Source organism: Flavobacterium sp. HNIBRBA15423 (genome assembly GCF_052655965.1).
Genome location: NZ_CP199751.1, coordinates 980,416 through 1,038,086, shown reverse-complemented (window position 1 = coordinate 1,038,086; position 57,671 = coordinate 980,416). Strand labels below are relative to the sequence as shown.

The following is a 57,671-nucleotide window of genomic DNA, read 5'->3' as shown; positions in this document are numbered from 1 at the left end:
AGGAAAAGGTCTATTCACAGCTATTACCATTTATGAAGAGGAAATTATATCCTATTTTGAAGGAGAAATACTCTCACCCTCAGAAGTTGAAAAACGAAAAGCCGCTAATCAAGATCAATATTTCATAAACCGAATTGAAGGAGGCATTCTAGATAGTATGCATACCGAATGCTTTGCTAAATATGCTAATGATGCAAAAGGAATTACTTCTTCCAACTTTAAGAACAATGCCATTATTTCTTTAGACGAAAATAAAAAAATTTGCATCATAGCAACTAAAAAAATAAAACAAGGTGAAGAAATTTTTTGCAGTTACGGAACTCCATATTGGTCTAAATATCAAAAATAAAAGTAACAAATTTGATTTTTTCTTCTAATTCATCTAAAAATTTTAAAAAAAATAGCTGTAAAAAATAAAAAAACTAATAAAAAATATTTTTTCTATTATCATGCAAAAGCCCCAGTTACGTGATATAATAACACTTCAAAAATATTATTTTAACATAAAATTAAAAAATATTAAAAAAACATTTTACATTATAACGGATTTATATTGCTTTTATCGATTTTTTTAGTACATTAGCAAAACAAACTAAAATGCTGATTATGAATATACTACTAAAAAGCAATTTCTTCACTAAAAAATTAATATGTAGAATGTTTGGTCATAAGTTAGTGACAACTAAGAACATAACAGAACATATTAGAGAATATCAATGCAAATGCTGCGGTTTAGAATTAACCAACAACTACAAAGGCATAAAAAGTATTCTAACTCCTGAGCTAAAAGATGTAAATATCACAGTAATGGATTTTTATCACAGAAGACATCATCGTCAAACCGCATAAAACACTTTATAATACAAAAAACAAATTGGGTTTTATTAATATTAACCCAACCAACCCTCGCGATCCAAACTTCTATACTGAATCGCTTCTGCAATATGATGGGATTGAATATCATGAGCTGCTTCTAAATCGGCTATTGTTCTAGATACTTTTAAAATTCTATCATACGCTCTAGCGGACAAATTTAAACGCTCCATAGCTGTTTTCAATAATTGCAACGAATTATCATCAAGTACGCAATACTCTCTAATTAGTTTACTACTTAATTGTGCGTTATAATGTATATTTTTAAAATTTTCAAAACGATTTGATTGAATTTGCCTTGCTTGGTTAACTCTTTTTCTTATTTCAGCACTACTCTCCGCTTTTCGTGTATCCGATAATTTTTCAAACGGAACTGGTGTTACTTCAATGTGAATATCAATTCGATCCAATAATGGTCCAGAAATTTTACTTAAATAACGTTGCATTTCCATAGGCGAACTTGAAACAGGTGCATTTGGATCGTTAAAATAACCGCCTGGACTAGGATTCATACTTGCTACAAGCATAAAAGAAGAAGGATAAGTAATTGTAAATTTAGCTCGTGAAATCGTTACTTCTCTATCTTCTAAAGGCTGACGCATTACTTCTAAAACTTCACGTTTAAATTCAGGTAATTCATCTAAAAACAAAACACCATTATGGGCTAATGAAATTTCACCAGGTTGTGGATAACTTCCTCCTCCAACTAGTGAAACCGAACTAGCAGAGTGATGGGGAGAACGAAATGGCCTTTGTGTTAATAATCCCGTTTCTTTTACTTTCCCAGCTACTGAATGTATTTTTGTCGTTTCCAAAGCTTCTTGCATCGTCATAGGTGGCAAAATACTAGGTAATCGTTTTGCCAACATCGTTTTTCCTGAACCTGGTGGACCAATTAAAATTATATTATGACCACCAGCTGCTGCAATTTCCATACAACGTTTAATACTCTCCTGCCCTTTTACATCGGAAAAATCAAATTCTGGGAACTCTAAGTTTTTATTAAATTCTTCCTGACAATCAATTATAGTTGGCTCTAAACCTTCTTTCCCATCAAAAAAATCAATGACTTGCAATACGTTTTCAACGCCATAAACATCTAGTCCATCAACAACAGCAGCTTCTTTTACATTTTGAATGGGTAAAATAACCCCTTTAAAACCTTCTTCTTTTGCTTTTATGGCAATTGACAAAGCTCCTTTTATAGGTTGCAAACCACCATCAAGTGATAGTTCACCCATAATAATATAATCGGTTATCTTGTCGGTTTTAATTTGAGCAGAGGCAGCAAGAATACCTACAGCCAGCGTTAAATCATAGGCAGAACCTTCCTTACGCAAATCGGCTGGAGCCATATTTATCGTAATTTTCTTTCCCGGTAACGAATAATTGTTGTTTTTGAGTGCTGCAGCAATACGATAACTGCTTTCTTTAATCGCGGAATCAGGTAATCCTACCAAGTGGTAGCCTATTCCTTTATCAATATTTACCTCAACGGTAATGGTCGTCGCTTCCACACCGAAAACGGCACTTCCGAATACTTTTACTAACATGGCTTGTACTTTTAAAAATTGGCTTATATAAGTACAAATATATTAAAAAAAGAATTCTATTATAAAAAAACATTGTAACTCTTACATTTTCAAAATATCTTTGAGAATAATCCATAAAAAAATCTTTGAAACATGAAATTCTATTACATAATCCTACTTTTTGTTTCTATATCTAGTTATTCTCAATCTTGTGAAGAATTGAAAAAAATTAACGAGCAACTAAAAAGAGAAAATAAACAATTAAATGAAGATATTCAGGAAAGAATAAAAGAATTGGATGCGTTTAGTAAAGAAAATGAACTTATAAGAGTTGACATTAATAATATGCATTCTGAAATGGAATCTTTACTCATCGATTTAGAAAATACAATTAAAACAGCAGCTACAGAAAAAAAGATCCATAATTTATCTGATTTATGCAAAAATTACTTTTTAAATCTAAACATAAGTGATGAAAATTTTGAAATTATAGATGCTAAACTTGCTTTAGATATAATAAACACAATCCCAACTACTGGAGAATTAAAAAACATAGAAGATTTTGAAAACAAGAATAAAGTTTTTTTAGTCTCAGACCATTTAATAAATAACGTTAATGGTAAATTATTTTTAGAGAATAATAAAAATAAAAACATAATTTTAAATTATAAATTTCTTTTACTTATAGAAGAAAGTGACACCTTAAAAAATAAAGTAAGAAAAGTAACTTGGGGCTCAGGAATCAATTTACAAATAGAATTATCTTCAAAAGAAAAAAGTATTTCCATTTCTTCCCTATTAGAATTGACTAAAAACGATAAAGTAGACAAACGTTACACTATTAGCCAAATAGGACTAGGAAGTGAATTTTATAAAAAAAAATATAGCTCTGGTGAATTTACAATTATGACATATTCTGAAATACTTAAAGAGATAGATACAATCATTCGAAATTTATCAGAGACTACTAAATTAGTTCCTGAACTTATTGCAATAAAATACTAACTAAAATAACAACCCTAACTATAATCCAGACTATAAACAAAAGGGTAATATAGAAATATTAATAATTTAAAAATCAATATTGCCTAAATGCACTACGGGTAATTATTTATAAACCGACAGTAACAACTTAGGAACAAACTTAATCAAAATCTTACATGGCTTATACTTTTAAAAATTAGCCTATATAAGTACAAATATAGAAAAGTTTTTGATATCTAATTATTTATTAATGTTCAATTAAGTATTAATTACATGAATCATTATAGTTAGAATATTTGGCAGTATCTTTCATCTTTAAAAGGAGAATAAAAACTAAGATAATAATTGGTGCTGAAAGAAGGATTTCAATAGTTGTCATTTTCAAAATAAAATTTTATAATTCCTAACCGAAAAAAAAATAATTTAAATTAAATACAAAATTATTTTTAAAAATAATTTTTATAGTATCAAAATACAACATATATTTGTGACAGAAATAATAATTAAATAACAAAAATATATAAAAAAAACACCCGTAGTCGGATGGGTGTTAAGGTTCTTAAATCAACAGATTAAAAATTAATCTAAGACAAACTGAAAATTAGGTATCTGAAATAACTCTGTTATTTCTTTTTTATTGGTATTTTAAAGCAACCACCGTTTGCTCTATAATACCTTTTACCTTTAATAGTAATATATCTTCTGAAGATATACTCTATTGTATCATCGTTATTACTCTGAGAATGTATCATTGTATTAATTCAGTTACGGTTTTAAGTAATTATTAGTTAAGTTGTATAGAAAGGTACCAGCTATCTATAACAACACAATAAAATTAAGAACATCATTTATTTTATCCGACTTGCTAAAAATAAATGTTACCATCAAAAAAACAAGGCTATTTTGCTAAATGCATTTTAGCCTTTTTTATATAATACAAAGTTTGGGATTTAATTTGGTTAATGAAAGTCAAACTTATTCACAATTACAGCAAGTTTTTAACAACAACTACAAATCTATTTATTCGAATTGTTCTTGTTTTATCACTTGTTCGCAATGTTTTAACAAAAAATTATAACCCTTTTCTACTCGATTTATTACAACAAATTTAATAAGATTTTTATATGATATTTAATTTGAAATTATTTAATCGTTCAATGGTTAAAATAATCTTTGAAATCACAATATTATTTTTTATTTTACCTTAATTAAATAATAAGACAAAAGCACATCATTAATAAAGGAATTTCCAAGCACTAAGAAGGAGGATTTGCAATAAACCAATCAACAAACCACCACATCCACAAGAAGGGTCTAACATTACAAAGATAATGTGAATTTCAATACACTAAATTTGTTTCAATCCCCCATTAAATCACTTGTTCACAACTTATAATACAAATATAAAGATATAGTTTAACATCCGCAACTTTGTTACACTGGTTGTTAATCTTGATTATAAAAAATATAAAGTTTGCTCAAAAATAGATTATAGTCTATCATTGCTCATTAATTAACTACACTCCATTTATAAGAATAATTTTGGCAAATCCCAAAAACCTAAAAACAGAGATAACCACACAACTTATAACTCAAAACCTACAACTCACAACACACAACCGAAAACCCCAAATTAGGCATTTTAAATCCTTTTTCTTATCTTTGCATTTCGTGATTTTGTTTATTAGCATAATAAACATCTATTAAGATTCTTAATAAGTAATCTTTCATTTTAATCATTCGATTTGTAGTTCGCTACATCAAGCCTTTGGAAAAATTCCATTACAGGTAGTACATAATTTGAAAAAAGAATATAATGCACACGATAGATTATTTAATCTTTGTGGTTTACATGCTAGCCATGCTAGGTGTAGGCTATTATTTTTACAAAAAAAACACCTCTTCAGAAGATTTTTACGTTAGCGGACGAAATATGAGTAGTTGGCACATTGGTTTATCAGTTGTTGCGACTGATGTAGGTGGTGGTTTTTCCATTGGTTTAGGTGGATTGGGCTTCACCATGGGACTTTCTGGTTCTTGGATGCTTTTTACTGGTTTAATTGGTGCTTGGTTAAGTGCTGTTTTTCTAATACCTAAAGTAAGTAAATTAGGACACCAACATAAATTCTTCACTTTCCCGCAAATTTTCAATCATTTTTATAGTGCACGAGTAGCCTTACTTGCTGGAATAATATCTGCCATTGGATATATAGGTTTTACGAGTTCACAAGTTTTGGCTGGAGCCAAATTAGCCTCGGCAACCATTGAAGGTTTAGATTTGCAATGGGCGTTAATTATTATGGGTGTTATAGCTGTAGTTTACACAGCAATAGGTGGTTTAAAAGCAGTAATTTATACAGATACTATACAATGGATTATTTTAATTGCTGGATTAGTTCTTATAGGAATTCCTATTGCTTACAATGCGGTTGGTGGTTATGAGGTTATTAAAGCTACTTTAGCTCCAGAATATTTATCGTTAACGAATGTTTCTTGGCATCAACTTCTAAATTGGTCAGTAACCATTATTCCTATTTGGTTTATTGGAATGACTTTGTACCAACGTATATATGCTTGTAAAGATGAAAAAGAAGCTAAAAAAGCTTGGTTTATTGCAGGTTTATTCGAATGGCCAATAATGGCTTTTATGGGCGTAATCTTAGGAATGTTAGCCAAAGTAGCTGCTACACAAGGCATGTTTGATGGCATTACTGATGCAGCTTCAATGGACAGCGAAATGGGATTACCTATTTTATTAAGTACTATTCTACCCATTGGTTTAATGGGATTAATGTTGTCTTCCTATTTTTCTGCAATCCTTTCCACAGCTGATAGTTGTTTGATGGCTGCTTCAGGAAATATTGTAACCGATATTATTTCGAAGTTCTCAAAAAAAGAATTTTCCGAAAAGAAAATGTTACAGATTTCTCAAATCGTTACTCTTTCAGTTGGAGTTTTTGCTATTCTTTTGGCTTCCCAAATGCAAAATGTATTGGAACTAATGCTCTACTCCTACGCTTTTATGGTTTCAGGACTATTTGTGCCTGTTTTAGGAGCTTTATTTTGGAAAAAAAGCAATCCTATTGCCGCTTTTTGGAGTATGCTCTTAGGAGGTTCAACAACTATAGGATTAATATTATCAAATAATAAATTACCGTTAAATTATTCATTACCAGAACATTTAGACGCTAATATTTTTGGAATTAGTGTATCTTTAATAACATTCATTATATTATCCAATTATCACTATAAAAAAAGAAACAATGGAATTTAAAATCATAACTCCACAAACTGGAGAAGACAAAACATATTCTCACCAAATAATTGCTAACTTCTTATTTACTCACTTAGAACAATATGGTGACAAAACAGAAGACATCCTAAAATGTATTGATTATGCGATGAATCCTAATAAAGGAGGAACTATAATTGTAGGCTTAGACAATGAAAAAATTGTAGGTGTGGTGATATTAAACAATACAGGAATGGGAGGTTTTATTCCTGAAAATATTTTAGTTTACATTGCTGTTGACAATAGTCAAAGAGGAAAAGGATTTGGTAAAAAACTCATGCTAAAAGCAATTGAAACAGTAAAAGGCGACATTGCTTTACATGTTGAGCCTGATAATCCAGCAAAAATACTATATGAAAAATTAGGCTTTACCAACAAATATTTGGAAATGCGTTTAACGAAATAATACGTTTTGGAAGAACTAATTCAGTTACGAAAATTTTTACATCAGAATCCTGAAGTTTCTGGTAACGAATCTAAGACAGCTCAACGTATTTTAGATTTTCTTTCCAAATATAAACCTAATCAAGTGATTAAAAATATTGGTGGTCAAGGTGTTTTAGCCATTTATAAAGGAAAAGAAACTGGAAAGTCAATTTTATTTAGATGTGAATTAGATGCATTAGCCATTCAAGAAACTAATTCATTTGATTATAAATCAAAATTTGATGGTGTTTCTCATAAATGCGGACACGACGGTCACATGGCAATACTTTGTGGTTTAGCCAAAAAAATAGATCAAAATCCTTTAGAAAAAGGAACTGTCTTTCTTTTGTTTCAACCTTCAGAAGAAGACGGAAATGGAGCCAAAAGAGTTTTAAATGATTTTAAATTTAAAGAAATTAATCCAGATTTTGCTTTTGCATTACATAATCTTCCTAGTTATCCAAAACATCAAATCATCGTTAAAGAAAATACCTTTACCTGTGCAGTTAATAGTATGATTATTCAATTAGAAGGAAAAACTTCTCATGCAGGCGAACCTGAAAACGGTATAAATCCAGCTTTGGCTATAGCCGAAATTATTACATTATTCAACTCCAAAATAAATAATGATATAACTTCAGAAACCTATTGTCTTATTACTCCTATACATATTAATATGGGTGAAAAAGCCTATGGAGTTTCTGCAGGTTATGGAGAAGCACATTTTACCATAAGAAGCAATAGTAATGTACAAATGAGAATCATTGAGTCAAATTTGGAAGAAAATGGAAAAGAAATTGCTTCTAAATTCAATTTGAAAATCAAAATGGGTTGGACCCAAAGTTTTCAAGCAAATGAAAATAATATTGAAGCAGTCAATTACATTAGAAAAGCAGCTACTTCTAACAATTTAAATATTCTAGAAAAAGAGCTTCCTTTTACTTTTGGAGAAGATTTTGGTTTGTTTACCCAAAAATATAAAGGTGCTATGTTAGGCTTAGGTTCTGGAGAGAAAACTTCTGCTTTGCATAATCCTGATTATGATTTTCCTGATGAGATTATAGATACAGGAATCACTTTATTTTACCAAATTGCTAAAGAAATTTTAAATGCATAAAAACTCAGTTATTGAAATTAATCAAAGTGCTCATAAAAAGAATATTGAATTTTTAAAGAAAACCTATGGAAAAAAAGTAATACTTTCTTCTGTTGTAAAAGGAAACGCTTACGGTCATGGTTTAGTCGAATTTGTTAAAATGGCTTACCATAATGGAATAACTCACTTTTCTGTTTTTGATGTGGAAGAAGCGAAAATTGTCTACGACACTTTAAAAAACAGTGTAACCATTATGATTATGGGATTTGTAGCAGATGATGATATCCAATGGGTAATTAAAAACAATATCGAATTTTTTGTTTTTGAACGTTATCGATTAGCAAAAGCGACAAAAATGGCTAAAAAATTACAACAAAAAGCAATTATTCATCTTGAGATAGAAACAGGCATGAATAGAACTGGTTTTGAAATAAAAACCATCTCTAAAGTAGCTCAATACCTCATCAAAGAAAAAGAAAACATTCATTTTAAAGGACTTTGCACTCATTATGCAGGTGCTGAAAGCATTTCAAATTATTATAGAGTATCTAAACAAATTGAACTCTTTAATAAGGCAGAAACTATCATGAAATCTCATGGAATTCAACCCGAATTAAAACATTCGGCATGTTCTGCAGCTTCAATGATGTATCCAGAAACTCGAATGGATTTAGTTCGTATAGGAATTTTGCAATATGGATTATGGCCTAGTCCAGAAGTTTTTGTAACTTACCTAAATGCAAAAAAAACAAAAAATGACCCTTTACAACGTGTAATCTCTTGGAAAAGCGAAGTCATGAGTGTAAAACGTGTGAAATCGGGAGAATTTATTGGTTATGGAACTAGCTTCATGGCAAAAGATCACATGAAAATTGCAACAGTTCCATTAGGGTATTCTCATGGTTATAGCCGTTCTTTAAGCAATCAGGGTCGTGTTTTAGTAAATGGACAACGCTGTATAGTCATTGGAACCGTAAATATGAATATGTTAACTATTGATGTTTCTGATATTGAACATGTAAAAAAAGGTGATGTAGTAACACTCATTGGAACACAAAAAAATTTATCAATTTCTGTAGCTTCTTTTAGTGATTATAGTAACCAATTAAACTATGAATTATTAACACGTATATCTAAGACAATTCCTAGAAAAATAACAGAATAATGGCATTTATAAAATTATACCGTCAAAAATTACAAGAGAACTATAAGTTCTTAAATACTTTGTTTAAAGAACGAAATATAGAATGGGGTGTTGTTACCAAATTGCTTTGTGGAAATACTATTTATTTAAAAGAAATTATTGCACTTGGTGTTACCGAAATGCATGATTCTAGAATTAGTAATCTAAAAAAAATTAAAAAACTAAATCCAACTATTCAAACCGTTTATATTAAACCACCTTCTAAACGAAATATTGAAGAAATAGTTAAATATGCTGATGTAAGTTTTAATACTGAAATTTACACCATTCAAATGCTTTCTGAAGAAGCCAAACGACAAAATAAAGTACATGGAATTATCATTATGATAGAAATGGGCGATTTGCGTGAAGGTGTTTTAGGAGAAGAATTGTTAAGCTTTTACGAGCAAGTCTTTAGTTTGCCTCATATTGAAATTACTGGCATTGGAACTAATTTAAATTGTTTGAGTGGTGTAATGCCTACACAAGATAAATTAATCCAATTAAGTTTATACAAACAACTTATTGAAGCTAAATTTAATGTAAAAATACCTTGGGTTTCAGGAGGAACTTCTGTAGCTGTTCCTTTAATGCTTAAAAATGCACGTCCTATGGCTGTGAATCATTTTAGAATAGGAGAAGCTTTATTTTTTGGGAAAGATTTATTTACCAATGATACTATTGTAGGTTTACATAATGATGTTTTTAAATTGTATGCAGAAATTATAGAAATTACTGAGAAATTTAGTAATCCTATTGGTGAATTGGGCGAAAATGTGGCAGGAAATATTTATGAAATAAATGAAGATGTAGATTTAAGTGATACTTCATTACGAGCTATTTTAGATTTTGGCTTATTGGATATGCAACCCCAATACTTAAATCCGGATGATGAAAGTATTCTCATAATCGATTCTAGCTCAGACATGACAGTTATTGATATTAGCAATTCCAAAAAGAAATACAAAGTAGGCGATGTAGTTACTTTTAAACTGCAATATATGGGTGCTTTATATCTTTTAAATTCTGATTATATTGAGAAAATAGTGGAATGAAAGTAAAACAAATTAATCTTTTTGTTAATTTTATTTGTCATAATGTAAAATAAACTTTACATTTGAAAATAATTTTAATGGATGCATTATGAAAACACCTTTTTTATTTCCAAACCAATTAAAAAAAATAGGTTGGATTTTATTTGTTCCAAGTTTTATGTTTACAATTTTAATAACTATAAACGATTGGAATATTGATGAGTATTTTAAAACAAAAGTATTTGCCATCTATACTGATGAACTATTTCAAGAAAGCAATAATCGCTTTTTTCAAATAATAGAAAATAGTATTGTTGACGAAATTTTAAGCTATACTTTAATAATTGGTGGATTATTAATTTGTTTTTCAAAACTAAAAAACGAAGATGAATATATTTCAAAAATCCGTTATGAAAGTTTGGTTTGGTCTACTTATGTTAATTATGGATTAATTCTATTTTTCACCACTTTTATATATGGAATTACATTTTTAAATGTTCTTTTTTACAATACATTTACTTTACTATTATTCTTTAGTATTCGTTTTCACTATATGATTTATAAACTTAATAAGGCCAGTAAAGATGACGAATAATTTAAGAGTTTTACGAGCTATCAAGAATATTTCTCAAGAAGAACTATCCAAAAAAATTGAAGTAAGCCGACAAACCATTAATGCTATGGAAAAAGGAAAATATGTTCCTTCAACCGTTCTTGCATTAAAACTGTCACGCTATTTTGAAAAACCCGTAGAAGAGATTTTCACTTTAGAAGATACTGATTAAAAAGAAATCCCAATCTTTTGATTGGGATTTTAAAATTTATCTTTTGAATTTTCAATATTTGGTATGTATCCAACTAGTTGTATTCAGATTTTCTTCGTCATGTCTCATTAAAATATAATAAGGTGGAGAATTAATATTTTAACGTTCAATTTGAATTTCTCTTTAATGTTTAATGAGTTTTTTGATACTTATACTATTATTAATATCGATAAGTTGTATCAAATAAACACCGCTACTAAAAGAACTACTCTCAATATTTATTTGATTTGTATTATCTAATTCTTTTTCAAATTTTATGTTTCCTAACACATCCATAACTTTAACTTTCTTATATGTATTAGAATCATATGAAATAGAAAAATAATCTTTAGCAGGGTTAGGAAAAATTTCAAAAGAAGCAACTTCATTCTCCTTATTACTATTTGAATTACGCATTATTTCTATTGAGATTGGATCAATTGGAATTGGATCAATGGGTAAGTCTATTGGACCATCATTAGAGATTGTTGTATTTATTGGAACTACTACAATATTGTTGTTTTCATTTGATTCAAGAATCTCATTAAAAGGATCTGCTTTAATTATAATATAGGGTTTATTTACTTGTGAAATGTTATGGAAAAATGTACTTGTTGAAGCATCTTTACATAAACTATAAAATATATTATCGTTCTCAACAAACTCATCTGAAGAATCTAACACATTATCATCAGATTTATATATTCCAGATATCCTTGTAGAAAAAGGAAGACTAGGAGAAGTGACTCTAGAATTACCAATATTTTTAATCGCATAACTTATAGTTTTCACTCCATTTGTGTTATTTACTACTAGGTTATTTACTTCTAAATCAGGCAGATAGCTACTTACTGCACTAAAAGTATTATTTAATAAGCTATATTCGTTAATTTTAATTGTATTATTTAATTTAACTTTTATGGAATCAATTAAATTATAAGAACAATTTGCATTAGTATTTTGAATTGATGGTAATGTAATTTTAAAAGACCTTTGCTCATTAATGTCTAAACTACCTACTTGTATTGAATTACTAGAATTTATACTATTATCAATTCTTTTAATTTCATAGGTTAAGTTTGTTGCAGGTAATACTGTAGTTCCATTATTTTTCACTACAATATTTATCTCTGGAGGCAAATTACTCATCACAAATTGAGGTGCTTCAATCCATACTGCCCAATCTACAATAGCTAGATTAGAAATATAATTTTGAGCTTCTTTTACTGCTTCATAAGCATTTATCAATTTATAGCCATCCTTAGTATCTGTTGCTGATTGTTTTAATATATAATCTACATCATAAGGTTTCAAGTTAGGATTTACTGCAAGCATTAATGATGCTACTCCTGTAGCAAATGGTGAAGCAAAAGATGTTCCTAAGATATCTTTTACGTAATTACCATTATCCACTGAATTATATAATGGGATTTGTTCTACATTATTTGATAGTAGTCCTATAAATCTTGACAATCCTTTATCTTGACCTGTAACATCGGTAGTTGGGATTAAACATCCAGGAGCCAAAATATCTAAATTTCCTCCCGAATTACTTCCCCATCCATATTTATCAAAATCCAAAGATATACCAACTACTGTTCTATAGTCTTTATCATGATTTCCTGGTTGATTTCTAGAAACTTTAACTTTTCTTAGACCGCTAGGGTTAGCAGAGCCTACAGATATTACTTCTTTATATCTTGACGGATAATCTACCACAGTAGTATCTTTATTTCCAGATGCAGCAATAATTATAACATTATTATTTATTGCATTAGCTATTGCATTTTGAACTTCAGGACTACTTGGCAATTCACTACCTAAACTTAAATTAATAATTCTAGCCCCTTTTTCAACAGCTTTGTTAATTCCTTTAGCTAAATTCACTTGTAAAATTGAATCATCAGAAATTTTAATTGGCATAATCCTACAATTTTGATCTATTCCAGCTATACCTATACCATTATTTGATTTAGCACCAATTATTCCAGTAACAGCTGTACCATGACCATAAATATCTGCAATATCATTACTGTCATTTATTACATTGTAAGGTTCATAAATTCTATTAATATCAATATCAGGATGCAAGAGATCCAAACCAGAATCAACCACAGCAACAATAATGTTATTACTACCTTGGGTTATTGTCCAAGCTTCTAAAACCTTAGAGTCCATTCCTACAATACCTGTTACTCCTTGGTTATTATATGCTGGTACGTTCCCTAGATTTCTATGCCCCCATTGCAAACCAAATAATGGATCATTTGGAATTAAAGGATTCACAATAGAACAAATTTCTAATGAAGTATTTAATTCGCTTCCTTGGAAAGCATCAAAACCATCATAAAAAGTAATTTCTGTACCTGCTTTAAAAGTGGCTTTTCCACCATTTAAAATAGTAAAAGTATTAGTGCCTTGAGCAACATTTACTGTTTGTGAAGCTTGATATGTTAAATTTTCACCTGAAGAAACAATTTTAGTTGCTACTACACTTTGTGGAGGACAATTCTGTGCTGTATTATTCGAAAAGATAATCAAAAATAGGCACAACGATAAATATTTAAACTTCATATTGAGGTTTAAATGTAAATTAAAAAAATTACTCATTGTATCACTTTTTATATTATTGATTGTACTTTTCCTTTAAAGCATCTAATTCTTTTCTCAATACTATGTTTTCCTTATTAATAGCAATCATATATAATGTTAACTCTTCAATTTTTTCTAACAACCTTGAGCTCATATCTCCAACTTCTATTCCATCTTCTTCAATCTCTTTTGCAGAAGGAATATTAGGTAAATGATTATTTTCTTTAACAAAAATTTCTAACTCATTAATAGAACGTAAAGCGTAAGTATCTTCAAAAACATAATCTGGCCAAGCATTTGAAGCTTTTACTTTTAATTCTGTACAGATAGCTTTACCATCAACAGATAACAAATAACCAACAGGAATAGCTTTATTCCCAATTTTTAATCCATTAGATATATTTAAATTAGTACTATTAATAGTTGGGCTTGTTATAGAAGAAGTATTAACAATAGAGGCACTATTAATTAATGGAGTTGTTAATTTTATTGAGGCATTTACAGTAGGACTTGAAATAGAATTACCAACACTTAAAGAATTATTAATATTAATATTACCGTCTTGTTTAATTCTCATTCTTTCTATAGAATTATTACTATTTCCTAATGTTCCAAATAAAACATCTCCACCTATACCTCCTCTAATGTTAAAATCTCCAGGTATTGCACTAGGAAAGTAGTTTGAATTTTGTGTTGCCAATCCTATTGCAGCACTATACATTAATGTGAAAAGATCTGTTGTTGAACTATTATTAAAGATAATACCTGGAGCATTTCCTGTAATTGGAATTACTGCAGCTGTATTGGAATGCACTCTTAATGGCCATTGATTATCCATTGTTCCCACACCTACAGCTGAATAGGTATATATACTTCCATTTGAACCATTATGCCATTGTTGAGCTACTGAAGAATAAACAATAAAGAAGAATACTCCTAATGTAAAAAGATTTTTTTTCATGATTTTGTTTTTTAAATGTTTGTTAATTAGTTTTCAACAAAATTATTATTGATTATCATGAAAAATACTTTTTTAATGTCTATAAACTATCTACAATTTAAAAAAATAACGTCTACAAATAGTCTACAAAAAATAATTGATATTAAAATTATTACATTTTATATAGGTTATCAATAAATAAATCTAAATCATCATTTTTAGAAAGTTTTATTTTTTGTTTTAATCTATATTTTGACATTCTTATGCTTTTTGTATCTACATTCATTTGTTTAGCTATATCTTTATTTGATATTTTCATTAAAAAAAAAGCTAAATATCTTAAATCTAATTGGGTTAGTTTACCATCAGCTCTTAATTGTAATTTTCTAAAGTACTCAGGATAAATGGATTCAAAATTTGCTCTGAATTTTTCAAAATCTTCATCAATTATAAATCCTTTTTCAATTATTTTATAAATATTTTTATCTGTAATTTCAATTTTATTTTTTAATTCTTGTTTAAGTTCACTTAAAACTTGATTTTTCCTTTCTATTTGTAAAATAGTTGACATTAAATCTTTTCTTATTTTTTCTTTTTCTTTTAAATTATTAATCTCTCTTTCATGAACTATTTTCTCTTTAATTATTGTTGCCTTTTTTTGTAGTAAGATGATATAACAAAGAAGTAAAACAAGAATAATAGAAATAGAAATTATTATTAATTTAAAATTATTAGTTTTATTTAATAATGCTATTTCTTCTTTTTTATTTTTAATTTCTTCTATTGCTAAAATATTTTGTGTGTTATTTACGATTTTCTCGTCAAATACAATTTTAGATAACTTTTTATATTCATTATCATATTCATAATACGATTTCCAATCTTTTTCAATTTCTGAAATATTTTTCAAACTATTATAAAATTCTAGTTGCAATTCTTTTGCTCCAAAATCCATAGATTTGGCGTATGACAAACCATCGCTATAAAGTTTTTTTGCCTCTTTTATTTTTCCTTCATTCAAAAGAATATCGGATTTAATTCCATAATAATTTGTAAACATTGAAGGCAAATTATATTTTTTTGCAACTTCATACCCTTTGTCTAAGTAATAATGTATTTTTTCATTCCTTGGTGAAAATTTAAATAATGCAAATCCATAGTTGATGTAAGCACTAGCCAAATTAAACTTATTATCTATTCTAGTATCATCTTTAATATATGTCATGAGATTATCATAGTTACTAAGAACCTGAATTAGAGTGTATTTTTCTTTATTCCGCTGATATTCTTCATTAATATGCGTTGCATAAGCATTTTGCGCATACATAATATAACTTGTATCTTTAGACTTTTTTGATATATCTAAAGCTTCTAAATAATATTTTTCTTCCTGAATGGGCTTACTAAAAGCTATATTAACAGCTACTTCTGAAGCAAAATCCCATCTTTTATTTTTTTTAAAAATTGGTAATGCTTTAACAAAATATTGTATTGATAAATCAGGTTTTTCTATAATCGAACAATATCTCGCTAGAGCATATAGATAAACTGCATATTCAATATTATCCTTATCATCAGATAAATATTGTTCTCCTAATATTAAGTTTTTTTTTACTTCTTCATACTTTTTTGCAAATATACTAGTAACCGATATTAGACTATGGATTAATAATCTTTCCTCATTAGTTTTAGCAGAATTAAGCCTAATATTTAATTCCTTTAAAGTATTGTCTCCTCCTTTTGCAGTTCTCTTCTTAAAAACGTCTATAGTTTCGTTATAATTTTGAGAAAATGATTGTAAACAAGTAAAAATAATAAGTACAATAAGTGTATTTTTAATAGCCATAAAAAAATAGATTTATGACAAATATAAAGAACTTAAAATAGCAAAGTTATTTCAAGTTCTTTATATTTTCAAGAGCTATTATTATAAAAACATAAGGGACAAAGTCCTAAATCCACTCGAATTTATTTAATAAGGAGCCTTAAGTATTCATTCAAGTGTTAGTATATACTATGTATATCTTTAATATAAGTGTTGTTCAAAATATTCTTCTCTATCAGAATCTCCAATTACATTTAATAATTTTGGAAATAATTAGTATAAATTACTTCCTAAATTTAGCTATCCCTTCTTTCAACCAAGTTTTATATTCTTCAATATCTGGTGTGTATCCAACTGGTTTATTTAAATCATTCCCTTCTTTATCTAAAATTACATAATAAGGTTGCGAATTAATATTATAACGTTCAATTTGAAATTCTCTCCATTTTTTTCCAATAGTAGTTACTTCATTGCCCGATATTTTTGAAATATATACTTCTTCTTTTGGTAACTCTCTCTGATCATCACCATATAAAGAAATCAAGATAATTTCATTCTTAAGTATTTTTAAAATCTCAGGATCAGACCAAACATTCTCTTCCATTTTCCTACAATTAGCACAAGCATGTCCAGTAAAATCTAATAGAATAGGTTTATTTACTTTTTTAGCATAAGCAATTCCTTCATCATAATCATGAAATGCCATTAACCCAAGTGGTCCTTTATGAACATTTTCATGCTCTTTTTCTTTTGAAAAATCAGCAATAATGACTTCATTTTTAAATCCAACTCCATCTGGGCTTTCACTATAAATCATAGGTGGTGTATAACCACTAAGAATTTTTAAAGGTGCTCCCCATAATCCAGGAATTAAATAAATGGTAAATGTTGTAACAAATAAACCAATGAACAATCTACCAACAGAAATATGCGTTGAAGGACTATCATGTGGTAATGATAATTTACCTAATAAATATAATGCCCATGCTCCAAAAACAGCTATCCAAATTGCAAGAAAAACTTCTCTTTCTAACAAATGCATTTGTAACACTAAATCAGCATTTGATAAAAACTTAAAAGCAAATGCTAATTCTAAAAATCCTAAAGACACTTTTACTGTATTTAACCATCCTCCAGATTTTGGCAAGGAATTCATCCAACCAGGAAATAAAGCAAACAACATGAAAGGCAAAGCTATAGCTGAAGAAAAACCAAACATTCCTACAATAGGACCTATTCCACCTTGTCTAGCAGATTCACCTAATAAAGAACCTACAATAGGACCTGTACATGAAAAAGAAACAACAGCTAAGGCTAATGCCATAAAAAAGATACCAACTATTCCTCCTCTATCTGCTTGTCTGTCTATTTTATTCAATAATGAATTTGGTAAAACAATTTCAAAAGCACCTAAAAATGAAGCAGCAAAAACGATTAGAATAACAAAAAATATTAAGTTAAACCAAACATTTGTTGATAAAGCATTTAAAGAATCTATACCAAAAATGGCTGTTATAATTAAACCTAATCCTACATAAATAATGATGATTGATATTCCATAAACAATAGCATTTTTTATTCCTTGTGCTCTATTCTTACTTTGTTTTGTAAAAAAACTAACAGTCATAGGAATCATTGGAAACACACAAGGTGTCAATAATGCTGCTAAACCTCCTAAGAAAGATAAGATAAAAATAGTCCATAAATCTTTTTTCTTTTCATCCTTACCTGATTTATTTGTTTGAACTACATTAGTTTTTTCTTGCTTATTTAAGCTATCTATTTTTTCTTCTGTAAGAACAGTTTCAACTATTTTTTCTAAAGAATCAATTTCAACAGCATTTGCAATCTTAGCGTTCTCTTTTATAACAACAGTCTCTGGAGTACTTTTTTCATCTACTTTTTGCATTGTTTTCTCCTCAACTTGAATCTCAGGAAGTTTAAAAGTCAAATTATCATCTTCTTGCACACATCTTCCATCTATACAAGTTTGTCCTTCTAAGCTTACTTTAATTTCTTTAAGATTTGGATTGGTAACTTTTATCAATTGCTTGAATTGAGCTGTATTAGTGAAAAAATATTCATCTACTTCAAAAACATCGCTATATTCTTTTTGATATTTCCCTTGCTTAGTATCACCCATTAATTTATAGTCTTTCCCAGCATTCTTAAAAGTAAAAACTAAAGGTTGCGAACCACCATCGGGTGTGTTTAATGCATATAAATGCCAACCAAATTCAATTTGGGCATCCATAATCAATTCAAATTCGGTATTGGATTTTTGAACTAGTTTGGTTTTCCATTTTACTACATCAATAATTTGAGATTGTGCAAAAAATGAAAATAGAAATACGATAGCAACAAGTAATTTCTTCATTATTTTAATTCTATTTTTAATATATTCTTAGTTTTTATGTTTGCCAAAAATCGTTTGTCTGCTCTTTTTCCAACAACCCAAATGATGTCGTCATTAGATATTAGTAACCATTGTTTTTCTTTATCTAGAAGCGAATACTTTTCGTCTTTAAAATACTTACTCAACTTCTTTTTTCCTTCCATTCCAGAAGGATAAAAGTAATCACCCTCTTTTTTCTTCCTTATTTGCAATGGAAAGACTAACTTTTCTTGGTCCACAAAGATAACATTCTTGGTTGGTTCTAAAATGTCATCTATCTGACAAAGGGTAATATTTAAGGGAAATTTAAGACTTTTAGTATTTTCATCAATAAAAAATGTGTTTTCTTCTACTGAAATAGTTTTCTGAGACAAAATCAAGTAATCTCTGTCTTTTAAAAGCAAATGTGTACTTGAAAAAACTTGTTTTCCAGATTGTGCATGAACCAATTCATAAATATCATTCCAAGCAGTAAATTCATATTGTTTCAGCCATTGGTACAAATAACTTTTATAATTTTTGTAAGCCAATAATGTATTGCAATTAATTTGTATTGTGTCATCTTTTATTTCAACAGCTTTTTCATAAACCAACTCTGAAGCATCTTCTACCAAAGCATTTGCTGCATTCAGATATCCTAGTGTATCTTGAAAACTAGTTAAAAAACTAGCATTCAATTCTTTTAAAACAGGAACAACATGATGTCTAATTTTATTTCGGAGATATTTATCAGAAGCATTACTCGCATCTTCTCTCCATTTAATTTGGTTTAGCTCCGCATAATTTTCAATTTCTGCACGAGAAACTTCCAGCAATGGTCTTATGATAGTTTCATTTTGAGCTGGAATTCCTGTTAACCCCTCTAAACCAGTTCCTCTTGTTAAATTAATAAGAAATGTTTCTACTTGATCGTCTAGATGATGTGCCGTCAAAAGAAAATCATAATTTTCTATCTCTAATAATTTATTAAACCAATCATACCGCAATTTTCGAGCTGCTAATTGTATGGAAAGTTTAGTATCATTAGCAAATTTTTTGGTGTCAAATTTTTGAATAAAGAGAGGAATCTGCAATTGGTTGGCTTTTTCTTTAATAAAAAGTTCATCACCATCACTTTCATTTCCTCTTAACTGAAAATTACAATGAGCAATTCCTATTTCAAGATGTAAGTTTTTACAAATATCTAACAAAACCATACTATCTATTCCTCCACTAACAGCTAGAAGCAAGCGTTTGCCTTGTAAATAAGGAAAGTTTTTTTCTAAATGGTGTTGGACTTTTTTTAGCATAGCCAAAAATAAGAAATTAATTGCTTTGCAAAACCTCAAACATGGCTTTGGCTTTTAACAAGCATTCTTCATATTCATTTTCTGGAACAGATTGAGAGGTTATAGCACTACCAACAGAAAACGATAAATATTGATTTTTAGCATTATACAAGATACTTCTTATAACCACATTAAAATCAAAATCACCTGCGGGAGTAAAATAACCTACTGCTCCACTATATAAACCTCTCTTAGTTTCTTCTAACTCTTCTATAATTTTCATAGCCGAAATCTTTGGAGCACCAGTCATACTTCCCATAGGAAAAGTTGTTTTTAAAATTTCAATAGGAGAAACTGTGTTTTCTACTTTAGAAACTATAGTAGAAATCATTTGATGAACTTGCTTAAAAGTATATACTTCACACAATTCTTCAACTACAACAGACCCTTTTTTTGCAGTGTGAGACAAATCATTTCGAACTAAATCAACTATCATAATATTTTCAGAGCGTTCTTTTTCGCTTTTAGCTAATTCGCTTTTCAAAAAAGCATCTTGCTCAATATCAAAACTTCTTCTTGCTGTTCCTTTTATAGGTTGGGAAATTACTTTTTCATTTTCTTTCTTCAAATAACGCTCAGGAGAAGCGGAAAGTAAATACTGATTATTATTCTTAAAAAAAGTAGCAAAAGGTGCTTTGGAAATAGTGTCTAACTTCTCATAAATTTCAACAGGATTAATACTTGCTTCTTTTGCAAAAAACTCCATACAAAAGTTAGCTTCATAAATAGAACCAAAATGAATATATTCCAACATTTTAGTTACTTTTTGAAGATATATTTCCTTAGAAATTCGTTGCTCTATTTTCGGAATTTGAAAATCAACTTTTGAAATTTTAAAATCTGAGATTTCAATAAAATCATCTTCTACTTCATCATCACACATATTCAAATAGCAAACTTCTAGGGTGTTTCCTTTCAAAAAAAATATTTTTTTGGGTTGAAAAAAATACAAATCAGGAAAATCTAAACCATCATAATTTTTGGATTGTAATGCTTCTGTATCATTCTTTAAATCATAGGACAAATAGCCAAATAACCAATCTTTGCTATGTGATTGATATTGATGCAAATCCTCAAATGCATTATGATAGTCAGTCACCACCGAAGTAAATGCCTCAACAGCTACTATGCAATCAAAAGAGCTATACTTTTGTTGGTATTCATTAGAATCTAAAAAAGCAACCTCTCTAAATTGGTTAGACCAATGTAAAAGACGTTGCTTAAAATCTTTAGGGTTTGAAATATGTTTTGTAATAGCTGTTCTCAAATTTTAGAATTATAATTTTAAAAGCCCAAAATTACAATTTTAAAAAACAATCTACTTAATTAACTCTACAATTAAATTACACCCGTTTGCTAATAAATTTGTGTTAGAATCTCCTAATGAGGAATAAATAGCAACTGCTTGATAAGCTGTTAAATTAACAAGTTTTACCAAAGATATAGTTCTAGTTTCTCCATTTGATAGTGATGTGTAAGTCCTTGTACCTGGAATTTCAGCTCCATATATTCCTAAATAAAATTCTGGATTTATAACGCCTCCTGAATTTTTTCGCAAAGAGATTGAATAAGATATTCTATACAAACCAGTCTTTTGAACTTGAATATTATCTCCGTTAAGAGATACTCCATTATTAACACCATTAGTTCCTAAAGCAATGATTCCAGAATTTAAAACTGTATTTGAATTTTTATAAATTTCACCATACAATTTCAAATTATTTATATCTGACCAACTTGCTTTTCCATGATTATCTGAAACTAATACTTTTCCTTCACCTTGATTACCATCCACTATTTTCATAGAACCTACAACATGTAATCTTTCGTCAGGAGTATTCGTTCCAATTCCTACTCTATTATTTCCATTAACAGAACTACCTAAAATAATTGAATTAGCTTGTGTAGCTGTAGCCTGATAGCCAATAGCAGTAGCATTTTGACCACTTGCAGCTGATTCAGTTCCTAAAGCAGTTGATTGTTGTCCTGAAGCTACGGATGAATTTCCTAATGCAAGTGAATTATTATTTGATGAGGAAGCACTTAAGCCTAACGCTATAGATCTAAAACCAGTAACTAATGTAGACTTCCCAATAGCAATCGTTTCATTATTTGTTGCTGAAGAATTAATCCCTAAAGCTAAAGATTGGAAACCACTTCCTGTTGATGAATTACCTATAGCAATAGCTTCATTAGAGGCTGAAGAATTTGCAGAAGTTCCAATAGCAATTGAATTATTATCGTTTGAAGTAGAACCAAATCCAATCGAAATTCCTCCATTAGGATGAAATCTTCCAAAATTTGAACCATTTACTTTAAAAGCTAAAGCATAATAATTATTCGTTCCCAAATATTCACTTCCAGTTGATAATGTATTTCCTGTTAAATTCCAGTCAGTATTAGTGGCAATTGTTGCTACAGAACTAGAATTATCTAATCTCTTCCATGTTGTATCCCAATAATAAAATCCAGGTGTTACATCTGAAACTGTAGTAGTGTTATAAATTAATAAACTCGTTGCTGGACTAGCTATAGTTGTATTATCTGTAGTAGATAATAAACTTATTCTTGGAATTAATAATCCAGAATTTGTACTTTTAATTTCCAAAGCACATGAAGCATCAGGTGATGTTGTACCAATACCTACTTGAGAAAATAAAAAACTAGTGAAACAACATGCAATGGTTAATAGCAATGTTCTTTTCATATCAATAAAATGGTTAATAAAAATATCGCCAAATGTACAAAATGTCCATTAACCAAGCCCTATTAATCAATCACTTAAGCCAATACAATTTTATCAATTTCAAATATTATTTTTACATACAACCTATAATGCTAGTCATTAAAGATTGTAAGTTAGGTAATTCTCTATAAATATTTTTCTTTATTTTTACTGCTACATAATTTCTGATTACTCACACAAAGGTATTCCAATGAACGATAATTTATTTTTTAACGTGCTTTTACCAAGTTACTCAAAAAGTAATTGCAGTCCTGTATTTGCTAACGATTATAATGGTTTGCTCATTGCTATGCCAACAAAAATTGATCTTTCTGAACATGTAGAAATACCTATTTGTGGCTCTTTCCGTGTATTATCAAACCTTATTTTACAGACGCAAGGTAAATTAATCGAGCATGTTATGATTACTTTTATAGATTGTGAAACCCAACAGTCTTTAAGTTTTGACCTTATGCCTGACAAAGAACCTATAAGAAATAAAGAAGAAACTTTAGATATTACAAGTAAAACACTGGAAGACAACTACATATTTGACATGTATTTTAATATTGATGTTTTCAATTTCTTCTCTAATTTCCCACAACATAAGGCAAACTATTCTGTGTTTGCTACAGTTTTAAATATACAATCAAATACTTTAAAGACATCCATTTTAACTAATGAGTTTAATGGCTAAGAATTGGTGTAAGATAGAAGAATAAGACACCAACAAAGTATAGGCTTCTTACCAGTCATATTTACTATATAGCTTCCTTAAAAACAAGATTTTAGTATAAAATATATGAAAAGGATTAACAGATTGTATTGTTAATAACCTTATTTTAAATTCTTCTAATGAATTAAAGACTTATACTTATAATATTGAAATACTACCTCAATAAAAAATCACAAGAATTACTTAGTTTCTCCTTGAAAATAATGAATCTATAAAAATAAACCTGATTAATTATCAAATCTTTAAATCAAACGATTTCGCTTTAAAACAATAAAAAACACCTCTTAATTTATTATATTTGCGAGTCTTAAAATTAATTAAAATACATATTTCATGTCAAACCAACCCAAAATTATTTATACAATTACAGATGAAGCACCTATGCTGGCAACACATTCCTTTTTGCCTATAGTAAAAGCTTTCTCAAAACCAGCAAATATTACATTAGAAACAAGAAATATTTCTTTAGCTGGAAGAATATTAGCCAATTTCCCTGAATTTTTAAAGGAAGATCAAAAAGTTGCTGACGCTTTAACGGAGTTAGGTCAATTAGCAACTACACCAGAAGCAAACATTATTAAGTTACCTAATATATCTGCTTCGGTTCCTCAATTAAAGGAAGCTATTGCAGAATTACAATCACAAGGTTATGCTATTCCTAATTTTCCAGAAGAACCTCAAAATGAAGAAGAAAAAACTATTAAAGCAAAATATGCGAAAGTATTAGGATCTGCTGTAAATCCAGTACTTCGTGAAGGAAATTCAGACAGAAGAGCACCTAAAGCTGTTAAAAACTATGCAAAAGCACATCCCCATTCAATGGGAGCATGGTCATCAGACTCAAAATCCCACGTTTCACATATGAATAATGGTGATTTTTACGGAACCGAACAATCAGTAACTGTAAAAGAAGCTGGAAGTTTTACTATCGAGTTTACAGATGCAAATGGAACAACTAAAATTTTAAAAACAAGTTCTCCATTATTAGCTGGTGAAATTATTGATACCTCAGTAATGAGTATGAATAAACTTAAATCGTTTATTGCTGAGCAAATTGTTGATGCAAAAGCGAAAGGAGTTTTGTTTTCTGTACATTTGAAAGCAACAATGATGAAGGTTTCTGATCCATTATTATTTGGTGCTTTTGTAGAAGTATATTTTGCAACTGTTTTCCAAAAATATGCAGCGCTTTTTGAAGAATTAGGAGTAGATACTCGTAATGGATTAGGTGATGTATATGCTAAAATACAAGGTAATGCAAAACAAGCTGAAGTTGAAGCTGCATTAAATGAAGCTATGGAAAATGGTCCTGCACTAGCAATGGTTAATTCAGATAAAGGAATTACAAACTTACATGTACCTTCTGATGTTATTATTGATGCATCTATGCCTGCAATGATTCGTAATTCGGGGCAAATGTGGAATGCAGCTGGAAAATCGCAAGATACTAAAGCAATCGTACCAGATAGATGTTATGCTGGAATTTACCAAGCAACCATCGATTTTTGTAGAGAAAATGGTGCTTTAGATCCAAAAACAATGGGAAGTGTACCTAACGTAGGATTAATGGCTCAAAAAGCGGAAGAATATGGTTCACATGACAAAACTTTCCAACTAACTTCAAACGGAACTGTTGCTGTAAAAGATGCAAATGGAAATATAATAATGGAACAAGCTGTTGAAGCGGGTGATATTTTTAGAATGTGTCAAGTGAAAGATGCACCCATTCAAGATTGGGTTAAATTAGCGGTAAACAGAGCAAAAGCTACTGGTGTCCCTACTGTCTTCTGGTTAGATGAAAATAGAGCTCATGACAGACAAATTATTGAAAAAGTTACTGCTTATTTAAAAGATTACGATACAACTGGATTAGATATTCGTATTATGAATCCTGTAGATGCCACAAAATTCACTTTAGAAAGAATCGTAAAAGGGTTAGATACAATTTCAGTAACTGGAAATGTATTACGTGATTACTTAACTGATTTATTTCCTATTTTAGAAGTAGGAACATCTGCAAAAATGTTATCTATTGTTCCATTAATGAATGGTGGTGGATTATTTGAAACAGGTGCAGGTGGTTCAGCTCCAAAACATATTGAACAATTCATTGAAGAAGGTTATTTACGTTGGGATTCATTAGGTGAATTTTTAGCGCTAGGCGTTTCTTATGAGCACTTAGGAAATGTATTTAACAATCCAAAAGCTTTAGTTTTATCGGAAACATTAGATGAAGCTACTGAATTGTTTTTGCAAAACGATAAATCTCCTGCTAGAAAAATTGGAAGTATCGATAATAGAGGTTCGCATTTCTATTTGGCTTTATATTGGGCAAATGCATTGGCTAACCAAAATAAAGATGCAGAATTAAAAGCAACCTTCACTCCTATTGCTGCTGATTTGAATGCTAATGAAGTTAAAATTAATGAAGAATTAATTGCTGCGCAAGGAAAACCACAAGCCATTGGAGGTTATTATCATCCAAATTTTGAAGCTACAGACAAAGCAATGCGTCCAAGTATAACATTAAATACTATTTTAAATAAATTGAACTAAGATTCAAACTATTTAAAATCTAAAAAGCGACCAACTGGTCGCTTTCGTTTTATATAAGAATAATAACTCCACCAATTATTTATACATTGTTAATACTCGTCAAACATAAAAAATATCAAATCCTATATTCTAAAGTCATAATTATCGTAGGTCAGATAATATTAAGAGATTTACTGTATTAAATAAATTAGTTTGTTTTTGTACTTTTTTCAATATGTCAATCGAATTCCTTTCTGAAATAAAAGTATGTACATATGGAACTGTTGTCATAATTAACACATCCACTATATCATTTACAGATACCTTTCGATTCTGGTCTGAAAAGAACTTATAATAGATGGAATAAGCTAGCACTTCAAGTGATTTTATTTTTTTAAGTTTTGTAGAATCAAGTTCTCTATTATCAGGAAATAAAAACCTCACTCTCATTTCATAACGAATAAATTTTTTAACAAAAACATCTTTTTTGTTTTTTATAGTATTTTTAATACCTATAAAATCTACATGATTAAGTAATTGTGAAATTTCCTCAAAATAAGCAGACGTGTAAGATTCAACATTTAAAAGAGCTTCTTTAACAACACTTTTATTCAAAAAAATATCTAATGAATCAGGATTCATGTTTTTTCCTTCTATCTTAATACCAATTGGTGCTAACATAATTGGATTTACAACTTCATTTTTCCCTTCAATTAATTCTATTTCCTTTAATGCAAGTGGAAAATATGACATTACAATAACACAAGGGAATAATGAATATAACTTCTTAAATAGGCTAAAAAATTTGTCGCTTTTGCTTATTTCATATAAAGTATATGTACTAAAGGAAAGTAAATAATCTTCATCTGGAGGATATCTAGTAATAAATTTATTAATCAAATCCCCCGTTTTGCATATATCACTTACAATGTTGGTATCTAAATAAATAAGCTTGTAAGGTAAAAGGTTGTCCATTCTATAATAATTATTTTTATGAACATAAATTTGGTCTATTGACAATTCAAAATATTAATATGTCAGAAGATTAAATAATATTACTATTGGTTTATAAACTTTGTAAACTATTTCTCCTCTTCTTCAATAGAAGGACTATCATCCTGAACTACAACAATTTTAGCTAAAACTCCAGTAGTTAAATTCCATTCGTTGCTAGTAATTAAACCTCCTTTGTCATCATATACTCTAAATGCAGCCGTGTTAGGTCCTGAAGTTCCTTGATTTAAAGCTAGAAATTCAATTTTATTAAATCCTTTAGATAAATCTAAATAGTATTCTTTAGAACCCGATTCTAATAAAATCTCAGGAATAAAAACCACATCATTAACTAAAATTCGCACCCTATCACCATCTGGATATTCATGATCGCGACACGTAATTTTAATGTATTTTGCTTTAGTACTAAATTGACCTAAAAATTGATTACTCTTAAAACTCTCATCAATAGGTTTATCATAAAGCTTTTTGTTCAAATTGTCTTTTATTTCTTCTCCTGGATTTTTAAAATCTTTATTTTCTTCAAGGATACTCTTTGAAGGTGATGTTTTATTTAAAATTGAATATTTTTTCAGATAATTATCTTCTTTATCTAAAACACTTTTGTATTGTAAAGAAGGCAATGATGAGGAAGTAGATGTATTAGATTCAAAAGGATTACTGAGCTGTAAATTAAAGGCTTGTTTTTTTTTATCAACTTGAGAAAACAAGCTAACAGAAAACAAAACAAATAACAATACTAATTTTCTCATTTCAAAATTTATTTACAACAAACGTATAATTAAGTATGAAATTAAGCATGATAATTAACCATACATTAACAGATTTTATACTAAAAGTACAAAAATATTTTGTCAAATTTGTAACACAAAAATCATACCATGGGCAAATCTATAAAATTAGTTTTACTATTTATAGTATTATCATTTTTAAATCGTGTTCACGCACAAGAAAAAATTTCATTAAGCGGAATCATTTCTGATAAAAGTACAAACGAAACCTTGATTGGTGTTACTGTAATCATTGAAGAATTAAAAACAGGGACTACTACAAATGAATATGGTTTTTATTCGATTACACTTCCAAAAGGAGAATATACCGTTCGCTATACTTATATTGGTTTTCAAGATATAGTGGAAAAAGTAAATCTTACCGAAAATATTAGAAAAAACATTAGTCTTAAAGAAAGTGATTTTCAATTAGATGAAATTATTGTTACAGAAAATATCGAAAAACCAAACATCGAAAAACCAGAAATGAGTGTAAACAAAATTTCGGTTAATACTATTAAAAAATTACCCGTAATCCTTGGTGAAACAGATATTTTAAAATCAATTCTAACATTACCTGGTGTAACAAATGCTGGTGAAGGTCAATCTGGTTTTAATGTTAGAGGTGGTGCAGCTGACCAAAACCTAATTTTATTAGACGAAGCAACAATTTATAATTCTTCTCATTTATTTGGCTTTTTCTCTGTTTTTAATGCTGATGCAATTAAAGACTTAAAACTTTATAAAGGTGGTGTTCCTGCACGCTTTGGAGGAAGAGTAGCTTCTGTTTTAGATATTTATCAAAAAGATGGAAATAGTAATAGTTTTCATGCAAATGGTGGAATCGGTCTTATTTCTAGTAGAATATTAGCAGAAGGACCAATTGTAAAAGACAAAGGTTCTTTTTTAGTTGCTGGAAGAAGTTCTTATGCTCATTTATTCTTGAAATTAACAGATAATAAAAACTCTGCCTATTTTTATGATTTAAATACAAAACTAAGTTACAAGTTAAATGACAATAACAATTTATACCTTTCTGGTTACTTTGGAAGAGATGTTTTTAGTTTAAACCAAAGCTTTGAAAACACCTATGGAAATTCAGTTTTAAATTTACGTTGGAATCATTTATTTAATGATAAATTATTTTCCAACTTATCTTTAATTTATAGTGATTATTATTACGGTTTAACCTTGGATTTTGTAGGTTTTAATTGGGATAGTGGTATTAAAAATTATAATTTTAAATATGATTTCAAACATTATTTAAACGATAAAACAAAATTAACCTATGGTTTAAATGCTGTATATTATGATTTCAATCCAGGGAAAATTGAACCAAGTGATGAAGACTCATCTATAAATCCAGATCAATTAGATAAGAAATATGCTTTTGAACCTGCTTTTTATATAGATGCAGAACAAAAATTATCTAGTAAATTTTCCATTAATTATGGCTTACGTTATAGTTTATTTTATCGTTTGGGTTCACAAGAAATAAACGTTTATGCTAATAACGAAGCTGTTTCTTATGATAATGAGTTAAAAATTTACGAGAAAGCTACTCCCATTGGCACAAAAAAATATGGTAGCAATGAAGTCATTTCAAAATTTAATAACCTAGAACCAAGACTTTCTATGGTTTACATCATCAATGAGAATCAATCTGTGAAAGCCAGTTATAATAGAATGACACAATATTTACACCTTATTTCAAATACACAATCACCTACTCCACTAGATGTTTGGGCACCAAGTGATGATTTTTTAAAACCTCAAATCTTAGATCAATTTGCTATTGGGTATCAAAAAAACACAAAAAATGGCAAGTATTCCTTTGAAATAGAATCCTTTTATAAATATGTAAAAAATAGGTTGGATTATATTGATGGAGCTGACTTAATTGCAAACAATGCCATTGAACAAGTAGTTTTAGCAGGGAAATCGAGAGCTTATGGTTTAGAAATATTAGCTCGTAAAAACGAAGGAAAATTAAACGGTTGGATTTCATATACTTTATCTCGTTCCGAACAAAAAACAGCTGGAAGAACATCAGAAGAAATTGGTATAAACAATGGTAATTGGTATAAAACAGGTTGGGATAAAACACATAATTTATCTGTAACTGCAATGTATGAATTAAATGACAAATGGAGTTTTGGAAGTATTTTTTCATTACAAACGGATCAGCCTGTAACTTATCCTAACGGTCAATATATTTATCAAGGTATTTCTGTTCCAAGTTATGGAGAAAGAAATGCAAATAACTTACCTATATATCATCGTTTAGACATTTCGGCAACCTTATCTCCTAGGAATAATGCAAATAAAAAAATAAAAGGAGAATGGGTTTTTGGTATTTACAATCTATATAGTAGAAAAAATGCCGCTTCAATTAATTTCAGACAAAATGCTGATTCTGGAAATAATGAAGCTGTTCGGCTTTCAATTTTTGGAATAGTTCCAAGTATAACCTATAATTTTAAATTTTAATAAAATGGTAAAAATTATAATAAAAATTTCAATTGCAATCATTACTTTATTAACCATGCTTGCGTGTGAAGATGTAGTAAATATTGATTTGGATACAGCTGCACCCAAATTAGTTATTGATGCAGCCATAAAGTGGGAAAAAGGTACAACTGGGAACGAACAAATAATCCGTTTAACAACTACAGGAGGTTTTTATGACAATCAAATTCCTGCTGTTTCTGGAGCTACTGTTTTTATTACAGATGATACAAGTACTTATGATTTTATAGAAAATCTTGGTACAGGTAATTATATTTGTGCCAATTTTAATCCCGTATTAAATAAAACTTATACTCTAACTGTCATTTATAATGGACAGATATATAATGCAACTGATACGTTATATCCAACACCCAATATTGAAACGATTGAACAAACTACAACTACTGGATTTGGTGGTGAAGAAAATATTCAAGTAAAATTCTTTTATCAAGATAATGGAGCCGAAGACAATTTTTATCTAATAGGTTTTAAAAACAATAATATATCATTTCCAGAATATGGTGTGGTGGATGATGAATTTTTTCAAGGAAATCAAATGTTTGGTTTATATATAGATGATTTACAACCAAATGACCAGTTAACTTTATCTCTTCAAGGTATCTCTTCAAGACACGCAAATTATATGGACAAATTACTTAATATTGCTGGAACAGATGGTGGTAATCCGTTTACAACTGCACCTGCTACCTTAAGAGGGAATATTATAAATCAAACAAATCCAGACAATTTCCCTTATGGTTATTTCAGTTTAGGTGAAGTAGATACTGAAGATTATGTTATACAATAAATACTATAATCATTTTCTTATATTCGCATTTCATAAACAAATAAAAATATTATGTCTTCACACCACATTGTTCGAGACGATCAAGAACCAGCATTAATAATTGCTAATGGTGCTGCATGCAGTGAAGAATTATTAGGACAATTACTAGAATGGTCTCCACTTGTTGTAGTTTTAGATTCTGCTATTGAACGTGTTTTAGAATTAGGAATTAAAGTAGATGTCTTATTAGGCGATTTCGATAGAGGTTTTGATGTTAACTATTATAAAGACAGTCAATATCCTATTGAGATAGTTTATACTCCTAACCAAGACAAAACCGATTTAGAAAAAGCATTTGATTATCTCATTCAAAGAAATATTCCTGCAGTAAATGTAATTTGGGCTACAGGAAAACGTGCCGATCATACTATTACTAATATTACAAATATCGTTCGTTTTCGTAATCAATTAAAAATTGTTGTTTTAGACGATCATTCAAAAATCTACTTATTACCAAATAAATTTGAAAAATGGTATCCAAAAAATAGCATTCTTTCATTAATTCCTATCGGTGAAGTGTCAAATATATATTCCAAAAACCTTGTTTATCCTTTAGAAAATGATACTTTAACAATTGGTTACCGAACAGGAAGTAGCAATCATGTGGCAGAAGATGGAATAGTAACCATTGAACATCAAAAAGGAGATTTATTATTAATGGAATGTTGGGATTAATTATTGGTTTATAACATCAACTGCTTGATAGAATCTTTTTGAATAATGGGATGAATTTAAATCGCTAATGGTAACTTTCATAGCCTTTCCAGAAGAAGCATGTATAAATTTTGAATTGAATCCATTAGCTTCACAAACAATTCCTAAATGACCTATTGAAGTACTATCTTGATAACCATTAAATACCAAAACATCACCAATAGCTACATCTTCTACATTAATTTTTTTGCCAAAATTTTTAAAACCACTTGAACTTCTAGGCACTGTAATATTAAAATTTTTAAAAACATAATTAACAAATCCCGAACAATCAAACCCTTTTTCAGGATCTTGTGAAGAATATACATAAGGAACATCTATAAAGTTTTTAGCAAAAGCTACTATTTCCTGTCTATCTATTTCTAATTCTGAAATTTCAGATTTTAATATTTTCTCTTTTAATATTTCGGTTTCAATCAATTCCAATTTTGTAGACTTAAGTTTTGATGCTTCAGTTTTTGGAGCATTATAACATTGAAAACTTATTAACATAGTAGTTATTACAATAAAAAAATTTACTTTCATACATTCGTTTTTAGCAACTTATTCAAAAATAAGTTATTCAAAATTGAATTCTGTTAAAATAAGATAAAAGTCTACAATTCACTATCTTTGTTTTTTAGCAAAATTATATGAAATTCCAAGTCGTTTCTGATTACAAACCAACTGGTGATCAGCCACAAGCAATAGAAAAATTATCAAAAGGCATCATTAATGGTGAAAAATACCAAACCTTACTAGGTGTTACTGGTTCTGGAAAAACATTTACTGTGGCAAATGTGGTTCAGGAAGTACAAAAACCAACTTTAGTCTTAGCACATAACAAAACTTTGGCTGCCCAATTGTATTCTGAATTTAAACAATTTTTTCCTGAAAATTCAGTACAATACTTTGTTTCTTATTATGATTATTATCAACCTGAAGCTTTTATTCCAGTTACAGGAACTTATATTGAAAAAGATTTATCCATTAACGAAGAATTAGAAAAATTACGATTAAGTACTACTTCTGCTCTACTTTCAGGTCGAAGAGACATTATTGTAATTTCATCCGTTTCGTGTTTATATGGTATTGGTAATCCTGTTGAATTTCAAAAAAATGTAGTCTCAGTAGAGAAAAATCAAGTTATTTCTCGTACCAAATTATTACATAAATTGGTACAAAGTTTATATGCACGAACAGAAGCCGAATTTACACCTGGAACTTTTAGAATAAAAGGTGACACGGTTGAAGTTTTCCCAAGTTATGCCGATGAACCCTTTAGAATTCATTTTTTTGGAGATGAAATTGAAGAAATTGAAGCATTTGACGCAAGAAGTTCGCAAGTAATTGAAAAATACGAAAAACTAAATATTTATCCTGCTAATATGTTTGTAACTTCTCCAGATGTATTACAAGCAGCCATTTGGGAAATTCAACAAGACTTGGTGAAACAAGTGGATTATTTTAAAGAAATTGGTAAGCATTTAGAAGCAAAACGATTAGAAGAACGAACCAATTTTGATTTAGAAATGATTCGGGAATTAGGATATTGTTCAGGAATTGAAAATTATTCTCGTTATTTAGACGGAAGAGCTCCTGGAACTAGACCATTCTGTTTACTAGATTATTTCCCTGATGATTTTTTAATGGTAGTTGATGAAAGTCACGTTACTATTTCACAAGTTCATGCTATGTATGGCGGAGACAGAAGTAGAAAAGAAAACTTAGTCGAATATGGTTTTAGATTACCTGCTGCAATGGATAACAGACCTTTAAAGTTTGAAGAATTTGAAGCACTTCAAAATCAAGTAGTTTATGTTTCAGCTACACCAGCAGATTATGAATTACAAAAATCTGAAGGAGTTTATGTGGAACAAGTAATTCGTCCTACAGGATTATTAGACCCAATAATAGAAATTCGTCCAAGCGCAAATCAAATTGATGATTTAATTGAAGAAATTCAATTGCGCTGTGAAAAAGACGAACGTGTTTTGGTAACCACTTTAACCAAAAGAATGGCTGAAGAATTGACCAAATACTTAACAAAAGTTGCTATTCGCTGTCGTTATATACATAGTGATGTTGATACATTAGAACGTGTGGAGATTATGCAAGATTTGCGTAAAGGCATATTTGATGTATTAATTGGTGTTAACTTATTAAGAGAAGGTTTAGACTTACCAGAAGTTTCTCTTGTCGCTATTTTAGATGCTGACAAAGAAGGTTTTTTAAGAAGTCATCGTTCGCTCACACAAACTGTGGGTCGTGCAGCACGTAATGTTAATGGAAAAGCAATTATGTATGCAGATAAGATTACCAATAGTATGCAAAAAACTATTGACGAAACAAATTATAGAAGAGAAAAACAAATAAAATATAATACAGATAATAATCTTTCCCCAAAAGCCTTAAACAAAAGTTTAGGAAATGCTTTGAGTGGTAATTCAGTTTCTACTCAATATTATGATAATTTAGAATACAAAGCAGCAGAACCAGAAAGCGAATACTTATCTAAACCAGAAATTGAAAAGAAAATTCGCGAAAAAAGAAAAGCTATGGAAAAAGCAGCCAAAGAACTAGACTTCATGCAAGCTGCAAAATTAAGAGATGAAATTAAGACCTTACAAGAAAAAATATAACTTATGAAAAGACTTTTTACATTTATACTACTATTTATATTTATTAGCAATAGTAACGCACAAAATGAAAACCCAAATTATGATGCTAAACTTGCCGAAGAATTAGGAGCAGATGACTATGGAATGAAACAATATGTTTTTGTTGTTTTAAAAACAGGAACTAATACTACAACTGATAAAACATTTACTTCAGATTGTTTTAAAAGTCACATGGAAAACATAAACAAATTAGTAACCGAAAAAAAACTAATAGTTGCAGGACCAATGTCTAAAAATGAGAATAATTTTAGAGGTATATTTATTTTAGATGTAAAAACCTTTGAAGAAGCTAATGAATTGCTTGAAAATGACAAAGCTATAAAAGAAAAAATACTAGCAGTTGAATTGTATAAATGGTATGGTTCAGCTGCCTTATCACAATATTTAGAAGCTTCAAATAAAATTTGGAAAATAAATCCTTAATAAAATGAAAAATACAACTGAAATTCTTCAATTAACTGATGAAGTCGAAATCATTGAAGCAATTGGAACCATAATTTGGGACAAAAAACAAGAAGATGATACGCTTACAGAAGGAGAAACAAATTTTGTCCTTATCGATATTTTTGAAGGAGCAATGAATGAAGGTGGTTTTTCTTTCTTTTTCAAAAAAGAAGCAGGTGATTATGCTAAAGAAATTTTAGAAGCCTATAAAAAAATTGGAGCTCCTAAAACGGCTAACATCATAGCAAAAGCAATAGGTCTATTTGGAATTAACAACTATTATGATGAGACCGAAAAAAGAAAAAAAGCAATTGCTAAACTAGATGAAAAAGTTTTTTCAGGTTGGGAAGATTTAGATGAAATCTTTTTTAATGACGAACAAGAAGAAGATATCGTTTCACTTATTGTTAATTATATTAAAAATAACCAACACGATTTTGATTACAAATAAATCATTCTATTTCACTAAATAAGGTTAAAAACAGGTAAAAATACGGGTATTATATGTAGTATTTTTATTTAATTTTTGCATTATAATTACACTACATAACACAATTCCCTTTTTTAAAGAATACTACTTCATTAAATCAAGCGAATAGGCAAAAGCTTTAGGGAATTGTGTTTTTTTATTAAAACCTCATTTTTAATAATTACATTTAACATATTAACCCATACACTTTCACATAAAACCATGTTAAATCATATAAAAACACTCCAAAAAATTGGTCAAACTTTTAAAAAAGATAAAACCGATTTTTTAGAATTAACGGAAGCTATAAATGATTTCAAAAGAATTACCCAAGAATTATCAACCATAAATATCAATGAAGAATCTAACAAAAAAGATGTTTATTTAAATAACGGTAAAGCATTAGGCACTACTTGGGCAGCTATGTGTATAGATGATATTTTACGAACAAAAAAATTTATAAAAGGCATTTTTAAAGCCATTGACTCACTTAAAGCAAAACAAAATAAGCCAATACATATTCTTTATGCAGGAACTGGACCTTATGCAACCTTGCTTTTACCCATTTTAGCTACTTATTCTCAACAAGAAATAAAAGTAACATTAGTAGAAATTAATAAAGAAAGTTTTAATAGCATGAAACAAATAATTAGTTTACTAGGCTTAAACAAACATGTTATTTCTTATGAAAATGAAGATGCAACAACACTTAAAATTAGTACTCAAACACCCATAGATATTATAGTTAGCGAAACCTTACAATGCGGTTTAGTCAAAGAACAACAAGTACCAATTACTATTAATCTATTAAATCAAGTAGGTAAAAACACCATTTTAATTCCCGAAATGCTAGCCTTAGATGTTTGTTTAATGAATTATAATGCATTTAAAAATAGAACTTCAGAAACTAAAGAAAGTGATTATTGTTTAGTACTTGACCGATTAATTGAAATAAACAACAAATCAAATGAGGTTTTTAATCTTGATTTAAACGATTCCTCTACACAAATACTAGCTGAAAAAATAATTACCATCGACCCAGAAAACACAACTTTATATGAAACCTTATTTTTAGTAACAAGAATTACCGTTTTTGGAGATGAAAAAATTCTGATTAATGAAAGTGGCCTAACTGTTCCTATTTTTCTAGATGAATTTTCCAATCTAAAAGAAGAAAAAACTTTCAAAATTTCTTATAAAGTAGATGCTGAACCAGGATATATAATCAACTGATAACTAAAAATGTAACACAAACTTTGTTACATATGATAGTCTAAAAGAATTAATTTAATAGTAAAATTGCTTAACTTTACTATTAAATTAATAGTTATGAAGAAATCAATTATCATACTCTTAACTTTTACTTTTATAACAGTTCATTCTCAGAATGAAACTATTGAAACATTAAAAGAAAATATTCAAATTGAATCATCAAATGAAAAGAAAGGCAGTCTTTATTATAAACTAGCTGAGATATACCGAAAAAATATAAAAATTGACAGCGCATATTTTTATGCAAAAAAAGGATATGCCATATTAGAAAAACAAAAAAATGATTCTTTAAAAGTTTTATCTGCATTACAATTATTTAGACTTTCTTCAAAAACTATTGAAAAAGATTCCATTAATTATTTTCAAATTGCAAATAAAATAGCAGAAATATATCCAAAAAAAACATTATTAATTGAAATATTATATGCAAAAGGATTAGATGATTTTTTTAGCAATAAATATGCAAATTCGCTTCCTTTCTTTTTAAAAATAGATTCTCTATCGAAAAAGTATAAAATTAATAACAAAACTACTATTGATGCTATCATTAAAAGAGCAGAAATTTCAAGGCTAAAATTTACAGAAAAAAATACTGCAATAGCAGAAAAACTACTTCTTGAAGCCTTAAAGATTGCAAATCAAATTAAATCAGAAGAAATGATAAATTTAATCTATACTTATCTAGCTAATATTTATGGATTAATGGGAAAATCGAAAGACGAAAAAAAATATATTGATTTAGCTTTTAAATACTTTCTAAAAAAAGACGACATCAGAAATGTATCACAACTATACCTCCTATCAACAGCACATTTTATTGAAATAAATGATATACAGACAGCAAAAAAAGAACAGTTAAAAAGAATTAGTTATCTTAGAAGTAAAGAAGACAAACTAGAATTGGCAAGAGCATTAATGTATTATGGAAGCTTCCAAAGACGTAAAACTAAAGAATACAATAATGCTATTAATAATCTTTTAGAAGCAAAAGAAATCTACGAATCTTTAAAATTAACAGGCATTGATTCTTACGAAAAACTAATTTACAGTTTAGCCATATGCTATTCAAAAATAGAAAATTATAAAAAAGCAAATGAATATTATGCATTATCTTATGATTTAAGAGAAGATATAATGAGAAAAGAAAATAGAATACTAACTTCTTCTTTAGAAACCAAATATGAAACTGAAAAAAAAGAACAAGAAATAAAACTACTATCAGCTGAAAATAAACTAGAAAAAGAACAAAAATATATCTATATAAGTATTACAACAATTGTGCTACTCTTTGGATTATTTCTATTTTTTGGTTATCGAAATAAAATAAAAACAGCCGAAAAAATCAATGAGCTTAACAAATTAAAATCTAGATTTTTTGCAAATATTTCACATGAATTTAGAACTCCTCTTACATTAATTAAAAGTCCTGTTCAAAGTTTACAAAAAGAAATCTCAAATGAAAATCAATTAGAGAAACTAAAACTAATTGATAAAACTTCTGATAGAATGTTAGAACTTGTTAATCAATTACTAGAACTCTCTAAAATTGACACCGGTAACCTAAAGCTTATTTTAAAAAAAGAAAATTTAAAAATTGCCTTGTACTCCATAATAGAATCTTTTGTGTTTCAAGCAAAAGAAGCAAAAATATTATTTTCACATTCGTTACCTAGTACTAATAAAAGTCATTTTTTTGACAAAGATGTAATTGAAAAAATTATAACTAATTTACTATCAAATGCATTCAAATACACAACTCAAGGTGAAAAAATAGATTTTCAATCCGTCATCGAAAATAATATTTTAAAAATTATAGTTACAAATTCTGGAAGTGATTTAAAACAAGAAGATTTACCAAGACTATTCGAACGTTTTTATCAAAAAAACGACACAAAACAAGGAACAGGAATAGGTTTAGCTTTAGTAAAAGAACTTATAAAACTATACCAAGGAAAACTTGATACCAAATTAGAGAACAAGCATTTAAGTTTTATTGTTTGGATTCCTTTAGATAAAGAAAATTCAAATGCAATAAAAATAGATGGCCCAAATGAAAAAGAACAAGAAGAAACTACAAACACAGCTGTAAACACCGAATTACCAATACTTTTAATTGTAGATGACAATAAAGATATTAGAGAAATACTAAAATCAATCTTCATAGAAAATTATACTATTATAGAAGCCGAAAATGGTGAAATAGCATTAACATTATCTCAAAAGGAAATTCCTGATTGTATTATTTCTGATGTTATGATGCCAAAAATGGATGGTTTTGAATTTACAAAAGCTATAAAAACAAACGAATTAACCTCTTTTATACCCATAATTTTATTAACTGCAAAAACTTCAGAAGAAACTCATTTAGAAGCATTAAAAAATACTGCTGATGCCTTTTTAACTAAACCATTTAATAATGAAATTCTAAAAGAAACCGTTTCTCAACAAATTGCAGAACGCAAAAAATTACAAGAACGTTACAGCAAAGAACTAGTCTTAAAACCTACAAATATTGTTGTAGATTCTTATGATGAAAAATTCATAAACAAACTCCAAATTATTTTAGATAAAAACTTATCAAACCCAGATTTCACAGCTGAAGATTTTGCAAGTGAGGCCAATTTAAGTAGAATGCAATTACATCGTAAACTAAAATCATTATTCGGTGTATCTACAACTGAATTCATTAGAAATGAACGCATAAAAATGGCACATGACATATTAAAAAAATCAGAAGCAACTATATCCGAAATCGCTTATTCAGTTGGCTTCAATGAAGTAACCTATTTCTCAAAATGCTTTAAAGACTTTTATAAAATAGCTCCTTCAGAATTTCAAAAACTACATTAAAAGAAACTATTTCTTTATTATATTTCTACATAAGAGCATTCCCTAGCTTTTACTTTTTCATGCCTTAAAAATAGGGTAACATTCAAATGTTACATTATTTCATGCTTTTGTTACATCTGTTAATTCATTAAAAACAAGTTACTTATAACTTTGATTTAAATTAAAATTAAGGATGTCAAAAAAAGTAAAATATCATTTTGAAGGGCATTTAGAAAAACCTCCTTCCCAAAAAATATACCTTAATATTAATCATCTAGAAAAGGGGAAATATGAATTAAATATTATACACAAAAATAAAATCTTAAAAAAAACAACTTTTAAAAAATAGAAACTATGAAAAACATGAAACTTTTTTTACTTATTATTACCTGCACTCTTCTTGCATGTGATAAAGATGATGAACCAACAGTTGAACAAACCATTGATTTAAGCGCAGATGCAATTACCTATGAAATGGTATCTCAAACTTCTTCTACAACAGGAGAAGTAAGAATAACAGGACATATCCAAAATGTAGGTAATACCAATTTTAATTCGACAATAGGACAGCAAGTAGCACATTTAATCGAACGTCCATTAGGTTCAACAACAGAAACAGTTGTAGCAACAGAAAATTTATCTCCTACAATAAATGCAGGTAACGAAATTACATTCAGTTATACTAGAAATTGGGACACAACTATCGAATTCCAAAATGACATAATCTTAAGAATTAGCTATGATCCAGACATTTTTATTGATGGAAATCCTAACAACGATGACATTAATTCTAGTAATAATACTTTGATTTTAGCAGGAAATACTATCAACTCATTATTCTAAATTCTAAGACTATGAAAACAATAATAAAATACTTAGTAATATTATCTTGTTACCTATTAGTTAGTTGTAATAATGATGATGATAGACCTTCTCCACAAACAATTACACAAAGAGAAGCCTTAATTGCTTTCTATAATGCAAATCCTGGAAATTCTCTAAATTGGGATATCACTTCAACTGATATAAGTACATGGGAAAACGTAGGAGTTAACACAGACGGAAAAGTAACTAGTTTAAATCTTATTGATAAAGGAATAACAACAATTCCATCTCAAATAGGTTATTTAAATGAATTAATTCATTTAGAATTAAGAAATAATGCCATCACAGCCATTCCTAATGAAATAGAAAATCTTGATCAATTGACTTATCTTGGTCTAAACAACAATCAAATAACTAGCTTGCCAACAACTATTGGGCAAATGGCACTTTTAGACCGATTATTTGTTTACAATAATAATCTCACCACTATTCCTAGTCAAATAGGCCAACTTACGACATTAACAAGTTTGAATTTAGGAGCAAACACAATAACTTCAATCCCTACAACAATTGGACAATTAACAAATTTAGAATATCTAAATTTCTATTCTAATTCAATTGCTAGTGTGCCAAATCAATTAAGCACATTAGTAAACCTAATAACATTAGATATCTCAGACAATTTTATCGCTAGTATTCCACAAAGTATATGCGATTTAGAAACTACTGGAACAACAATCATAAAAGATGCGACTGTAACTTGTAATTAAAAACCAAAAAACATGAAAACGATAAAATACACAATCATTATAATCATTTTTATTCTTTCTTCATCATGTAGCAAAAGTGATGACACTCCAGTAATTCGAGGTTTTTTTCCTACACAAATTCAAAAAACTGATTATAGTGATTCTAACAAAAATAGAACTTATACAATTGCATATAATTCTCAAAATCAAATTACTGAAATTACTGAAATAGCTGTAACTGGAGAAAGTTTAACAAAAACATTCACCTACTCAAGTGGTTTACTAATGAATATTAGTGTTTCAAATAACATTAATTCAGAAACAACCACTTATGAATACATCTACAATTCGTCAGCTTTACTCACATCTATAATTGAAACAAATAATACTGCCACATATTCTTATGCGGTAAGCTATGATTCTACATCAAATTCATATTCGCTTAATGATTCTGGAATCGTAATGACATTATTTCTAGATGATGAAAATAGCCCTATAGAATTTGAACTTTCACCAACTCTTAGCTTCACAATAATAACAGATAACGAATCATCTGGTGCATTTAAAAATGTAAAAAATCAAATTGCTATACAATTAACCTATAATTTTATTGAAGGTATTAACTTTTGTTTTTTTCATCATAAACAAATAAACAATATAGATTTTGGCACCACTAATTTAAATGTAATCAATTCAAGAGATAGCAATAATAATATAAGAACCGTTAATTATAACAATACAACAACTGGTCAAACTGTTTATGGATATGTTATAACTTATAGTGAACGTAATTTATAAATTTAAAATATAACAAATGAAAACAAAAGTCTTACTAATTATTTGTACATTTTTCATTTCGTCTTCACATGCTCAATTTTTCAAAAAGCTAGGTGAAAAAGCGGAAAAAGCAGCAGAAAGAACTGTAGAAAGACGTGTAGAAAAAGAATCTTCTAAAAAAACAGATCAAGCCATTGATAGTGTTTTTGGAACTGGAAAAAAGAAACAAAAAAAAGAGAAAAAATCAAAAAAGGATAAAGAAAAAAGCACAAATGATTCAAAATCTTCCAATAAAAAAACAAATCAAGACATTGTTACAGGAAGCAGTTTTTTTCCTGATGGAAATCTCATTTTTGAAGAAACTTTTAAAGAAGACAACAAAGGTGATTTTCCTGCTAACTGGGAAACTACAGGTGGTGGAGAAATTATAACCATAAAAGGAGAAAAGGCATTTCGGTTGTATCCAAATAGTTTATGCATTACAAAAACAGGAAAACTTCCAGAAAACTATGCTTTAGAATTTGATTTAACCACTGAAAATTTAGCTTACAAAGAACTTTCAGGTTCTGAATTTCGAGTTCAGTTTACTAATGAAAACAAGCTAAATAAAGATTTGAAACAACGTGCCGAATTCCATTTCTCTCTTTGGCAAGGCAGTGCAACAGCAGATAAAATTCATGTAGAAAATTTTGGAACAGAATCAAAAATTAGTAATAATATTAACTACAAAATGAATGATGTATTTAATAGAACGGCTCATTTTACAGTTGTTGTCAATGGAAAAAGACTTAGAGTGTATATCGATAATGAAAAAGCACTTGATTTACCTTCTCTATTGCAAAATAATGCAGGCAAATACATTCAATTCTATCTAAGAGGAACAAAACAAGAAGAAAATCATATTGTTGCCATTTCTAATATAAAAATCACTGAAGAAAGTGAAGACATTCGTTCATTAATAATGAAAGGTGGCTTTTCGACAACTAAAATTCTTTTCGATTCTGGTTCAGATAAAATCAAGAATGAATCTTTCCTTTATCTAGATAAAATAGGAAAAGTACTTTTAGAAGATAAAAATATCAAACTTAAAATCATTGGTCATACCGACAGTGATGGAGATAGCAAAGCCAACTTATCTTTGTCACAAAAAAGAGCTATTTCAGTTAAAAACTACCTGCAAGAAAAATTTAAAATTTCCGAAACTGCCATTCAAACTGATGGAAAAGGAGAAAATGAACCAGTTGCTGACAATAAAACCAATGAAGGAAAAGCACAAAACAGACGTGTTGAATTCAAAAAAATATAATCATGAGGAAAATAATTTTTCTTATCTGTTTAGGATTAAATGGCTTAATAAACGCACAAAGCAATCTCTTTTTCAGTCCTAATGATGAAGAAATAAAAGATACTGTAAGAACAAGTTTTGGAAATATTTCGGTTGCTTTTTTAGATTTTAATCCAAACCAGCAAATTACATTTGACAAAAAAATAACCTTTTCGTTCCATTCAAATTCAGGCTCATCAACAACAAGTGAATTTCTAGTAAACACTAATAAAGGATACATGGCTATGAACAAAGAAATGATGGAACAAATGATAGGAATTGAATTTCCACATAATGATAATTTAAAAGTACATTATCGGGTTACCAATACAAAAGGAAAAACTTATTATTACATTGAAATTAATGGAATAAAACAAGTAGTAAATCGTTTACCAATAAATGAAATATCTTTAGATGAAACCAATATGTCAGTTGCAAAATTTAACAGAAACTTCTCCTCTACTGGTTCCAATTTGAATGTAAGTAGTCAAAATTATAGTTCAAATGAATATCATGGCATTTCACCTGAAACTGGAAATGAAACCTTTGTCTATTTGGCAAACCAAAATCAAGTCAATTTGAACCCTAATTCAAACCCTAAAACAGTTGGAATATTTGGTTTAGGTTATATTTTTAATGACAATAGAACCCAATTAGTAACTCGAATCGAAAATGATAACGGAACAGCAGAAATCGAGAATATTGAAAATGTCTCTATCCGTTTTGAGGGTAATTCCTATAGAAGAAGAGAAAATATAGTGGCTGAAGAAGAAGAAAGAGTTACCAATGTAAAAGAAGATTATTTAACTAAAAAACAAGAATACATTAATCGCTCTACAAACTCCGAAAGAACCATTTCTAATAAAGAACGAGAGATTTTAAACAGAGAAGCAGAAATGGAATCTAAAAGAAAAAGAGCAATGAATAAATATATTGAAGATGGAGCACCAGCAGAGCAAAATACTCAATATTCGTTAGAAAGTTTTGATCCAAAAGACGATATCGAAGTTAAGAAACTAGAATGCGAAAAGCGAATTTTAATTATCGAAAAGAAACTCAATCGCATGTCAGCTACAAATAGAGATTACAACAAATTACAGAATGAAAAAAACTGCTTAGAAACTAAAATTGTTGATTACAAAAATGCACAAGATGAAATGGATAGCATCAAAAATAGGAACTCAGAAGATTCACATAAAGCTAATGTAGAAAAAATGAATTATTATATCTCTAATGTAGTTCCAAATATTATGGGCAGACCTTGTTTAGGAAATAATTAGTAATTGAATAGTATATGGGATTAAGCACTACCTACTATTAATGTAGTATCAAACAAAAAAGGAGTTAAAGCTCCTTTTTATTTAATATTTCTTTCAATTCCTTAATTTCTTCTTCTAACTTGGTAATATATTTTCTTTGACTTTCAAGTAAGTATTCAGGAATAGAATAAATATGATTAGTCCCTAAATAATTTCCTATTGAGTTGTCTCTAAAAACAAAAAAATTTGATTCTTCACTTTCATAAATTTCTTCTATAGGAACATTTAATAAAGAAGCAATTTTTTCCCATTCATTACTACTTATTTTTGCTTGTCCTTTTTCTCTGCGATTATAATTAGAAACATCAATACATAAATGTTCGGCAATTTGTTGTTGTGAAAAACCTTTTTGTTTTCTAGCTTCAATTAATTTTATTTTTTCCATAGTGTAAAACTTATATTGCGAAAATACGCAAAATAATCGCAATGAAAATACTTTGTTATAAATAAAATAATAAGGTAATTGCAACGTTTAAAAGAAATAATTTATATAAATAAAACTTAAATGAAAAATATCTTTTTCTTACTATTAATTTATCTATTTTTTATTTCATGTAAAGGTTCTTACACAAAAATTGGTGATGCGAAAGCAAATTATATACCTTATTATCTTAAAGTATATAAAGCGGATAGTTTGTTTTTAAATGGAAAATATGTTGAAAGCTATAAAATATTAGATAATCTTTTTAAAAGATACGAGCCCATAAATATTGAAGGAAGAACTTATGAATATGGTACTTATTTAGCTAGTGCTGTAATGAGCGGTAATATTGAAAATTTAAAAGATAAAGTTATTTATGGTTATGAAAATTTTGGTTCTATAAGTAATTCAAGTTACAAATCTTATTATTATACTGATTCAATTCTAAAAACAATAAATTTTTCGAATGCAGAAATTGATTCTTTAAGAAATATTTATCATTCCAAAGTAAATTCTAATTTAAGAAATGAAATTGTTGAAATGGTTAATGAAGATCAATTAGCGAGAAATAATAGTGATGCAGAGAATATTATTAAATATTCTAAAATTCATAAAGATAAAATTAAAAAAATATTAGATGAATACGGTTATCCGTCATATAAAATTATTGGTTCGAATAATGGACATGAGTTTAATGAGTTAGCTACTTTTGATTTGCTTTTCCTTCATCAAAATAATGATTTTTTAGAAGAAATTTTGCCTTTTTTATTAGAAAATGTTAAAAAAGGTAAAATAGGACCAGAAGAATATGCTACAATTTACGATCGATATATTTGGAATAAAACATCTGAAATTGAAGGAAAACAGTATTATGGTTCTTACACTAATAAAGGAAAACCTTCATTGCCATTGAAAGAAGTGAAAAAAATAAGTAAAATAAGACAATCTATAGGATTACCATCATTAGAGTATGTGTTATGGAGATATAATTTTTATAAATCAAGTATTAATTAAATTTTTATATTATGAGTAAATTAAAATCAATTGCTAGTTTTAAAGAAACTGGACTTTTCTTGACAAGTAGCCAAATGGAAACAATTAATGGTAGTATGGGAGGTGGTGATGTTCCATCTCATCAAACTGGTTATTCTGAAACATGTAATAATAATGTTGAAGATACTAGAATATCCAATAGATATGATAGTTCCTTTTCAACTTGTAATTGGGGTCCTTGGATTGTATGTTGTGTTTCAGATTGTACTATGTCACAATTAGTTGATAACACATGTAATTAATTTAAAAGAAAACAGAGCATTATTTTAATGCTCTGTAACAATTTTATATGATTTTAATTTTATCTGAAAATGGAGATTTATCAACAACACAAGTCATTCAATGGCTAGATTTTTTGAAAAAAAAATGGATTAGAATAAATGTTGGAGATGACGTTGATTTTGAGTTAATTGGAGATGATGTTAAGTTTTTAACAAATAAACATAATTTTAAATTATCTGAAATTCAGTCTATTTGGTTTAGAAGAGGATTCTTTTCCTTTAAATTTAAATTTTCATCAAAGATTAGTGTTATTGATGATTTTTTAAAAACTGAGTTTAAAAAAATTATTGAATATATTTATTATAAATTATCAGAGAAAAAATGTATTAATAATATAGAAACTTATGATGTTAATAAACTTGTAATAACTTCAATAGCAAAAGATTTTAATTTAAATACCCCAAAAGATTTATTATTCACAAATCCAAATGTGTTTGAAATAGTGGATGATAAAAAATATATTACAAAATCTATATCAGGTCTTGGAATGTTTTCATTTGAAGATTTTACAATTTACAATTATACAAGATTCATTAATAAAGAAAAAAATACTATTAAATCTGCATTCCCTTCCTTAATTCAAGATTATATAGAAAAAAAATATGAATTAAGAATTTTTTATCTTAATGAAGATTTTTATTCAATGGCTATTTTTTCCCAACAAGATAAAACAACTTCAGTAGATTTTAGGAATTACAATAGAGACATCCCAAATAGAACTGTACCATTTATATTGCCTGATTATATAAAAATGAAACTAATCCAGTTTACTAAAAAGATTAATATAAATTGTGGATCAATAGACATGATTGTGACCCCACAGAATGAATATGTTTTTTTAGAAATAAATCCCGTAGGACAATTTGGAATGACATCATATCCTTGTAATTATAATTTGGAAAAGAAAATAGCAAATTACTTATAAAATGAAAAAGAAAGATATACAATCTTACGTAAATAATAATTTAGAAAATTTACCTTTATTATTTAGAGAATTAGTTTTTAAAGATAAAGAATGTTTGCATGAAAGTATAAAAGAAACTAAATCTGAAAAATATTCTGATGAAAGTTATATGATTTATAAATTTTATAAACCAATTAGTAGATTTTAATAATATGCATAAGAATTATTTTAAACTATTTTCAAATTGTATAGTTGTTAATGGAATTAATAGAGCTTTAATTATAGATATACAGAGGAAGAATTTTTTAGCTATACCAGATTCTATGAATGAGATAATTGGGTATTTTAAAAATAAAATATCTATTGAAGAAATTAAATCGAAATACGGTGTTGAAAGTGAATCTACTATTGATGAGTATGTTGAGTTTTTAATTGATAATGAATATGGTTTTATAACAACATATGAAGAATTTGATTTATTTCCCTTAATTAACACATTCTATGAATCACCAGATATAGTAAGTAATTGTATAATTGAAATATCTGAACATACAATTCCAAAGATTAATAAAATAATTAATAATTTAGAAAAGTTATATTGCACAAATGTGCAATTAATTAGTTATAATGTATTAGATATAAAAACATTAAGAGAATTATTGAATTTAACTAAAGATAATAATTTAAAATCAATAGAATTAATTTTGCATTATTCAAAGGAATTGATGAATTTCATAGAAGAAATTGATAAAATTAATTTTAGAATAACAAATATAGTAATTCATAATTCAATTAAAACAGATTTACAAATTAGTAAAAAAACATTTACTATTAACTTCCTTGAATATCCAATAAATTCATTTAAAAATTGTGGTAAAATAACAACAAATTTATTCAATGTAAATAAAGAAAAAGTTTTAGAATCCCTTAACCACAATTCATGCCTTCATAAAAAAATCTCCATAGACAAAGAGGGTAATATTAAAAATTGTCCATCAATGCCTCAAAATTTTGGTAATATAAAAGACACTACATTAGAGGAAGCATTAAGTCATAAAGATTTTAAAAAGTTCTGGAATATTACAAAAGACCAAATAGAGGTTTGTAAAGATTGTGAGTTTCGTCATATCTGCACAGATTGTCGTGCCTATGTAGAAGAACCAGAAAACCACTATTCAAAACCTTTAAAATGTGGTTATAACCCATACACAAACCAGTGGGAAGAATGGAGCACAAATCCATTAAAACAAAATGCTATCGAATATTATGGCATGCAAGATTTAATTAATAAAATGTAATTCATTTAATTGATAAACTGTAGTATTACTTTAATGGTCATTTTTTGAAAAAAATCATTAAGACATTTAAAAGCAAAATACTCAAGCTTTTTCCATAAACATTATAGCACAAAAATTACATTCGCAAACATAATTTTAAATTATAAAAACTAAAACAGCAACAAATAAAAAAGTTAATTTTTTAACAATTATTCAGCTTAAACGTTAATTTTAAAATAAAAACAATCTATTTATAAAATAATTTCAAATATACTTCGTTAAAAGCCAATTAACATTAAACAATTTATATATGGCTTCAACTTCAGAAGTGGGACATGCAAAAAACATTGCAAACCTCAATTTATTAAACACAAACATCGCAGCTTTAGGAACAATTTACAACCCTAGTAACCCTAAACTAGTCTTATCAAACTTACAAACCATTTACACAAATGCATTTGCAAAACAAGAAAGTGTAAATACATTACTAGCTCCTTATTCTGTGGCTGTAGATGAAAGAGAAGCAATTTTCAAACCTTTTAATAGTGAACTTACAAAACTAAGAAAAGCTTACAAAGCAACAGAAGGTGTAACCAGTGCAGATCTAGAAAACTTCATGACAGCAGTCCGTAAACTAAAAGGAGTAAAAAAAACACCTCCTAAAAAAACAAATGACCCAAATGAAGAACAAATCAATCATTCCACATCCCAAATGAGTTACGACCAGCGCACAAACAATTTAGATGCATTAATTGCCATATTGCAAAACACACCAAACTATGCTCCTAATGAAACAGAATATCAAATAGCAACTTATCAAAATAAAAAAACAGCAATGCTACAAAAAACACAAGCAGTAGCAAATACTTTCATACCATTAAACAAAGCAAGAGAAGAAAGAAACAAAACAGTATATGATGATACAGACAATCTTGTAGATTTAGGTAATAAAGCAAAAGACTATATCGCCACAATATTAGACACAAAAGCTTCACAATACAAAGCCATCGCAAAAATAAAATTTAAAAAACGCTAAACAATAAAGCTTTAGGCTCAACCAGAAAAGGCATTGGCTCAATCGAACAAAGCTTTGGCTCAATCAGAAAAGACATTGGCTCAATCGAACAAGGCTTTGGCTCAACCAGAAAAGACATTGTCTCAATCAAACAAAGCTTTGGCTTAATCGAAATAAGCTTTGGCACAACAAGAATAAACATAATCCTTTTTAGATAAAAGCTTGGCATAAACAGAAAAAGCTTTGGCTTAGTAAAAAGAAAGAATGTCTTGTTTAAAACAAACAGCACTTCTATTTAATAAAAAGAGGCTGACCAAAAAAGTATGGACAGCCTCTTAACATTTTAACTATTACAATTAGCCAATTTCAATAAAACGCTTAGGTTTTGGTAATGCTTCTTCTCTTTTAGGAAGTGTCAAATGCAATACTCCATTTTCATAATTAGCCTTTATATCTTCTTCATTTACCGTTTCTGGTAAAGTAAAAGAACGTTTGAAAGACGAAAAACTAAACTCTTTACGAGTATATTTACCGTTCTCATTTTTCTCTTCAGATTCGATTTTTCTTTCAGATGAAATAGATAATACATTTTCATCTAATTCAATATTAAAATCTTCCTTTTTTAATCCTGGTGATGCTAGTTCAATTCTAAATTCGGTTTCTGTTTCTTTAATATTAACCGCTGGTATAGTACTTGAAAAACTTTGTGTACCACCCATAAAATCTGGTTTAAAAAAATCTTCCATTACTGATGGAAAAAATGTTCTTGGATTTGTTTTTACTAAGTTCATATCAATAAATTTTAAATTAAACATTCTTGTTTATTTTGTACAAACAATATTCCAAAATGTAAAAAAGTCAAAATGTCTTTTCTAAAAATAATAGAAAAGACATTTTGACTTTTTTTTAAGATTTATTTAGCAATTAACTGACTAAATTTCAGTTGTTTAATTATGTTGTTCTGCAAAAACAGATAACAAAGTTTGCCCATCAACCATTCTATTAGGTGATTTTTTCATCAAATGCAAAACACGCTTCATAGCATAAGGATTCAATCCCATATTAATGCCTATTTCATTAATTTTTATTTGCTCTCTCTCATGCAAAACTCCATCAGCATGCATCAATAAAGCCAATCGATAAAACTGACATATTCTATTAAATTCATCTTTTATTACTTTAACCTCATCTCTATTTTCAAATAATTTATGAAAAGCATCTTTATCAATTTCTAATTCTAAAGAGACCATTTCAATAAAATCATATTCTCTATCATGCAATTCACCATCAACTAGAGCAAAGGCAATCATTTCTTGTAACAAACTTATTTTTTCTTGGTAGGTTTCCATCAAAATAGTACTTTTATGAAGGTTAATATCATCCAAATATAATTAAAAATGAAAAAACTTGGCTTTCTTTTTATCATCTTTTTTTGTTTACCCAATCTAATGCAAGCTCAAAAGCGCTATTCTATCTTAGAAATTAAAGCTCCTCAATTAGATACTATTAAGAAAATTTGGGTTTATTTACCTCTAAATTATAAGAAATCCCGCAAAAAATATCCAGTTTTATACATGCATGATGCACAAAATTTGTTTGATGCAAAAACTTCTTATGCTGGTGAATGGAGAATTGATGAAACATTAGATAGCTTACAAGCCAACCTTATTGTAATAGGAATTGAACATGGAAATAATAAAAGACTAAGTGAATTAACTCCTTTTAAAAATGAAAAATATGGTGGTGGAAATGCAGATGCTTACTTAGATTTTATCGTTTCTACAGTAAAACCGTATGTCGATTCCGTTTATAGAACTAAAAAGAATACAAAAAATACAGGAATTATGGGAAGTTCGCTAGGCGGTTTAATTTCTCATTATGCCAGTTTAAAATATCCTGATGTGTTTGGTAAAGTAGGTGTTTTTTCTCCTTCCTTTTGGTTTTCCAATGAAATTTACACACTAACAGAACAAACTAAAAAAATGGATACAAAATTCTATTTTATGTGTGGCGACAATGAAAGTGAAGACATGGTTGATCAAATGAATAAGATGATAGACCTTGTTAGGGAAAAACGTTGCGATTGTTTGCACTTGCATAAATCAAAAATTGTAAAAAATGGTAAGCATAATGAAAAACTTTGGTCAAAAGAATTTGCAAAAGCGTATCTTTGGCTTTTCTAAATAAAAAAAGTATAATGTAACCTATATATTGTAGACTAAATTACAATTTACAACATACATTATACAACAGTTTCAATATACAATAACAGAACAATGACAAATAACGATATCTTCAAAAAACTACGTGTTGCCTTACAATTAAGAGACGACCAAATTGTAGAAATTTTAGCATTGGTAAACTTTAGAGTTTCAAAAGGAGAACTAGGAAATATCTTTAGAAATGAAGAACATCCAAATTATGTAGAATGTGGTGATCAATTGTTACGCAATTTTTTAAACGGATTAGTAATTCATTTAAGAGGTACAAAAGAAGAACCTAAAAATCCTATGGAAGTGATTAAAAGCCATAAGAATACACCTCCAAAAGAGGGAAATGAAGAAAAAGAGGTGAAACCAAAAACAGAAAATTTCAAAAAACCAACACCAGCTTTCAAAGCAAAACCAAAGAAAAAAACATTTCCAAAAAAAGAACCTATAGTAGAAAAAGTACGTTTCAAAAACGGAAAGAATAAGCCAAAAGAGTAATACATTATTATGATTCCGAACTCGTTTCAGAATCTAAACATTTTAACGAGAAGCAGAAACAAGTTCAGCTTGACAAATGTGATGTCTTGTCATTTTGAACTGGTTTCAGAATCTCACAAATTAATCTGTGATAATCCTTGAAATCTGTGACTAAAAATTATTTACAATACATTTACTCATTCCCTTCAAAAAAATAATTAACATCAACCACATACTTTTTATCAAAAACCATTTCATTTTTGTATTTTTGAACACCGTAAATTCATGGTCTTGAAATAAACCTAAATAAATGCAGTTTAAACATCCTGAGATTTTATACTTTCTGTTTCTATTGGTAATACCAATTTTAGTCCATTTATTTCAATTACGTCGCTTCAAAAAAGAATACTTTACTAACGTAAAACTCCTTCGTCAGCTTCAACAACAAACAAGAAAAAGTAGCACTATAAAAAAATGGTTGTTACTAGTAACTCGCTTGATATTGCTAGCGTTACTTATTTTGGCTTTTGCCCAACCTTTTTTCAATGCAAAAGAAGCTAAAAACAAAGACAACGAATTAATTGTTCTCTTAGACAATTCTTTTTCTATGCAAGCCAAAGGAAGCAGAGGAGAATTGTTAAAAAGAAGTGTACAAGAACTATTAGAATCCTTTCCAGAAAATCAAACTTTTTCATTAATAACAAATGATGTAGTTTTTTGGGATATCGATAGCAAAACCATTCAAAGCGAACTCCAAAAATTAGATTATTCAGCTCTTCCATTTGAATTAGATTATTTGTTAACCCAAGTCGACTCAAAAAAACCAAATACTAAAAAAGATTATATCATTATTTCAGATGCTATTGGAACTAATTCAAAGAAAATGGAATCGTTAAGCAAAGAAAACGATGTCTATTTTATCAATCCAAAAGCAGAAAACAAAAACAATATTAGTATTGAAAAAGTCTCATTGAGTCAAGTTTTAGATGCTTTTTACGAAATTAAGATTGATTTAAAATCCTATGGTGAAACTACTGAAGCTATTCCTGTTGCGGTTTATAATAAAGAAGCTTTGATTGCCAAATCACAAGTGACATTTGACAGAATAGAAAAAGAACTTAAAATCAATATTCCAAAAGCCGCTTTTCATGGAAAAGTCACATTGCAAGACAATAGTTTACAATATGATAATGATTTCTATTTTAGTATTTCACAACCCAAAAAACAAAACGTAATTATCATTGGCACCAATGAAAAAAATAAATTCCTAAATAAAATTCTAACCGAAAATGAGTTTGTAGTTACCAATACCGAACTGGCTCAACTAAATTACAATGCCATTGAAGATCAGCAAACCATTATTCTAAATGAAGTAGCAGAAATTCCTCAAGCATTAACCACTACACTACTTTCATTTTATAATAAAGGTGGTAACATCATACTTATTCCATCACAAGAAAATAGTATTCAAAATTTAAATAGTTTCTGTAAAAACTTTGGTTCGTTCCAATTTTCAAATAAAAATGAAACTGAAAAGCAAATCACTAAAATCAGTTTCAATCATCCGCTATATAAAAATGTATTTGAAAAAAATGTGACCAATTTTCAGTATCCAAAAGTAAATCAATCATTCACAACTTCTGGAAACGGTTTACCTATCTTGCAATTTGAAGACAAAACGAATTTTGCAGCTTCAATTTCGAATAAAATTGGTAATCTGTATATTTTTACAGCTTCCATAAACAAACAAAATTCAAATTTTCAGAATTCACCATTAATTGTACCTACGTTCTATAACATGGCACAGGCTAAAAATAGTTCAAAAACAAATACCTTTACCATTGGTGAAAACGAAACCTTAATTATCGATGCTATTCTATCAAAAGATGAAGTTGTGAGCGTAAGTAACATAGAAAACAGCTTCATTCCACAACAACAAATTGTAAATACAAAAGTAAAATTAGCTTTCGGAGATTATCCAGTAAAATCAGGTAATTACAATGTAAAACAAGCTGAAAACACCATTCAGGAAATTAGTTTTAATTACCCAAGAACAGAAAGCGATTTAAGCAATATAAACGCCACACTATTTGATAATACTACCACTGTAAATAATGTTGAAACCGTTTTGAATGACTTGCAATCAAAACGTACTGACACTGCTTTATGGAAATGGTTTATCATAGGCACACTCCTATTTTTATTGATTGAACTACTAATCCAAAAATTTGTAAAATGACAACCGTTTTAATTAAACAAGCCACTATACTAGATAAAAACAGTTCGTTTCACAACCAAACCGTTGATATTAAAATTGAAAACGGAATCATTACTGAAATTGCAAAAGAAATAATCACACCAGAAAACGCAACTGTTGTTGAAAAAGAAAACCTTCACGTTTCACAAGGTTGGTTTGACTCTTCCGTATCTTTAGGAGAACCAGGTTACGAAGACCGTGAAACTATTGCAAACGGTTTACAAGTAGCAGCAAAAAGTGGTTTTACTGCCATAGCTTTACAACCCAACAGCACACCAATAATTGATAACCAATCATATATAAAATTTGTTTTAGACAAAGCCAAAAACCAAGCCACTACCCTATTTCCTATTGGTGCTTTAACCAAAAACAGCGACGGACAGGATTTAGCCGAATTATTCGATATGAAAAATGCAGGTGCGATTGCCTTTGGAGATTACAACAAAGCCATTCAAGATGCAAATATTCAAAAAATCGCTTTACAATATGTGCAAGATTTTGATGGTTTAGTAATTAGTTTTTGCCAAGATAGTTCGTTAAAAGGAAAAGGAATTGTAAACGAAGGAATTGCTTCCACTCGATTAGGTTTAAAAGGAATTCCCACTTTAGCTGAAGAATTACACATCTCTCGGAATTTGTTTTTATTAGAATATACAGGTGGAAAATTACATATTCCAACTATTTCCACTCAAAAATCGATACAATTAATCCAAGAAGCCAAAGCCAAAGGTTTACAGGTAACATGTAGCGTTGCTGTGCATCATTTGGTTTTAAACGAAGAAATCCTATCAGGTTTCGATTCCAGGTACAAAGTTGCCCCACCATTACGTGATGAAGCGACTAGAAAAGCCTTACTAAAAGCTGTAATCGATGGAACAATTGATTGTATCACTTGCGACCATAATCCATTAGACATTGAGCACAAAAAATTAGAATTTGACATGGCAAAAGATGGAACCATAGGCTTAGAAAGTGCTTTTGGAGCTTTAGGAACTGTTTTACCATTAGATGTTATTATTGAAAAATTAACTAATGCCAAAACTATCTTTGGGTTACCCCAAAATAAAATTGAAGTCAATGTAAAAGCAGAATTAAGTTTGTTTACACCAAATATAGAAAGTATTTTCACCAAAGAAAACATCCTTTCCAAATCCAAAAACTCCGCTTTCCTAGGACAAAAAACAAAAGGAAAAGCATACGGAATTTTTAATAATGGAAAATTAATAACTAACAATTAATAATTTACAATTACAATGAACGATATTGAAAGAGGAAAAAATGCAGCTCTAGTAAGTTACATAACTATCATAGGAAGTGTTATTGCAATTTTCATGAACCAAGAAGAGAAAAAAAGCGACTTTGCTAGTTTTCACATTCGTCAAGCTTTAGGAATATTTTTAACCTTCTTTTTATTAGGTTATCCGATTGGCTATTTTAATAGTTGGATGGTTTCTTCCGCTTTTTGGCTTTTCATATTCATTCTATGGATTTATGGCTTTCTAGGAGCATTAAATGGAGAAAAGAAAATTGTTCCATTATTAGGAACCTTTTACCAACAGTTTTTTAAGAATTTGTAGGAAAATCTCTCAAAAAAACAACCTTAGTTACGTATAAATCCGTAGAAAAAAGACTAAGAAGTTGTCCGAAAAGGCAGTTTTCAATATAAAGATTTTATCTCTAAAAAGATTACATATATAACAACAAATATTCAATTTCTAAAGAAATTTAAAGTATTTTGAATAGAAATAAAAACAGAATTAATTAATCTATGAAATACTTAAAAATCACATTCATTAGAATATTATTAAGTTTTTTTGCAGCAAATATGGCAATTGCACTACTAGTTAATGACAGTTTTGAAACTTCATCATATTTGATTTATAAAATAATTTTAACAGTAGTCTTCTATTATGGATTAACTCTTTATGTGAATAATAAAAAAAATCAGTAACAACTGAATTGTCTCATCCTAAAACAGATTTACCATACATCTAATAAAAACTTTTAAAACTTAAAACATTGAAAAAGCAAAGACAATGTATGAATTTAAAGCAGAAATAGAACTCATCGGAATTAATCCTTATGTTTTTGTACCTGAATACATTCTTAAAAAAATCTTCGAAGATGCTGATAAAACCAAAGGACACATTCCTATAAAGGGTACGATTAACGACAAACCTTACAGACAAACACTGGTAAAATATAGCGGAGAATGGCGATTGTATATCAATACTACTATGCTTAAAAATTCACCTAAACGCATTGGTGAAACCATCGAAATCACAGTGAGTTTTGACCCAGAAAGCAGAGAAATTAAACCTCCAAAACTTTTTGTAAAAGCATTAACTGAAAACAAAGAAGCTAAAATAATTTTTGAAAGCCTACCCGCATCAAGAAAATTAGAAATTGTAAAATATTTGGCTAATCTAAAAACTCAAAAAGCATTGGAGAAAAATACTGAAAAAGCCATCAATTTTTTATTAGGCAAAGAGAGATTTATTGGTAGAGACAATCCATAAAAAATTAATAATTTAACACATTAAATTTATTAGTTTTTGATACATTTATAAAGCTTGAATAATCTAAAAAATTAAACATTCCTAAAAATGGAAAAAATCCTCATCACAAAAATAAATAGTAATCAAGTTTACCAACTACAAGAAATTGGCAAACAAACGTTTTATGAAACTTTTTCTTCAGAAAATTCTGAAGAGAATATGATGAATTATTTAGAAGATGAATTTTCGATTGAAAAACTACAAACTCAACTCAATAACCAAAACTCAGAATTTTACTTTGCAATACTTAATAACAAAACAATTGGTTACTTAAAACTAAACTTTGGACAATCACAAACAGAGCTAAAAGATAACAAAGCACTCGAAATTGAGCGTATTTATGTACTCAAAGAATTTCATGGAAAAAAAGTAGGACAATTACTTTATAATAAAG

The 57,671-nt window shown here is 28.5% G+C and carries 53 protein-coding genes (2 of these 53 only partly in view); 39 read left to right on the top strand and 14 right to left on the bottom strand.

Annotated features, from left to right (window positions below):
• Both ACULEV_RS04685 and ACULEV_RS04680 read left to right on the top strand, forming a co-directional pair.
• On the top strand, positions 1-349 hold the 3' portion of the coding sequence (locus ACULEV_RS04685) for an SET domain-containing protein-lysine N-methyltransferase (RefSeq protein ID WP_445457511.1). It extends 77 nt beyond the left edge of the window; the window shows 349 of its 426 coding nt (coding positions 78-426); its start codon lies beyond the left edge, outside the window; its stop codon occupies positions 347-349.
• A gap of 257 nt (positions 350-606) precedes the next feature.
• Entirely contained in the window at positions 607-849 is a 243-nt protein-coding gene (locus ACULEV_RS04680) for a DUF1660 family phage protein (RefSeq protein WP_445457510.1), read from the top strand.
• A 41-nt stretch (positions 850-890) separates the two neighbouring features.
• On the opposite strand, the gene ACULEV_RS04675 is transcribed toward ACULEV_RS04680, so the two are convergent.
• Positions 891-2,426, bottom strand: a complete 1,536-nt coding sequence (locus tag ACULEV_RS04675; protein WP_445457509.1) for a YifB family Mg chelatase-like AAA ATPase — start codon at positions 2,424-2,426, stop codon at positions 891-893.
• 132 nt (positions 2,427-2,558) lie between these two features.
• Between ACULEV_RS04675 and ACULEV_RS04670 the strand changes: the two genes are divergently transcribed.
• From ACULEV_RS04670 to ACULEV_RS04635, 8 genes are all read left to right on the top strand, one after another.
• Positions 2,559-3,410, top strand: a complete 852-nt coding sequence (locus ACULEV_RS04670) for a hypothetical protein (RefSeq protein ID WP_445457508.1) — start codon at positions 2,559-2,561, stop codon at positions 3,408-3,410.
• A gap of 1,795 nt (positions 3,411-5,205) precedes the next feature.
• Positions 5,206-6,663: a sodium:solute symporter family protein gene (locus tag ACULEV_RS04665; protein WP_445457507.1), complete on the top strand. Its 1,458-nt coding sequence runs from the start codon at positions 5,206-5,208 to the stop codon at positions 6,661-6,663.
• A complete protein-coding gene (locus ACULEV_RS04660; RefSeq protein WP_445457506.1) occupies positions 6,653-7,087 on the top strand; it encodes a GNAT family N-acetyltransferase in 435 nt (144 codons plus the stop codon). Before ACULEV_RS04665 ends, ACULEV_RS04660 begins: the two co-directional genes overlap by 11 nt.
• 6 nt (positions 7,088-7,093) lie before the next feature.
• The gene (locus tag ACULEV_RS04655; RefSeq protein ID WP_445457505.1) at positions 7,094-8,224 is read left to right on the top strand and encodes an amidohydrolase; all 1,131 of its coding nucleotides are present in this window, start codon (positions 7,094-7,096) and stop codon (positions 8,222-8,224) included.
• The gene (alr, locus tag ACULEV_RS04650) at positions 8,217-9,368 is read left to right on the top strand and encodes an alanine racemase (protein ID WP_445457504.1); all 1,152 of its coding nucleotides are present in this window, start codon (positions 8,217-8,219) and stop codon (positions 9,366-9,368) included. The genes ACULEV_RS04655 and alr overlap by 8 nt, the downstream gene beginning before the upstream one ends.
• Complete coding sequence (locus ACULEV_RS04645) at positions 9,368-10,441, top strand: alanine/ornithine racemase family PLP-dependent enzyme (RefSeq protein ID WP_445457503.1); 1,074 nt, start codon at positions 9,368-9,370, stop codon at positions 10,439-10,441. The genes alr and ACULEV_RS04645 overlap by 1 nt, the downstream gene beginning before the upstream one ends.
• A gap of 88 nt (positions 10,442-10,529) precedes the next feature.
• On the top strand, positions 10,530-11,015 hold the full coding sequence (locus tag ACULEV_RS04640; RefSeq protein WP_445457502.1) for a hypothetical protein: 486 nt from the start codon (positions 10,530-10,532) through the stop codon (positions 11,013-11,015).
• The gene (locus ACULEV_RS04635) at positions 11,005-11,205 is read left to right on the top strand and encodes a helix-turn-helix transcriptional regulator (protein ID WP_445457501.1); all 201 of its coding nucleotides are present in this window, start codon (positions 11,005-11,007) and stop codon (positions 11,203-11,205) included. Before ACULEV_RS04640 ends, ACULEV_RS04635 begins: the two co-directional genes overlap by 11 nt.
• A 162-nt stretch (positions 11,206-11,367) precedes the next feature.
• On the opposite strand, the gene ACULEV_RS04630 is transcribed toward ACULEV_RS04635, so the two are convergent.
• The 7 genes from ACULEV_RS04630 to ACULEV_RS04600 form a co-directional block, all read right to left on the bottom strand.
• Positions 11,368-13,833, bottom strand: a complete 2,466-nt coding sequence (locus tag ACULEV_RS04630; RefSeq protein ID WP_445457500.1) for a S8 family serine peptidase — start codon at positions 13,831-13,833, stop codon at positions 11,368-11,370.
• Between the two features lie 16 nt (positions 13,834-13,849).
• The gene (locus ACULEV_RS04625) at positions 13,850-14,776 is read right to left on the bottom strand and encodes a hypothetical protein (RefSeq protein WP_445457499.1); all 927 of its coding nucleotides are present in this window, start codon (positions 14,774-14,776) and stop codon (positions 13,850-13,852) included.
• Positions 14,777-14,927: 151 nt separating this feature from the next.
• Positions 14,928-16,601, bottom strand: a complete 1,674-nt coding sequence (locus ACULEV_RS04620) for a hypothetical protein (RefSeq protein ID WP_445457498.1) — start codon at positions 16,599-16,601, stop codon at positions 14,928-14,930.
• 262 nt (positions 16,602-16,863) lie between these two features.
• Positions 16,864-18,957, bottom strand: coding sequence for a protein-disulfide reductase DsbD family protein (locus tag ACULEV_RS04615; protein ID WP_445457497.1), 2,094 nt, complete (start codon positions 18,955-18,957; stop codon positions 16,864-16,866).
• Positions 18,957-20,264 carry a tRNA lysidine(34) synthetase TilS gene (tilS, locus tag ACULEV_RS04610; protein ID WP_445457496.1) on the bottom strand — a complete coding sequence of 436 codons (1,308 nt, stop codon included), beginning with the start codon at positions 20,262-20,264 and terminating at the stop codon, positions 18,957-18,959. Before tilS ends, ACULEV_RS04615 begins: the two co-directional genes overlap by 1 nt.
• Before the next feature lie 16 nt (positions 20,265-20,280).
• On the bottom strand, positions 20,281-21,570 hold the full coding sequence (locus tag ACULEV_RS04605; RefSeq protein ID WP_445457495.1) for an anthranilate synthase component I family protein: 1,290 nt from the start codon (positions 21,568-21,570) through the stop codon (positions 20,281-20,283).
• 51 nt (positions 21,571-21,621) lie between these two features.
• Positions 21,622-23,010, bottom strand: coding sequence for a hypothetical protein (locus ACULEV_RS04600; RefSeq protein ID WP_445457494.1), 1,389 nt, complete (start codon positions 23,008-23,010; stop codon positions 21,622-21,624).
• A 229-nt stretch (positions 23,011-23,239) separates the two neighbouring features.
• Here ACULEV_RS04600 and ACULEV_RS04595 point away from each other — a divergent pair, with 229 nt between their 5' ends.
• Complete coding sequence (locus ACULEV_RS04595; protein WP_445457493.1) at positions 23,240-23,725, top strand: hypothetical protein; 486 nt, start codon at positions 23,240-23,242, stop codon at positions 23,723-23,725.
• A 372-nt stretch (positions 23,726-24,097) separates the two neighbouring features.
• On the top strand, positions 24,098-26,320 hold the full coding sequence (locus ACULEV_RS04590; protein WP_445457492.1) for an NADP-dependent isocitrate dehydrogenase: 2,223 nt from the start codon (positions 24,098-24,100) through the stop codon (positions 26,318-26,320).
• A 141-nt stretch (positions 26,321-26,461) separates the two neighbouring features.
• Here ACULEV_RS04590 and ACULEV_RS04585 read toward each other — a convergent pair whose 3' ends face one another.
• The gene (locus ACULEV_RS04585; RefSeq protein ID WP_445458570.1) at positions 26,462-27,274 is read right to left on the bottom strand and encodes a hypothetical protein; all 813 of its coding nucleotides are present in this window, start codon (positions 27,272-27,274) and stop codon (positions 26,462-26,464) included.
• 107 nt (positions 27,275-27,381) lie between these two features.
• The gene (locus tag ACULEV_RS04580) at positions 27,382-28,065 is read right to left on the bottom strand and encodes a hypothetical protein (protein WP_445457491.1); all 684 of its coding nucleotides are present in this window, start codon (positions 28,063-28,065) and stop codon (positions 27,382-27,384) included.
• A gap of 129 nt (positions 28,066-28,194) precedes the next feature.
• Between ACULEV_RS04580 and ACULEV_RS04575 the strand changes: the two genes are divergently transcribed.
• The 3 genes from ACULEV_RS04575 to ACULEV_RS04565 are packed head-to-tail and all read left to right on the top strand — an operon-like array spanning position 28,195 to position 32,116.
• Complete coding sequence (locus tag ACULEV_RS04575; protein WP_445457490.1) at positions 28,195-30,573, top strand: TonB-dependent receptor; 2,379 nt, start codon at positions 28,195-28,197, stop codon at positions 30,571-30,573.
• A gap of 4 nt (positions 30,574-30,577) precedes the next feature.
• The gene (locus ACULEV_RS04570) at positions 30,578-31,402 is read left to right on the top strand and encodes a DUF4249 family protein (protein ID WP_445457489.1); all 825 of its coding nucleotides are present in this window, start codon (positions 30,578-30,580) and stop codon (positions 31,400-31,402) included.
• 51 nt (positions 31,403-31,453) lie between these two features.
• On the top strand, positions 31,454-32,116 hold the full coding sequence (locus tag ACULEV_RS04565) for a thiamine diphosphokinase (RefSeq protein WP_445457488.1): 663 nt from the start codon (positions 31,454-31,456) through the stop codon (positions 32,114-32,116).
• Here ACULEV_RS04565 and ACULEV_RS04560 read toward each other — a convergent pair whose 3' ends face one another.
• A complete protein-coding gene (locus ACULEV_RS04560; protein WP_445457487.1) occupies positions 32,117-32,680 on the bottom strand; it encodes a C40 family peptidase in 564 nt (187 codons plus the stop codon). It lies immediately after the preceding gene.
• Positions 32,681-32,787: 107 nt separating this feature from the next.
• Here ACULEV_RS04560 and uvrB point away from each other — a divergent pair, with 107 nt between their 5' ends.
• The 10 genes from uvrB (at position 32,788) to ACULEV_RS04510 (ending at position 44,784) form a co-directional block, all read left to right on the top strand.
• The gene (uvrB, locus tag ACULEV_RS04555; protein WP_445457486.1) at positions 32,788-34,776 is read left to right on the top strand and encodes an excinuclease ABC subunit UvrB; all 1,989 of its coding nucleotides are present in this window, start codon (positions 32,788-32,790) and stop codon (positions 34,774-34,776) included.
• Between the two features lie 3 nt (positions 34,777-34,779).
• On the top strand, positions 34,780-35,238 hold the full coding sequence (locus tag ACULEV_RS04550) for a YciI family protein (RefSeq protein ID WP_445457485.1): 459 nt from the start codon (positions 34,780-34,782) through the stop codon (positions 35,236-35,238).
• A gap of 4 nt (positions 35,239-35,242) precedes the next feature.
• On the top strand, positions 35,243-35,710 hold the full coding sequence (locus ACULEV_RS04545) for a DMP19 family protein (RefSeq protein WP_445457484.1): 468 nt from the start codon (positions 35,243-35,245) through the stop codon (positions 35,708-35,710).
• Between the two features lie 240 nt (positions 35,711-35,950).
• On the top strand, positions 35,951-36,961 hold the full coding sequence (locus ACULEV_RS04540) for a hypothetical protein (RefSeq protein WP_445457483.1): 1,011 nt from the start codon (positions 35,951-35,953) through the stop codon (positions 36,959-36,961).
• Positions 36,962-37,057: 96 nt separating this feature from the next.
• Positions 37,058-39,850 carry a response regulator gene (locus ACULEV_RS04535; RefSeq protein ID WP_445457482.1) on the top strand — a complete coding sequence of 931 codons (2,793 nt, stop codon included), beginning with the start codon at positions 37,058-37,060 and terminating at the stop codon, positions 39,848-39,850.
• A 333-nt stretch (positions 39,851-40,183) separates the two neighbouring features.
• Positions 40,184-40,672, top strand: coding sequence for a hypothetical protein (locus ACULEV_RS04530; RefSeq protein WP_445457481.1), 489 nt, complete (start codon positions 40,184-40,186; stop codon positions 40,670-40,672).
• 11 nt (positions 40,673-40,683) lie between these two features.
• Positions 40,684-41,424 (top strand): leucine-rich repeat domain-containing protein, encoded by a 741-nt coding sequence (locus tag ACULEV_RS04525; RefSeq protein ID WP_445457480.1) that lies wholly within the window; start codon positions 40,684-40,686, stop codon positions 41,422-41,424.
• Between the two features lie 12 nt (positions 41,425-41,436).
• The gene (locus ACULEV_RS04520) at positions 41,437-42,201 is read left to right on the top strand and encodes a hypothetical protein (RefSeq protein WP_445457479.1); all 765 of its coding nucleotides are present in this window, start codon (positions 41,437-41,439) and stop codon (positions 42,199-42,201) included.
• Between the two features lie 16 nt (positions 42,202-42,217).
• A complete protein-coding gene (locus tag ACULEV_RS04515; protein ID WP_445457478.1) occupies positions 42,218-43,486 on the top strand; it encodes an OmpA family protein in 1,269 nt (422 codons plus the stop codon).
• A gap of 2 nt (positions 43,487-43,488) precedes the next feature.
• A complete protein-coding gene (locus ACULEV_RS04510; RefSeq protein WP_445457477.1) occupies positions 43,489-44,784 on the top strand; it encodes a hypothetical protein in 1,296 nt (431 codons plus the stop codon).
• A 64-nt stretch (positions 44,785-44,848) separates the two neighbouring features.
• On the opposite strand, the gene ACULEV_RS04505 is transcribed toward ACULEV_RS04510, so the two are convergent.
• Positions 44,849-45,208: a helix-turn-helix domain-containing protein gene (locus ACULEV_RS04505; protein ID WP_445457476.1), complete on the bottom strand. Its 360-nt coding sequence runs from the start codon at positions 45,206-45,208 to the stop codon at positions 44,849-44,851.
• Positions 45,209-45,328: 120 nt separating this feature from the next.
• Between ACULEV_RS04505 and ACULEV_RS04500 the strand changes: the two genes are divergently transcribed.
• The 6 genes from ACULEV_RS04500 to ACULEV_RS04475 all read left to right on the top strand — a co-directional run bounded on the left by ACULEV_RS04500 (position 45,329) and on the right by ACULEV_RS04475 (position 49,796).
• Entirely contained in the window at positions 45,329-46,258 is a 930-nt protein-coding gene (locus ACULEV_RS04500) for a hypothetical protein (protein WP_445457475.1), read from the top strand.
• Between the two features lie 11 nt (positions 46,259-46,269).
• On the top strand, positions 46,270-46,539 hold the full coding sequence (locus ACULEV_RS04495; RefSeq protein WP_445457474.1) for a hypothetical protein: 270 nt from the start codon (positions 46,270-46,272) through the stop codon (positions 46,537-46,539).
• A gap of 47 nt (positions 46,540-46,586) precedes the next feature.
• Positions 46,587-47,504, top strand: coding sequence for a grasp-with-spasm system ATP-grasp peptide maturase (gene gwsG / locus ACULEV_RS04490; RefSeq protein WP_445457473.1), 918 nt, complete (start codon positions 46,587-46,589; stop codon positions 47,502-47,504).
• 1 nt (position 47,505) lies between these two features.
• Positions 47,506-47,691 (top strand): hypothetical protein, encoded by a 186-nt coding sequence (locus ACULEV_RS04485; RefSeq protein WP_445457472.1) that lies wholly within the window; start codon positions 47,506-47,508, stop codon positions 47,689-47,691.
• Between the two features lie 4 nt (positions 47,692-47,695).
• Positions 47,696-48,781, top strand: coding sequence for a grasp-with-spasm system SPASM domain peptide maturase (gwsS, locus tag ACULEV_RS04480; RefSeq protein WP_445457471.1), 1,086 nt, complete (start codon positions 47,696-47,698; stop codon positions 48,779-48,781).
• Positions 48,782-49,070: 289 nt separating this feature from the next.
• The gene (locus tag ACULEV_RS04475; protein WP_445457470.1) at positions 49,071-49,796 is read left to right on the top strand and encodes a hypothetical protein; all 726 of its coding nucleotides are present in this window, start codon (positions 49,071-49,073) and stop codon (positions 49,794-49,796) included.
• Between the two features lie 335 nt (positions 49,797-50,131).
• Here ACULEV_RS04475 and ACULEV_RS04470 read toward each other — a convergent pair whose 3' ends face one another.
• On the bottom strand, positions 50,132-50,566 hold the full coding sequence (locus tag ACULEV_RS04470) for an Hsp20/alpha crystallin family protein (RefSeq protein WP_445457469.1): 435 nt from the start codon (positions 50,564-50,566) through the stop codon (positions 50,132-50,134).
• Between the two features lie 156 nt (positions 50,567-50,722).
• Positions 50,723-51,124: a TerB family tellurite resistance protein gene (locus ACULEV_RS04465; RefSeq protein WP_445457468.1), complete on the bottom strand. Its 402-nt coding sequence runs from the start codon at positions 51,122-51,124 to the stop codon at positions 50,723-50,725.
• A 48-nt stretch (positions 51,125-51,172) separates the two neighbouring features.
• Between ACULEV_RS04465 and ACULEV_RS04460 the strand changes: the two genes are divergently transcribed.
• The 8 genes from ACULEV_RS04460 to ACULEV_RS04425 form a co-directional block, all read left to right on the top strand.
• Complete coding sequence (locus tag ACULEV_RS04460) at positions 51,173-51,958, top strand: alpha/beta hydrolase (protein ID WP_445457467.1); 786 nt, start codon at positions 51,173-51,175, stop codon at positions 51,956-51,958.
• Positions 51,959-52,051: 93 nt separating this feature from the next.
• Entirely contained in the window at positions 52,052-52,483 is a 432-nt protein-coding gene (locus ACULEV_RS04455) for a DUF1456 family protein (protein WP_445457466.1), read from the top strand.
• A gap of 289 nt (positions 52,484-52,772) precedes the next feature.
• Complete coding sequence (locus ACULEV_RS04450) at positions 52,773-54,701, top strand: vWA domain-containing protein (RefSeq protein WP_445457465.1); 1,929 nt, start codon at positions 52,773-52,775, stop codon at positions 54,699-54,701.
• The gene (locus ACULEV_RS04445; RefSeq protein ID WP_445457464.1) at positions 54,698-55,957 is read left to right on the top strand and encodes a dihydroorotase; all 1,260 of its coding nucleotides are present in this window, start codon (positions 54,698-54,700) and stop codon (positions 55,955-55,957) included. The genes ACULEV_RS04450 and ACULEV_RS04445 overlap by 4 nt, the downstream gene beginning before the upstream one ends.
• A 15-nt stretch (positions 55,958-55,972) precedes the next feature.
• On the top strand, positions 55,973-56,296 hold the full coding sequence (locus tag ACULEV_RS04440) for a DUF4870 domain-containing protein (RefSeq protein ID WP_445457463.1): 324 nt from the start codon (positions 55,973-55,975) through the stop codon (positions 56,294-56,296).
• Positions 56,297-56,487: 191 nt separating this feature from the next.
• On the top strand, positions 56,488-56,670 hold the full coding sequence (locus ACULEV_RS04435) for a hypothetical protein (RefSeq protein ID WP_445457462.1): 183 nt from the start codon (positions 56,488-56,490) through the stop codon (positions 56,668-56,670).
• Positions 56,671-56,755: 85 nt separating this feature from the next.
• Positions 56,756-57,238: a DUF1905 domain-containing protein gene (locus ACULEV_RS04430; RefSeq protein ID WP_445457461.1), complete on the top strand. Its 483-nt coding sequence runs from the start codon at positions 56,756-56,758 to the stop codon at positions 57,236-57,238.
• Positions 57,239-57,325: 87 nt separating this feature from the next.
• A protein-coding gene (locus tag ACULEV_RS04425) for a GNAT family N-acetyltransferase (protein ID WP_445457460.1) crosses the window boundary here: on the top strand, positions 57,326-57,671 show its 5' portion. It continues 173 nt past the right edge of the window; the window shows 346 of its 519 coding nt (coding positions 1-346); its start codon is at positions 57,326-57,328; its stop codon lies off the right edge, out of view.

Bases quoted from the DNA above. Each gene is read 5' to 3' on its own strand.
- ACULEV_RS04565 (WP_445457488.1), top strand. From the start codon at position 31,454: ATGTCTTCACACCACATTGTTCGAGACGATCAAGAACCAGCATTAATA.
- ACULEV_RS04445 (WP_445457464.1), top strand. From the start codon at position 54,698: ATGACAACCGTTTTAATTAAACAAGCCACTATACTAGATAAAAACAGT.
- ACULEV_RS04615 (WP_445457497.1), bottom strand. From the start codon at position 18,957: ATGAAGAAATTACTTGTTGCTATCGTATTTCTATTTTCATTTTTTGCA.
- ACULEV_RS04495 (WP_445457474.1), top strand. From the start codon at position 46,270: ATGAGTAAATTAAAATCAATTGCTAGTTTTAAAGAAACTGGACTTTTC.
- ACULEV_RS04665 (WP_445457507.1), top strand. From the start codon at position 5,206: ATGCACACGATAGATTATTTAATCTTTGTGGTTTACATGCTAGCCATG.
- ACULEV_RS04545 (WP_445457484.1), top strand. From the start codon at position 35,243: ATGAAAAATACAACTGAAATTCTTCAATTAACTGATGAAGTCGAAATC.
- ACULEV_RS04470 (WP_445457469.1), bottom strand. From the start codon at position 50,566: ATGAACTTAGTAAAAACAAATCCAAGAACATTTTTTCCATCAGTAATG.
- ACULEV_RS04465 (WP_445457468.1), bottom strand. From the start codon at position 51,124: ATGGAAACCTACCAAGAAAAAATAAGTTTGTTACAAGAAATGATTGCC.
- ACULEV_RS04625 (WP_445457499.1), bottom strand. From the start codon at position 14,776: ATGAAAAAAAATCTTTTTACATTAGGAGTATTCTTCTTTATTGTTTAT.
- ACULEV_RS04560 (WP_445457487.1), bottom strand. From the start codon at position 32,680: ATGAAAGTAAATTTTTTTATTGTAATAACTACTATGTTAATAAGTTTT.
- ACULEV_RS04525 (WP_445457480.1), top strand. From the start codon at position 40,684: ATGAAAACAATAATAAAATACTTAGTAATATTATCTTGTTACCTATTA.
- gwsG (WP_445457473.1), top strand. From the start codon at position 46,587: ATGATTTTAATTTTATCTGAAAATGGAGATTTATCAACAACACAAGTC.
- ACULEV_RS04680 (WP_445457510.1), top strand. From the start codon at position 607: ATGAATATACTACTAAAAAGCAATTTCTTCACTAAAAAATTAATATGT.
- ACULEV_RS04450 (WP_445457465.1), top strand. From the start codon at position 52,773: ATGCAGTTTAAACATCCTGAGATTTTATACTTTCTGTTTCTATTGGTA.
- alr (WP_445457504.1), top strand. From the start codon at position 8,217: ATGCATAAAAACTCAGTTATTGAAATTAATCAAAGTGCTCATAAAAAG.
- ACULEV_RS04440 (WP_445457463.1), top strand. From the start codon at position 55,973: ATGAACGATATTGAAAGAGGAAAAAATGCAGCTCTAGTAAGTTACATA.
- ACULEV_RS04430 (WP_445457461.1), top strand. From the start codon at position 56,756: ATGTATGAATTTAAAGCAGAAATAGAACTCATCGGAATTAATCCTTAT.
- ACULEV_RS04520 (WP_445457479.1), top strand. From the start codon at position 41,437: ATGAAAACGATAAAATACACAATCATTATAATCATTTTTATTCTTTCT.
- ACULEV_RS04515 (WP_445457478.1), top strand. From the start codon at position 42,218: ATGAAAACAAAAGTCTTACTAATTATTTGTACATTTTTCATTTCGTCT.
- ACULEV_RS04435 (WP_445457462.1), top strand. From the start codon at position 56,488: ATGAAATACTTAAAAATCACATTCATTAGAATATTATTAAGTTTTTTT.
- ACULEV_RS04570 (WP_445457489.1), top strand. From the start codon at position 30,578: ATGGTAAAAATTATAATAAAAATTTCAATTGCAATCATTACTTTATTA.
- ACULEV_RS04535 (WP_445457482.1), top strand. From the start codon at position 37,058: ATGAAGAAATCAATTATCATACTCTTAACTTTTACTTTTATAACAGTT.
- ACULEV_RS04635 (WP_445457501.1), top strand. From the start codon at position 11,005: ATGACGAATAATTTAAGAGTTTTACGAGCTATCAAGAATATTTCTCAA.
- ACULEV_RS04485 (WP_445457472.1), top strand. From the start codon at position 47,506: ATGAAAAAGAAAGATATACAATCTTACGTAAATAATAATTTAGAAAAT.
- ACULEV_RS04510 (WP_445457477.1), top strand. From the start codon at position 43,489: ATGAGGAAAATAATTTTTCTTATCTGTTTAGGATTAAATGGCTTAATA.
- ACULEV_RS04640 (WP_445457502.1), top strand. From the start codon at position 10,530: ATGAAAACACCTTTTTTATTTCCAAACCAATTAAAAAAAATAGGTTGG.
- ACULEV_RS04620 (WP_445457498.1), bottom strand. From the start codon at position 16,601: ATGGCTATTAAAAATACACTTATTGTACTTATTATTTTTACTTGTTTA.
- ACULEV_RS04505 (WP_445457476.1), bottom strand. From the start codon at position 45,208: ATGGAAAAAATAAAATTAATTGAAGCTAGAAAACAAAAAGGTTTTTCA.
- ACULEV_RS04595 (WP_445457493.1), top strand. From the start codon at position 23,240: ATGAACGATAATTTATTTTTTAACGTGCTTTTACCAAGTTACTCAAAA.
- tilS (WP_445457496.1), bottom strand. From the start codon at position 20,264: ATGCTAAAAAAAGTCCAACACCATTTAGAAAAAAACTTTCCTTATTTA.
- ACULEV_RS04600 (WP_445457494.1), bottom strand. From the start codon at position 23,010: ATGAAAAGAACATTGCTATTAACCATTGCATGTTGTTTCACTAGTTTT.
- ACULEV_RS04660 (WP_445457506.1), top strand. From the start codon at position 6,653: ATGGAATTTAAAATCATAACTCCACAAACTGGAGAAGACAAAACATAT.
- ACULEV_RS04530 (WP_445457481.1), top strand. From the start codon at position 40,184: ATGAAAAACATGAAACTTTTTTTACTTATTATTACCTGCACTCTTCTT.
- ACULEV_RS04460 (WP_445457467.1), top strand. From the start codon at position 51,173: ATGAAAAAACTTGGCTTTCTTTTTATCATCTTTTTTTGTTTACCCAAT.
- ACULEV_RS04550 (WP_445457485.1), top strand. From the start codon at position 34,780: ATGAAAAGACTTTTTACATTTATACTACTATTTATATTTATTAGCAAT.
- ACULEV_RS04575 (WP_445457490.1), top strand. From the start codon at position 28,195: ATGGGCAAATCTATAAAATTAGTTTTACTATTTATAGTATTATCATTT.
- ACULEV_RS04475 (WP_445457470.1), top strand. From the start codon at position 49,071: ATGGCTTCAACTTCAGAAGTGGGACATGCAAAAAACATTGCAAACCTC.
- ACULEV_RS04540 (WP_445457483.1), top strand. From the start codon at position 35,951: ATGTTAAATCATATAAAAACACTCCAAAAAATTGGTCAAACTTTTAAA.
- ACULEV_RS04580 (WP_445457491.1), bottom strand. From the start codon at position 28,065: ATGAGAAAATTAGTATTGTTATTTGTTTTGTTTTCTGTTAGCTTGTTT.
- ACULEV_RS04645 (WP_445457503.1), top strand. From the start codon at position 9,368: ATGGCATTTATAAAATTATACCGTCAAAAATTACAAGAGAACTATAAG.
- ACULEV_RS04455 (WP_445457466.1), top strand. From the start codon at position 52,052: ATGACAAATAACGATATCTTCAAAAAACTACGTGTTGCCTTACAATTA.
- ACULEV_RS04670 (WP_445457508.1), top strand. From the start codon at position 2,559: ATGAAATTCTATTACATAATCCTACTTTTTGTTTCTATATCTAGTTAT.
- ACULEV_RS04630 (WP_445457500.1), bottom strand. From the start codon at position 13,833: ATGAGTAATTTTTTTAATTTACATTTAAACCTCAATATGAAGTTTAAA.
- gwsS (WP_445457471.1), top strand. From the start codon at position 47,696: ATGCATAAGAATTATTTTAAACTATTTTCAAATTGTATAGTTGTTAAT.
- uvrB (WP_445457486.1), top strand. From the start codon at position 32,788: ATGAAATTCCAAGTCGTTTCTGATTACAAACCAACTGGTGATCAGCCA.
- ACULEV_RS04675 (WP_445457509.1), bottom strand. From the start codon at position 2,426: ATGTTAGTAAAAGTATTCGGAAGTGCCGTTTTCGGTGTGGAAGCGACG.
- ACULEV_RS04585 (WP_445458570.1), bottom strand. From the start codon at position 27,274: ATGGACAACCTTTTACCTTACAAGCTTATTTATTTAGATACCAACATT.
- ACULEV_RS04590 (WP_445457492.1), top strand. From the start codon at position 24,098: ATGTCAAACCAACCCAAAATTATTTATACAATTACAGATGAAGCACCT.
- ACULEV_RS04500 (WP_445457475.1), top strand. From the start codon at position 45,329: ATGAAAAATATCTTTTTCTTACTATTAATTTATCTATTTTTTATTTCA.